This is a genomic window from Enterobacter cloacae, assembly GCF_011078175.1.
Taxonomy (GTDB): Bacteria; Pseudomonadota; Gammaproteobacteria; order Enterobacterales; family Enterobacteriaceae; genus Enterobacter; species Enterobacter cloacae_Q.
Map to the genome: position 1 here is coordinate 115,344 of NZ_JAALCJ010000008.1, position 56,545 is coordinate 171,888.

General features: G+C 56.0%; 56 protein-coding genes and 1 other RNA gene (2 of these 57 only partly in view). 24 read left to right on the top strand and 33 right to left on the bottom strand.

Annotation, left to right across the window (positions count from 1 at the left end; genetic code table 11):
- The 4 genes from nlpI to mtr form a co-directional block, all read left to right on the top strand.
- Window positions 1–622 carry the 3' portion of a lipoprotein NlpI gene (gene nlpI / locus G6Q29_RS17355; protein WP_003861782.1) on the top strand. 263 nt of this gene lie to the left of the window's left edge, so only the last 622 of its 885 coding nucleotides appear in the window; its start codon lies beyond the left edge, outside the window; its stop codon occupies window positions 620–622.
- Window positions 623–729: 107 nt separating this feature from the next.
- Window positions 730–810, top strand: coding sequence for a protein YrbN (gene yrbN / locus G6Q29_RS17360; RefSeq protein ID WP_097397692.1), 81 nt, complete (start codon window positions 730–732; stop codon window positions 808–810).
- On the top strand, window positions 803–2,698 hold the full coding sequence (locus tag G6Q29_RS17365; protein ID WP_165466680.1) for a DEAD/DEAH family ATP-dependent RNA helicase: 1,896 nt from the start codon (window positions 803–805) through the stop codon (window positions 2,696–2,698). Before yrbN ends, G6Q29_RS17365 begins: the two co-directional genes overlap by 8 nt.
- Window positions 2,699–2,840: 142 nt before the next feature.
- The gene (gene mtr, locus G6Q29_RS17370) at window positions 2,841–4,085 is read left to right on the top strand and encodes a tryptophan permease (RefSeq protein ID WP_165466681.1); all 1,245 of its coding nucleotides are present in this window, start codon (window positions 2,841–2,843) and stop codon (window positions 4,083–4,085) included.
- A gap of 62 nt (window positions 4,086–4,147) precedes the next feature.
- On the opposite strand, the gene G6Q29_RS17375 is transcribed toward mtr, so the two are convergent.
- From G6Q29_RS17375 to ubiU, 3 genes are all read right to left on the bottom strand, one after another.
- Entirely contained in the window at window positions 4,148–5,155 is a 1,008-nt protein-coding gene (locus G6Q29_RS17375; protein WP_165466682.1) for a luciferase-like monooxygenase, read from the bottom strand.
- A 78-nt stretch (window positions 5,156–5,233) separates the two neighbouring features.
- A complete protein-coding gene (locus tag G6Q29_RS17380; protein ID WP_165466683.1) occupies window positions 5,234–6,112 on the bottom strand; it encodes a U32 family peptidase in 879 nt (292 codons plus the stop codon).
- 7 nt (window positions 6,113–6,119) lie between these two features.
- Entirely contained in the window at window positions 6,120–7,115 is a 996-nt protein-coding gene (gene ubiU / locus G6Q29_RS17385; RefSeq protein ID WP_022649510.1) for a ubiquinone anaerobic biosynthesis protein UbiU, read from the bottom strand.
- Window positions 7,116–7,336: 221 nt separating this feature from the next.
- On the opposite strand from ubiU, the gene ubiT reads away from it, so the two are divergent.
- Entirely contained in the window at window positions 7,337–7,861 is a 525-nt protein-coding gene (ubiT, locus tag G6Q29_RS17390) for a ubiquinone anaerobic biosynthesis accessory factor UbiT (RefSeq protein ID WP_165466684.1), read from the top strand.
- Window positions 7,855–8,358, top strand: a complete 504-nt coding sequence (locus G6Q29_RS17395) for a GNAT family N-acetyltransferase (protein ID WP_165466685.1) — start codon at window positions 7,855–7,857, stop codon at window positions 8,356–8,358. The genes ubiT and G6Q29_RS17395 overlap by 7 nt, the downstream gene beginning before the upstream one ends.
- On the opposite strand, the gene G6Q29_RS17400 is transcribed toward G6Q29_RS17395, so the two are convergent.
- Complete coding sequence (locus G6Q29_RS17400; RefSeq protein ID WP_165466699.1) at window positions 8,345–8,674, bottom strand: GIY-YIG nuclease family protein; 330 nt, start codon at window positions 8,672–8,674, stop codon at window positions 8,345–8,347. The genes G6Q29_RS17395 and G6Q29_RS17400 overlap by 14 nt on opposite strands.
- 14 nt (window positions 8,675–8,688) lie before the next feature.
- On the opposite strand from G6Q29_RS17400, the gene G6Q29_RS17405 reads away from it, so the two are divergent.
- The gene (locus G6Q29_RS17405; protein ID WP_148386388.1) at window positions 8,689–9,123 is read left to right on the top strand and encodes a YhbP family protein; all 435 of its coding nucleotides are present in this window, start codon (window positions 8,689–8,691) and stop codon (window positions 9,121–9,123) included.
- Here G6Q29_RS17405 and G6Q29_RS17410 read toward each other — a convergent pair.
- Entirely contained in the window at window positions 9,103–9,621 is a 519-nt protein-coding gene (locus G6Q29_RS17410) for a type 1 glutamine amidotransferase domain-containing protein (RefSeq protein ID WP_015571965.1), read from the bottom strand. The two genes, G6Q29_RS17405 and G6Q29_RS17410, sit on opposite strands and share 21 nt — an antisense overlap.
- 128 nt (window positions 9,622–9,749) lie before the next feature.
- On the opposite strand from G6Q29_RS17410, the gene G6Q29_RS17415 reads away from it, so the two are divergent.
- Window positions 9,750–10,394: an NAD(P)H-binding protein gene (locus G6Q29_RS17415; protein ID WP_023304489.1), complete on the top strand. Its 645-nt coding sequence runs from the start codon at window positions 9,750–9,752 to the stop codon at window positions 10,392–10,394.
- Between the two features lie 40 nt (window positions 10,395–10,434).
- Window positions 10,435–11,472, top strand: a complete 1,038-nt coding sequence (locus G6Q29_RS17420) for a permease (RefSeq protein WP_165466686.1) — start codon at window positions 10,435–10,437, stop codon at window positions 11,470–11,472.
- A gap of 49 nt (window positions 11,473–11,521) precedes the next feature.
- Here the strand turns inward: G6Q29_RS17420 and dolP are convergent, their stop codons facing one another.
- Genes dolP through G6Q29_RS17440 form a run of 4 tightly spaced genes read right to left on the bottom strand, consistent with a single transcriptional unit; the run spans window position 11,522 to window position 15,213 of the window.
- Window positions 11,522–12,097: a division/outer membrane stress-associated lipid-binding lipoprotein gene (dolP, locus tag G6Q29_RS17425; protein WP_165466687.1), complete on the bottom strand. Its 576-nt coding sequence runs from the start codon at window positions 12,095–12,097 to the stop codon at window positions 11,522–11,524.
- Between the two features lie 9 nt (window positions 12,098–12,106).
- Window positions 12,107–12,697: a DnaA initiator-associating protein DiaA gene (diaA, locus tag G6Q29_RS17430; RefSeq protein ID WP_003861754.1), complete on the bottom strand. Its 591-nt coding sequence runs from the start codon at window positions 12,695–12,697 to the stop codon at window positions 12,107–12,109.
- Between the two features lie 21 nt (window positions 12,698–12,718).
- A complete protein-coding gene (locus tag G6Q29_RS17435; RefSeq protein WP_017382447.1) occupies window positions 12,719–13,114 on the bottom strand; it encodes a YraN family protein in 396 nt (131 codons plus the stop codon).
- Window positions 13,072–15,213, bottom strand: coding sequence for a penicillin-binding protein activator (locus G6Q29_RS17440; RefSeq protein WP_165466688.1), 2,142 nt, complete (start codon window positions 15,211–15,213; stop codon window positions 13,072–13,074). The genes G6Q29_RS17435 and G6Q29_RS17440 overlap by 43 nt, the downstream gene beginning before the upstream one ends.
- A 61-nt stretch (window positions 15,214–15,274) precedes the next feature.
- Between G6Q29_RS17440 and rsmI the strand changes: the two genes are divergently transcribed.
- Complete coding sequence (rsmI, locus tag G6Q29_RS17445) at window positions 15,275–16,138, top strand: 16S rRNA (cytidine(1402)-2'-O)-methyltransferase (protein ID WP_045907594.1); 864 nt, start codon at window positions 15,275–15,277, stop codon at window positions 16,136–16,138.
- A gap of 68 nt (window positions 16,139–16,206) precedes the next feature.
- On the opposite strand, the gene G6Q29_RS17450 is transcribed toward rsmI, so the two are convergent.
- The 11 genes from G6Q29_RS17450 to kbaZ form a co-directional block, all read right to left on the bottom strand.
- Complete coding sequence (locus tag G6Q29_RS17450) at window positions 16,207–18,096, bottom strand: enterotoxin (protein WP_165466689.1); 1,890 nt, start codon at window positions 18,094–18,096, stop codon at window positions 16,207–16,209.
- Window positions 18,097–18,112: 16 nt separating this feature from the next.
- Window positions 18,113–19,285, bottom strand: coding sequence for a MalY/PatB family protein (locus tag G6Q29_RS17455; RefSeq protein ID WP_165466690.1), 1,173 nt, complete (start codon window positions 19,283–19,285; stop codon window positions 18,113–18,115).
- A gap of 12 nt (window positions 19,286–19,297) precedes the next feature.
- Window positions 19,298–20,869, bottom strand: coding sequence for a maltose/glucose-specific PTS transporter subunit IIBC (malX, locus tag G6Q29_RS17460; RefSeq protein ID WP_017693930.1), 1,572 nt, complete (start codon window positions 20,867–20,869; stop codon window positions 19,298–19,300).
- A gap of 116 nt (window positions 20,870–20,985) precedes the next feature.
- On the bottom strand, window positions 20,986–21,858 hold the full coding sequence (gene kbaY, locus G6Q29_RS17465; RefSeq protein ID WP_165466691.1) for a tagatose-bisphosphate aldolase subunit KbaY: 873 nt from the start codon (window positions 21,856–21,858) through the stop codon (window positions 20,986–20,988).
- 12 nt (window positions 21,859–21,870) lie between these two features.
- Window positions 21,871–23,016, bottom strand: a complete 1,146-nt coding sequence (locus G6Q29_RS17470) for an SIS domain-containing protein (RefSeq protein WP_165466692.1) — start codon at window positions 23,014–23,016, stop codon at window positions 21,871–21,873.
- A gap of 246 nt (window positions 23,017–23,262) precedes the next feature.
- Window positions 23,263–24,396: an N-acetylglucosamine-6-phosphate deacetylase gene (gene nagA / locus G6Q29_RS17475; protein WP_165466693.1), complete on the bottom strand. Its 1,134-nt coding sequence runs from the start codon at window positions 24,394–24,396 to the stop codon at window positions 23,263–23,265.
- Complete coding sequence (gene agaF / locus G6Q29_RS17480; RefSeq protein WP_165466694.1) at window positions 24,393–24,827, bottom strand: PTS galactosamine/N-acetylgalactosamine transporter subunit IIA; 435 nt, start codon at window positions 24,825–24,827, stop codon at window positions 24,393–24,395. The genes nagA and agaF overlap by 4 nt, the downstream gene beginning before the upstream one ends.
- A 17-nt stretch (window positions 24,828–24,844) precedes the next feature.
- Window positions 24,845–25,723, bottom strand: coding sequence for a PTS N-acetylgalactosamine transporter subunit IID (gene agaE, locus G6Q29_RS17485; RefSeq protein ID WP_017693933.1), 879 nt, complete (start codon window positions 25,721–25,723; stop codon window positions 24,845–24,847).
- Window positions 25,713–26,492, bottom strand: a complete 780-nt coding sequence (agaW, locus tag G6Q29_RS17490; protein WP_003861730.1) for a PTS N-acetylgalactosamine transporter subunit IIC — start codon at window positions 26,490–26,492, stop codon at window positions 25,713–25,715. Before agaW ends, agaE begins: the two co-directional genes overlap by 11 nt.
- A 10-nt stretch (window positions 26,493–26,502) precedes the next feature.
- Window positions 26,503–26,976 carry a PTS N-acetylgalactosamine transporter subunit IIB gene (agaV, locus tag G6Q29_RS17495; protein ID WP_165466695.1) on the bottom strand — a complete coding sequence of 158 codons (474 nt, stop codon included), beginning with the start codon at window positions 26,974–26,976 and terminating at the stop codon, window positions 26,503–26,505.
- A gap of 19 nt (window positions 26,977–26,995) precedes the next feature.
- Window positions 26,996–28,291: a tagatose-bisphosphate aldolase subunit KbaZ gene (kbaZ, locus tag G6Q29_RS17500; protein WP_165466696.1), complete on the bottom strand. Its 1,296-nt coding sequence runs from the start codon at window positions 28,289–28,291 to the stop codon at window positions 26,996–26,998.
- 251 nt (window positions 28,292–28,542) lie between these two features.
- Between kbaZ and G6Q29_RS17505 the strand changes: the two genes are divergently transcribed.
- On the top strand, window positions 28,543–29,346 hold the full coding sequence (locus tag G6Q29_RS17505; protein WP_015571958.1) for a DeoR family transcriptional regulator: 804 nt from the start codon (window positions 28,543–28,545) through the stop codon (window positions 29,344–29,346).
- 542 nt (window positions 29,347–29,888) lie between these two features.
- Here G6Q29_RS17505 and garD read toward each other — a convergent pair.
- Entirely contained in the window at window positions 29,889–31,460 is a 1,572-nt protein-coding gene (gene garD, locus G6Q29_RS17510) for a galactarate dehydratase (RefSeq protein WP_045332929.1), read from the bottom strand.
- Window positions 31,461–31,825: 365 nt separating this feature from the next.
- On the opposite strand from garD, the gene garL reads away from it, so the two are divergent.
- The 11 genes from garL to G6Q29_RS17565 all read left to right on the top strand — a co-directional run bounded on the left by garL (window position 31,826) and on the right by G6Q29_RS17565 (window position 45,620).
- On the top strand, window positions 31,826–32,596 hold the full coding sequence (gene garL / locus G6Q29_RS17515) for a 2-dehydro-3-deoxyglucarate aldolase (protein WP_165466777.1): 771 nt from the start codon (window positions 31,826–31,828) through the stop codon (window positions 32,594–32,596).
- A gap of 21 nt (window positions 32,597–32,617) precedes the next feature.
- Window positions 32,618–33,508 carry a 2-hydroxy-3-oxopropionate reductase gene (garR, locus tag G6Q29_RS17520; RefSeq protein ID WP_165466778.1) on the top strand — a complete coding sequence of 297 codons (891 nt, stop codon included), beginning with the start codon at window positions 32,618–32,620 and terminating at the stop codon, window positions 33,506–33,508.
- 56 nt (window positions 33,509–33,564) lie between these two features.
- On the top strand, window positions 33,565–34,710 hold the full coding sequence (gene garK / locus G6Q29_RS17525) for a glycerate 2-kinase (protein WP_165466779.1): 1,146 nt from the start codon (window positions 33,565–33,567) through the stop codon (window positions 34,708–34,710).
- A gap of 32 nt (window positions 34,711–34,742) precedes the next feature.
- Window positions 34,743–35,119: RNase P RNA component class A (gene rnpB, locus G6Q29_RS17530), an RNA gene on the top strand.
- Between the two features lie 675 nt (window positions 35,120–35,794).
- Window positions 35,795–36,715, top strand: coding sequence for a transcriptional regulator TdcA (tdcA, locus tag G6Q29_RS17535; RefSeq protein ID WP_165466780.1), 921 nt, complete (start codon window positions 35,795–35,797; stop codon window positions 36,713–36,715).
- 96 nt (window positions 36,716–36,811) lie between these two features.
- Window positions 36,812–37,801, top strand: a complete 990-nt coding sequence (tdcB, locus tag G6Q29_RS17540) for a bifunctional threonine ammonia-lyase/L-serine ammonia-lyase TdcB (protein ID WP_062933444.1) — start codon at window positions 36,812–36,814, stop codon at window positions 37,799–37,801.
- Window positions 37,802–37,810: 9 nt separating this feature from the next.
- On the top strand, window positions 37,811–39,142 hold the full coding sequence (tdcC, locus tag G6Q29_RS17545) for a threonine/serine transporter TdcC (RefSeq protein ID WP_165466781.1): 1,332 nt from the start codon (window positions 37,811–37,813) through the stop codon (window positions 39,140–39,142).
- A gap of 30 nt (window positions 39,143–39,172) precedes the next feature.
- The gene (tdcD, locus tag G6Q29_RS17550; RefSeq protein WP_165466782.1) at window positions 39,173–40,381 is read left to right on the top strand and encodes a propionate kinase; all 1,209 of its coding nucleotides are present in this window, start codon (window positions 39,173–39,175) and stop codon (window positions 40,379–40,381) included.
- 15 nt (window positions 40,382–40,396) lie between these two features.
- Window positions 40,397–42,691 carry a formate C-acetyltransferase gene (gene pflB / locus G6Q29_RS17555; RefSeq protein WP_165466783.1) on the top strand — a complete coding sequence of 765 codons (2,295 nt, stop codon included), beginning with the start codon at window positions 40,397–40,399 and terminating at the stop codon, window positions 42,689–42,691.
- Between the two features lie 272 nt (window positions 42,692–42,963).
- Window positions 42,964–44,295 carry an amino acid permease gene (locus G6Q29_RS17560; protein ID WP_165466784.1) on the top strand — a complete coding sequence of 444 codons (1,332 nt, stop codon included), beginning with the start codon at window positions 42,964–42,966 and terminating at the stop codon, window positions 44,293–44,295.
- Window positions 44,296–44,315: 20 nt separating this feature from the next.
- Window positions 44,316–45,620 (top strand): serine dehydratase subunit alpha family protein, encoded by a 1,305-nt coding sequence (locus G6Q29_RS17565; RefSeq protein WP_165466785.1) that lies wholly within the window; start codon window positions 44,316–44,318, stop codon window positions 45,618–45,620.
- A gap of 80 nt (window positions 45,621–45,700) precedes the next feature.
- Here G6Q29_RS17565 and G6Q29_RS17570 read toward each other — a convergent pair whose 3' ends face one another.
- Window positions 45,701–46,402 (bottom strand): pirin family protein, encoded by a 702-nt coding sequence (locus G6Q29_RS17570; protein ID WP_165466786.1) that lies wholly within the window; start codon window positions 46,400–46,402, stop codon window positions 45,701–45,703.
- 104 nt (window positions 46,403–46,506) lie between these two features.
- Here G6Q29_RS17570 and yhaJ point away from each other — a divergent pair, with 104 nt between their 5' ends.
- Window positions 46,507–47,409: a DNA-binding transcriptional regulator YhaJ gene (gene yhaJ, locus G6Q29_RS17575; RefSeq protein ID WP_003862655.1), complete on the top strand. Its 903-nt coding sequence runs from the start codon at window positions 46,507–46,509 to the stop codon at window positions 47,407–47,409.
- A gap of 40 nt (window positions 47,410–47,449) precedes the next feature.
- Here yhaJ and G6Q29_RS17580 read toward each other — a convergent pair whose 3' ends face one another.
- From G6Q29_RS17580 to G6Q29_RS17630, 11 genes are all read right to left on the bottom strand, one after another.
- On the bottom strand, window positions 47,450–47,815 hold the full coding sequence (locus tag G6Q29_RS17580) for a DUF805 domain-containing protein (protein ID WP_165466787.1): 366 nt from the start codon (window positions 47,813–47,815) through the stop codon (window positions 47,450–47,452).
- A 106-nt stretch (window positions 47,816–47,921) separates the two neighbouring features.
- Window positions 47,922–48,908, bottom strand: coding sequence for a glutathione S-transferase family protein (locus G6Q29_RS17585; protein ID WP_165466788.1), 987 nt, complete (start codon window positions 48,906–48,908; stop codon window positions 47,922–47,924).
- 72 nt (window positions 48,909–48,980) lie between these two features.
- Complete coding sequence (locus tag G6Q29_RS17590; protein WP_006812075.1) at window positions 48,981–49,373, bottom strand: DoxX family protein; 393 nt, start codon at window positions 49,371–49,373, stop codon at window positions 48,981–48,983.
- Window positions 49,374–49,625: 252 nt separating this feature from the next.
- A complete protein-coding gene (locus G6Q29_RS17595) occupies window positions 49,626–49,922 on the bottom strand; it encodes a YqjK-like family protein (RefSeq protein WP_022649477.1) in 297 nt (98 codons plus the stop codon).
- Window positions 49,919–50,317, bottom strand: a complete 399-nt coding sequence (locus G6Q29_RS17600; RefSeq protein WP_003862647.1) for a phage holin family protein — start codon at window positions 50,315–50,317, stop codon at window positions 49,919–49,921. Before G6Q29_RS17600 ends, G6Q29_RS17595 begins: the two co-directional genes overlap by 4 nt.
- A gap of 2 nt (window positions 50,318–50,319) precedes the next feature.
- Entirely contained in the window at window positions 50,320–50,625 is a 306-nt protein-coding gene (locus tag G6Q29_RS17605; protein WP_003862645.1) for a DUF883 family protein, read from the bottom strand.
- 29 nt (window positions 50,626–50,654) lie between these two features.
- Window positions 50,655–51,023, bottom strand: coding sequence for a DUF1090 domain-containing protein (locus G6Q29_RS17610; RefSeq protein ID WP_165466789.1), 369 nt, complete (start codon window positions 51,021–51,023; stop codon window positions 50,655–50,657).
- Window positions 51,024–51,166: 143 nt separating this feature from the next.
- The gene (gene mzrA, locus G6Q29_RS17615; RefSeq protein ID WP_165466790.1) at window positions 51,167–51,550 is read right to left on the bottom strand and encodes an EnvZ/OmpR regulon moderator MzrA; all 384 of its coding nucleotides are present in this window, start codon (window positions 51,548–51,550) and stop codon (window positions 51,167–51,169) included.
- Between the two features lie 2 nt (window positions 51,551–51,552).
- Complete coding sequence (yqjA, locus tag G6Q29_RS17620; RefSeq protein WP_165466791.1) at window positions 51,553–52,215, bottom strand: DedA family general envelope maintenance protein YqjA; 663 nt, start codon at window positions 52,213–52,215, stop codon at window positions 51,553–51,555.
- A gap of 342 nt (window positions 52,216–52,557) precedes the next feature.
- Complete coding sequence (exuR, locus tag G6Q29_RS17625; RefSeq protein ID WP_165466792.1) at window positions 52,558–53,334, bottom strand: transcriptional regulator ExuR; 777 nt, start codon at window positions 53,332–53,334, stop codon at window positions 52,558–52,560.
- A 197-nt stretch (window positions 53,335–53,531) separates the two neighbouring features.
- Window positions 53,532–54,830 (bottom strand): MFS transporter, encoded by a 1,299-nt coding sequence (locus tag G6Q29_RS17630; RefSeq protein ID WP_165466793.1) that lies wholly within the window; start codon window positions 54,828–54,830, stop codon window positions 53,532–53,534.
- A 474-nt stretch (window positions 54,831–55,304) separates the two neighbouring features.
- Here G6Q29_RS17630 and uxaC point away from each other — a divergent pair, with 474 nt between their 5' ends.
- Window positions 55,305–56,545 carry the 5' portion of a glucuronate isomerase gene (gene uxaC / locus G6Q29_RS17635; protein WP_165466794.1) on the top strand. Its footprint extends 172 nt past the window's final position, so only the first 1,241 of its 1,413 coding nucleotides appear in the window; the start codon lies at window positions 55,305–55,307; the stop codon falls past the right edge of the window.

The following is a 56,545-nucleotide window of genomic DNA, read 5'->3' on the forward strand; positions in this document are numbered from 1 at the left end:
GCTGGCGATTCGACCTGATATGCCTGAAGTATTCAATTACTTAGGCATTTATTTAACGCAGGCAGGCAATTTTGATGCTGCCTATGAAGCGTTTGATTCTGTACTTGAGCTTGATCCAACTTACAACTACGCGCACTTGAATCGCGGTATCGCATTGTATTACGGCGGTCGTGATAAGTTAGCGCAAGATGATCTGCTGGCGTTTTATCAAGACGATCCTAATGATCCTTTCCGCAGCCTGTGGCTTTACATCGTTGAGCAGAAGCTTGATGAGAAGCAGGCCAAAGAAGCACTGAAACAGCGCTTCGAGAAATCGGACAAGGAACAGTGGGGATGGAACATTGTCGAGTTCTACCTGGGCAACATTAGCGAAGCAACGCTGATGGAACGCCTCAAGGCGGACGCAACGGATAACACCTCGCTCGCTGAGCATCTCAGTGAAACCAACTTCTATTTAGGTAAGTACTACCTAAGTCTGGGGGATATGGACAGCGCTACGGCACTGTTCAAATTAGCGGTTGCTAACAACGTACATAACTTCGTTGAGCACCGTTATGCATTGTTGGAATTATCGCTCTTGGGCCAGGAGCAAGACGACCTGGCAGAATCGGACCAGCAATAGCTGACGACATAAACATCAGCCCGTAATCTTTTGATTGCCATCACCTTCACTGGTGAGGGCGTTGTTGTTCGTCAATACACCTAATTTGAGCCGGTTCACACTTTTCAATGAAAATTGCTAATCATTTTCACGATGAGCTAAGTAGACTGGCCGCCATTAATATCGAGGCACTTGTACTACATGGCTGAATTCGAAACCACTTTTGCAGATCTGGGCCTGAAGGCTCCTATCCTTGAAGCCCTTAACGATCTGGGTTACGAAAAACCATCTCCGATCCAGGCTGAGTGTATCCCACACCTGCTTTCTGGTCGTGACGTGCTGGGCATGGCCCAGACTGGTAGCGGTAAAACCGCAGCATTCTCGCTGCCGCTGCTGAACAACATTGATCCGGACCTGCGCGCGCCGCAGATCCTCGTCCTGGCTCCAACCCGTGAACTGGCTGTTCAGGTTGCTGAAGCCATGACGGAATTCTCTAAACATATGCGCGGCGTAAACGTGGTAGCCCTGTACGGCGGCCAGCGTTATGACGTGCAGTTACGCGCCCTGCGCCAGGGCCCACAGATTGTTGTCGGTACGCCGGGCCGTCTGCTGGATCACCTGAAGCGCGGTACCCTGGACCTCTCTAAATTGAGCGGCCTGGTACTGGACGAAGCCGATGAAATGCTGCGTATGGGCTTCATCGAAGACGTAGAAACCATCATGGCGCAGATCCCAGAGGGTCATCAGACCGCTCTGTTCTCTGCAACCATGCCAGAAGCGATCCGTCGCATCACCCGCCGCTTCATGAAAGAGCCGCAGGAAGTGCGCATTCAGTCCAGCGTAACCACTCGCCCGGACATCAGCCAGAGCTACTGGTCTGTTTACGGCATGCGCAAAAACGAAGCGCTGGTGCGTTTCCTGGAAGCGGAAGATTTTGATGCGGCGATTATCTTCGTGCGCACCAAGAACGCGACTCTGGAAGTGGCTGAAGCCCTGGAGCGTAGCGGCTACAACAGCGCAGCGCTGAACGGCGACATGAACCAGGCCCTGCGTGAGCAGACACTGGAGCGTCTGAAAGACGGTCGTCTGGATATCCTGATTGCAACCGACGTGGCAGCACGTGGCCTGGACGTTGAGCGTATCAGCCTGGTTGTCAACTACGATATCCCAATGGACTCCGAGTCTTACGTTCACCGTATCGGTCGTACCGGTCGTGCGGGTCGTGCAGGCCGTGCGCTGCTGTTCGTCGAGAACCGCGAGCGTCGTCTGCTGCGTAACATCGAACGCACCATGAAGCTGACCATTCCAGAAGCCGATCTGCCAAACGCAGAACTGCTGGGCAAACGCCGTCTGGAAAAATTCGCCGCGAAAGTACAGCAGCAGCTGGAAAGCAGCGATCTGGATCAGTACCGTGCGCTGCTGTCCCAGATCCAGCCTGTCGCCGAAGGCGAAGAGCTGGACATGGAAACTCTGGCCGCAGCACTGCTGAAAATGGCGCAGGGTGAACGTAGCTTGATCGTGCCGCCAGATGCACCGATGCGTCCTAAGCGTGAGTTCCGTGACCGTGACGATCGTTTCGAACGTCGTGGCGACCGTAACGACCGTGGTCCACGCGGTGACCGTCCAGAGCGTGGTGGTGAAGACCGTCCACGTCGCGAGCGTCGTGACGCTGGCGAAATGGAACTGTATCGCATTGAAGTGGGCCGTGATGATGGTGTTGAAGTTCGTCACATCGTTGGCGCGATCGCTAACGAAGGCGACATCAGCAGCCGTTACATTGGTAACATCAAGCTGTTCGGTTCCCACTCCACCATCGAGCTGCCAAAAGGCATGCCGGGCGAAGTACTGCAACACTTTACGCGCACCCGCATCCTGAACAAGCCGATGAACATGCAGCTGCTGGGCGATGCACAGCCACGTCCTGACCGTGGCGGCGAACGTCGTGGCGGTGGTCGTGGTTTCGGTGGCGAGCGCCGTGAAGGCGGTCGCAGCGAAGGTCGCGGTGGTGAAGGCCGTCGTTTCTCCGGCGAGCGCCGTGAAAACCGTGGTCCACGCCGTGAAGAAGGTGCCAGCCGTCGTCGTTTCGGTGACGCGTAAGCCTTTCGCTTCTGACGTAAAGTAAAATATACAGCCCCGATAGTCGCTATCGGGGCTTTTTTTATTTCTTTTGTACTCTTGTACTGGTACAGTGCAACACACTAAAGTACAGAACCACATTTTTCACTGGAGACAAGGCCGCATGGCAACACTAACCACCACCCAAACGTCACCTTCGCTGCTAGGCGGCGTGGTGATCATCGGCGGAACCATCATTGGTGCCGGGATGTTTTCCCTGCCTGTGGTCATGTCCGGTGCGTGGTTCTTCTGGTCGCTGGCGGCGCTGGTCTTTACCTGGTTCTGCATGCTCCATTCCGGGCTGATGATCCTTGAGGCAAACCTCAACTACCGCATCGGCTCCAGCTTCGACACCATCACCAAAGATCTGTTGGGCAAAGGCTGGAACCTGGTGAATGGGTTGTCCATCGCGTTTGTGCTCTATATCCTGACCTACGCGTACATTTCAGCGAGCGGGTCGATTCTGCATCACACCTTCTCTGAGATGTCGCTGAACGTTCCGGCGCGTCTGGCGGGTCTCTGCTTCGCGCTGGGGGTGGCGATTATCGTCTGGATGAGCACCAAAGCGGTAAGCCGCATGACGGCGATTGTGCTGGGCGCAAAGGTCATCACCTTCTTTCTGACCTTCGGTAGCCTGCTGGGGCACGTCACGCCGGCCACGCTGTTTAACGTTGCGGAAGTGAACACCTCCTACATGCCGTACCTGCTGATGACGCTGCCATTCTGTCTGGCGTCGTTCGGCTACCACGGCAACGTACCGAGCCTGATGAAGTACTACGGCAAAGATCCGCGTACCATCGTGAAGTGCCTGGTTTACGGCACGCTGCTGGCGCTGGGACTGTATGCGATCTGGCTGCTGGGGACGATGGGTAACATCCCGCGTCCGGAATTTATCGGCATTGCGCAGAAGGGCGGCAACATTGATGTGCTGGTACAGGCGCTAAGCGGCGTGCTGAACAGCCGCAGCCTGGATCTGCTGCTGGTGGTCTTCTCGAACTTTGCCGTGGCGAGCTCATTCCTCGGCGTGACGCTGGGCCTGTTTGACTACCTGGCGGATCTGTTTGGTTTTGATGATTCGGGGATGGGGCGCTTCAAAACGGCGCTGTTGACCTTCCTGCCACCGATTGTGGGCGGCCTGCTGTGGCCAAACGGCTTCCTGTACGCCATCGGTTATGCAGGACTGGCGGCCACCATCTGGGCGGCGATTGTGCCGGCGCTGCTGGCACGCAAATCACGTAAGCGCTTCGGCAGCCCGAAATTCCGCGTATGGGGCGGAAAACCGATGATTGCGCTGATCCTGGTATTTGGTATCGGCAACGCGGTGGTGCACGTGCTGTCGAGTTTTAATCTGTTGCCTGTGTATCAGTAAAACGTGCGGTCTGAACCCCTCACCCCGGCCCTCTCCCACAGGGAGAGGGAGAAAAGCAAAAACTACCCCACCAGCTCCTCTTTCACCTGCATCGCCAAATCAAACGAATGCAGACGCGCCTGGTGATCGAAAATCTGGCCGTTAACCATAATCTCATCCGCCTGCGTCTCGCGCAGCACCGCGTCCAGCCCGTGACGCACTTTCGCCTTATCACCCACCAGCGACATGCTCAGCGCCTGCTGCACGCCATACTGCTCGGAGGCCGACCACAGCTGATGCATATTCTCTACCGGCGGCGGAAGCTGGCCCGTCTCGCCGCGACGCAGCTTCACAAACGCCTGCTGCATAGAGGTGAACAGGAATTCCGCATCGCGGTTGCTGTCGGCGGCAATGATATTGATACACACCATCGCGTACGGCTTCTCCAGACGCTCGGACGGTTTGAAGTGCGTGCGGTAAAGATGCAGCGCCTGATGCAGCATATCCGGCGCAAAGTGGGAGGCAAACGCAAACGGCAGTCCCAGCTGAGCGGCGAGCTGGGCGCTGTACAGGCTTGAGCCTAACAGCCATACCGGGATCTTTTCCCCGTAGCCTGGCACAGGGCGCACGTGCGGGTTAGGATCGCGCGCGTCAAACCAGTCCACCAGTTCCGCCACATCGCGCGGGAAGTTGTCGATATCGCCGCTCATATGGCGACGCAGGGCGCGCATGGTCGGCTGGTCGCTGCCCGGCGCGCGGCCAAGACCTAAATCAATACGCCCAGGATAGAGGGTATTCAGCGTCCCGAACTGCTCGGCAATCACCAGCGGGGCGTGATTTGGCAGCATTACGCCACCGGAGCCGAGGTGCAGAGTGGTGGTATTTGCCGCCAGATAGCCAATCAGCACCGAGGTGGCGGCGCTGGCGATGCCCACCATGTTATGGTGCTCCGCTAGCCAGTAGCGGTGATAGCCACGCTTTTCGGCAAGCTGAGCAAGATCGAGAGAGTACGTGAAGGCTTCTCTTGCCGAGGAGCCTTGTGGGATCGGCGCCAGATCCAGCACCGAAAACGGAAGGGTTTTGTCAGTCATAACAGCTCACTTTGTCGACGGTCAATCTTTAATACTGCATTAAAAAATGATAACCGTTGTTAACAAAGTGAGCTTTTTTTACGCCTGCAATTCCAGCCCGGCAAGGCGTCGCCAGTAACCGTTGCAGTCGCTGTTTGCCGTCAGCGGCAGCGGCGAGGCGCCGTTTTCGTTGGCGCGGAAGGCGTCAAGCATTGTGAAAACATCGGTACCAAGCGGCGAAAGACGCACCATATCCACCAGTCCGTGCATTGACGCCAGTTCGTTGCCGAGGTTATAGACGTAACCGCTCATGGTCTGAATGCCGTTGAGGACAAACACCTGCTGGTTCTCCTGCGACAGCATGCTGCGCCCGTTCGGGTATTTAATGCAGCAGGTTTCGCACTCGTCTTTCGGACGATCTTCGGAACGCGCGGTAAAGCAGCGTGCGGAGTAGGCCAGCGGCAGATGGCCGTAGCTCAACACTTCCACTTCAAATTGATTGCGAATCCCCAGTTCGTCGCACTGATTCAGCAGGTTGGCCAGCCAGTCGCGGGAGAGTTCCACCGGCATGCACCAGCGGGTCATCCCTTGTTTAAGCAACAGGCGCAGGGTCACCGCGTTATAGCAGTTCAGCGCATGTCCGGCGACAAACGGCAGCTTGCGCTCGGCGCACAGGTTCACCACGCCGAGATCGCTCGCCTCCAGCAGAAACTCACCGTTTTCGACATAGCGCTTCAGCTCGCCCAGTTCAGAGGACGCCTGCACCAGCGCCAGCGTCGAAAGCACCACCTGCTTGCCGCTACCGGCTAGGCTTTTCGCCATATCCAGCCAGTCGCCCACTTTGGTGGCGCGGCGCTTGCTGCACACCGCTTCGCCGAGGTAAATCACATCGGCGCTGCTGTTGGCCGCCTGCTGGTAAAACTCTTCCAGCGTCTCTTTTGGCCAGTAGTAAAGCACCGGCCCCAATGAATATTTCATGATTTTCTCACTGCCATTTACGGTGATACGCGCCGAGCGTGGTTTGGGTGCCTTCGGACATCGCGCCGAGCGTCTCCATCCAGGCCGCCTGCGGAGCATAGTTTTGCGGGTCCGCCATGCAGCGGTCGATGGCCTGGCGCCACACCTTCGCCACCTGGCTCACGTAGGCCGGGCTGCGCTGGCGGCCTTCGATTTTCACCGAGGCAATATTGGCGGCCAGCAGTTCCGGCAGCAGTTCCAGCGTGTTGAGGCTGGTGGGTTCCTCCAGCGCGTGGTAACGCTCGCCGTCCACCAGATAGCGGCCTTTACACAGCGTAGGGTAGCCCGCGTTTTCACCGTCCTGATAGCGGTCAATTAACACGTTATTCAGGCGTGACTCCAGCCCCTGCGGCGTTTGCTGCCAGCGAACAAAGCGGGCAGGTGAGCAGGCACCGACGGTATTTGGCGATTCACCGGTGAGATAGGAAGAAAGATAGCAACGGCCTTCGGCCATGATGCACAGGCTACCGAAGGCAAAAACCTCGAGCGGCACTGGCGTGACGCGCGCCAGTTGCTTAACCTGATGAATAGAGAGCACGCGCGGCAGCACCACGCGGGCTACGTCAAAGTGTCGATGATAAAAACGCACGGCCTCTTCATTGGTGGCCGATGCCTGAACAGAGACGTGGCGCTCAATATGCGGATAACGTTCTGCCGCATACTCAAGCATGGCGAGGTCGGCCAGGATCAGCGCATCGGCGCCCAGCTGGGCTGCCATATCCACGGCGCGCTGCCAGCGGGCATAGCCATCAGGATGGGCAAAGGTATTGATGGCAATGTGCAGTTTGCGCCGGTGCTGGTGAACGAAGTTAACGGCTTCCTGAAGCTTTTTCTCCGTAAAGTTAAGACCCGCAAAATGGCGGGCGTTGGTATCATCCTTCAGCCCGATATAGACCGCATCGGCCCCATTTTCGATGGCCGCCTTAAGCGCCGGAAGGTTTCCGGCAGGGCAGAGCAGCTCCATAATTTATCCCGATGTTGTCGATCGCAGGGATCGTAAAAAATGTTAACGAGCTGGGATTTTAATTAACCCATACGCGACAATTTTTGATTTAAGGCAGCTAATGGCGTATTGATGGCACCAATAATGAGGTATACCGGACAACGGTTTGTTGATTTACGCCGCTATCTTCTTGTCGGGATATGGCAAAATAGCAGGACTATAGCTATCAGGGAGTAAAGCTCGTGCTGGATAAACTGCGTTCACGTCTCGTACAATTTGGTCCATCAATGCTGAGCGTGCCGGTAAAACTGGCGCCGTTTGCGCTTAAACGCCAGGTGCTGGAGCAGGTGCTGAGCTGGCAGTTCCGTCAGGCGTTACAGGATGGTGAACTGGAGTTTCTGGAAGGCCGCTGGCTAAGGATTGAAGTGCGCGATATTGGGTTGCGCTGGTTTACTTCCGTCGAGAACGAGCGGCTTATCGTCAGCGAGTCCGCCAGCGCGGATGTGAGCTTTAGCGCGGACGCCAGCGATCTGCTGATGATCGCAGCGCGCAAGCAGGATCCGGACACACTTTTCTTCCAGCGCCGCCTGGTGATTGAAGGCGACACGGAGCTCGGTCTGTACGTCAAAAATTTAATGGATGCCATTGAGCTGGAGCAGATGCCGAAAGCGCTGCGTATGATGTTGATGCAAATGGCAGATTTCGTTGAGGCCGGGCTAAAAACCCCGCCGGACAGTAAACACACTTCAGTAGGTGAACCATGCTGATTCGAGTCGAAATTGGGATTGATGCACCGGGTATCGATGCGTTGCTGCGCCGCTCTTTTGCAGGCGACGCCGAAGCCCAACTGGTTCACGATCTTCGCGAAGATGGCCTGATTACGCTGGGCCTGGTTGCCACCGACGATGAAGGGCAGGTGGTCGGCTACGTGGCGTTCAGCCCGGTGATTGTGCAGGGCGAGGAGTTACAGTGGGTCGGGATGGCGCCGCTGGCGGTGGACGAAAACTACCGTGGTCAGGGCCTGGCACGTCAGCTGGTCTATGAAGGGCTGGATTCGCTGAATGAATTTGGCTATGCCGCTGTCGTGGTTCTGGGCGATCCGGCGTTCTACGAACGTTTAGGTTTTGAGCCGGCGGCCAGACACGATCTTCGCTGCCACTGGCCGGGTACGGAATCGTCTTTCCTGGTGCATCCTCTGGCGGACGATGCGCTTGACGGCGTTACCGGTCTGGTCGAGTACCACGATCATTTCAATCGCTTTTAAGCAGGCTTTCGCGTAGCGCGTCGAAAGAGCCGTCCCCGCTGACGAGACGCTCTTTCTGGCGCTTCGTCAGCTGCTTGATGCGGTATTCCAGCCGGAGCGCCAGGGATCTGTCGCCCACGGCAGCTGAAAACGCTAGCTGAAGTTCACCTTTTCCCCGCAGTGCTTTCGCCCCTTTCCCCGTTTGATGTTGTAAAAAACGCCGGGCCACATCGGTAGTGATCCCGGTGTAGAGTGCGTTATCAGCGGTTCGGACAAGATAGAGAAACCAGCACACGGTAAACAGATTCAGTATGTTATGGTGAACGCACCATAGCATGAGAGAGAGCGAAAATGGAAACACTGGCCGCCATTAACCGCTGGCTGGCAAAGCAGCATGTCGTGACATGGTGCGTCTGTAAAGACGAGGAGATGTGGTGCGCAAATGCCTTTTATTACTACGATCCTGAACGCGTGGCCTTTTACGTGATGAGCGAAGACAAAACGCGGCATGCGCAGATGTCGGGCCCACAGGCAAAAGTGGCGGGCACGGTAAACGGCCAGCCTAAAACCGTTGCGCTGATCCGCGGGGTTCAGTTCAAAGGCGAAATTCGTCGCCTGGAAGGTGAGGAAAGCGACGCTCAGCGTAAACGCTATACGCGCCGCTTTCCGGTGGCCGCGGCGCTAAAAGCCCCGGTGTGGGAAATCCGCCTTGATGAGCTGAAATTTACCGACAACACCCTGGGCTTCGGCAAGAAGCTGCACTGGTTACGCGCCGAGCAGGCGTAGCGCTTCGCGGTTAAATGCCGGCAGATCGTCCGGCGTACGGCTGGTGATCAGCTGATCGTTATCGTTCACCACTTCCTGATCGTAGAACTCGGCCCCCGCATTTTTCAGATCGATAACGATCGGCTTCACCGCGGTGAGCTTACGCCCGCGTACTACCTCGGCGCTGATCAGCAGCTGCGGACCGTGGCAAATGGCAAACACCGGTTTACCGGTGCCGACGAAGTCACGGGTAAAGGTAACGAAACGCTCGTCTCCGCGCAGGGAATCCGGTGAATGGCCGCCCGGTAACAGCAGGGCGTCGAAATCCGACGGGCTGACGTTATCAATGGATTCGTCAATGGTCACGCTGGCTTCGCCCTTATGGCCCTTCACGGTTTTACCCGCTTCTTTCTCAATGGTGACCACTTCGTGGCCCGCCTTGCGGAATGCCTCTGCTGGCGACGTAAATTCTGAATCTTCAAACTCGTCGGTAATCAAGACTGCGATTTTTTTACCCATGCTTCCTCCGTTGTTTTCGCTTCAGACTGTTTTTTTTCCGTTTGTGGTAAATACTTACCGGTAACAGACTTTTAAGTGTGGTAGAGCAGGCCCAGAACGCAAACGGACAATTCTGTAAAGGGGATAAGATGAGTCAGGTACTGATTACCGGCGCAACCGGGCTGGTGGGTGGACATCTGCTGCGGCTGCTGATCCAGGATCGCCATATCAACTATATCGCCGCCCCGACGCGACGCCCGCTGTTGGATATTACCGGCGTCTATAACCCGCACGATCCACAGCTCACCGACGCGCTGGCGCAGGTGCAGGATCCCATTGATATCGCCTTTTGCTGCCTTGGCACCACCCGACGGGAAGCGGGCAGTAAAGAAGCCTTTGTCCATGCGGATTACACGCTGGTGGTGGATACCGCCCTGACGGCGAAAAAGCTGGGCGCAAAACATTTCCTGGTGGTCAGCGCGCACGGCGCGAATGCAGGCTCGCCGTTTTTTTACAACCAGGTGAAGGGCAAAATGGAAGAGGCGTTAATCGCGCAGAAATGGGAGCGCCTGACCATCGCGCGGCCTTCCATGCTGATGGGGCACCGTGACGAACGTCGTTTTAACGAGTCTTTTTTCGCTCCGCTGTTTCGCATCCTGCCGGGTAACTGGAAGTCCATCGAGGCGCGGGATGTCGCGCTGGCGATGCTAAAAGAGGCGCTGGCTCCATCGCAGGAGGGGGTTAATATTATCCCTTCGGCAAAACTGCGTGAAATCGCGCAGGGCGAGGCGTAAACTTCCCCGGCTTATTAAATAACACCTTCCGGGGAATGGTATGACTGGTCAGTCTTCATCTCAGGCGGCAACACCTGTTCAGTGGTGGAAGCCCGCACTCTTCTTTCTCGTGGTCATCATTGGCCTCTGGTATGTGAAATGGCAGCCGTACTACGGTAAAGCCTTCACCGCCGCCGACACCCACAGCATCGGTAAATCAATCCTCGCCCAGGCCGATTCCAGCCCGCTACGTGCGGCGTGGGATTACGCCATGGTCTATTTTCTTGCCGTCTGGAAAGCCGCGGTATTGGGCGTATTGCTGGGCTCGCTGATTCAGGTACTCATCCCGCGTAGCTGGCTGGTGAAAACCCTGGGTCAACCGCGCTTACAGGGGACGCTGCTGGGGACAATATTCTCCCTGCCGGGCATGATGTGCTCCTGCTGCGCCGCACCGGTGGCGGCGGGTATGCGCCGCCAGCGCGTGTCGATGGGCGGCGCGCTTGCCTTCTGGATGGGTAACCCTTTGCTGAATCCGGCAACGCTGGTGTTTATGGGCTTCGTTCTCGGCTGGCATTTCGCGTTTATCCGTCTGGCGGCTGGCCTGCTGACGGTGGTGCTTGTCGCTACGCTGGTGCAGCACCTGGTGAAAGACAACGAGGCCGGGCCTGCTTCCGTTGAGCTGGACGTCAGCGAGCCGCAGGGCAGTTTCTTTGCTCGCTGGGGCAAAGCGCTGTGGCAGCTTTTCTGGAGCACAATTCCGGTCTATATCCTGGCCGTACTGGTGCTGGGGGCGGCGCGCGTCTGGCTTTTCCCCCATGCGAATGGCGCTATCGACAACACGCTGATGTGGGTGATTGCGATGGCGGTGGCCGGGTGCCTGTTTGTGATCCCCACTGCGGCGGAGATCCCGATTATTCAGACCATGATGCTGGCCGGTATGGGGACCGCACCGGCGCTGGCGCTGCTCATCACGCTGCCGGCGGTGAGCCTGCCGTCGCTTATCATGCTGCGTAAGTCATTCCCGGCGAAAGCGCTGTGGCTGACGACGGGGCTGGTGGCGTTGAGTGGGGTGATAGTGGGAAGTATGGCGCTGGTATAAAAAAAGCCCGGCGGCGCGAGCGCTTACCGGGCTTATCGTTAGGTTCAGATTACTTGATATAGGTAAAGGCGGTGGTGACGTGTTTCACGCCGCTGACCCGGCTGGCGATATCCGCTGCCGCTTTGCCTTCACGTTCCGTCACCAGACCCAGCAGGAACACTTCGCCGTTCTCCGTGGTCACTTTCACGTTTGAGGATTTCACCTGATCGGTACCCAGCAGCTGGGAGCGGACTTTGGTGGTGATCCAGGTATCGGATGACGCGGTGCCGAGACCAATCGGCTGGCCCTGACGGATTTCGTTAAACACTTCCGCCGTGCCTTCTACGCCCATCGCGATCTGTTTGGCGCGCGAGGCGAGTTCAGGGTTTGGCGCCTGGCCTGCCAGCAGCACTTTGCCCTGATAAGCCGTCACGTTGATGCGTGCTTCCTTCTTAATCTGTTCGTCTTTCGACAGGGCACTGTTAACGCGCAGTTCAAGCGTACCGTCATCTACCTGCGTCCCAACGGTACGCGGATCGGTCGCTGCTTTGGTGCCGACCGCTGCGGTACCGACTACAGCGGCAGCGATGCATCCCTGAAGCAGTAATGCAGACAACACGACTGCAAGGGCCGATAAAACCTTCATGAGAACTCCTTAATCATCCTGGTGAGGGAAAAGCGTGTTATCGATCAGATCGCATAAGCAGTTCACCGTGAGCATATGCATCTCCTGAATGCGGGCGCTACGGTGCGAAGGAATGCGGATCTCCACATCCTGCGGCCCCAGCAGGCCAGCCAGCTCACCGCCGTCGTAACCGGTCAGGGCGACAATCGTCATATCCCGGGTCACTGCCGCTTCAACTGCTTTAACGATATCCCGGCTGTTACCGCGCGTGGAGATCGCCAGCAGCACGTCTCCGGCATGGCCTAAGGCGCGCACCTGCTTGGCGTAAATTTCGTCGTGCAGACGATCGTTGGCAATCGCAGTTAAGACCACGTTATCGGTGTTTAGTGCAATGGCAGGTAAACTCGGGCGCTCAGTTTCGAAGCGATTGATCATGCTGGCAGCAAAATGCTGTGCGTTGGCGGCGGACGTGCCATTGCCACAACAGAGGATTTTGTTGCCGTTGAGCAGCGACTGAACCAGCGTCATCGCTGCACGAGAGATCGCGTCCGGAAGGGCTTCCGCCGCGGCAATCTGCGTTTGAATGCTTTCTGTGAAGCACACTTTAATTCGTTCGAGCACGGTATCCCTTTAAAATCTTATTTATGCGTCTTCGCCAAACGCGTTTTTAAGCCAGTCGATCGCATTTCCGGTGAAGGCTACCACATCGAAACGGCAATCCACAGTATCAAAACTCCCATTATGGCGGGCAAGCCACAAGTGGGCAGTCTGTAATAATTTTTGTTGTTTGGCGAGCGTCACGCTGGCGGCAGCACCGCCAAAACGGGACGACTGTCGGAAGCGAACTTCAACAAACACGATGGTTTGACCGTCTTTCATGATCAGGTCAATCTCGCCGCCGCGCCCGCGAACGTTGGCGGCGACAAAGCGCAGTCCTTTGCCTTCAAGCCAGCGGCGCGCCTTTAACTCCCACGCGTCGCCGGTCTGTTTACGGCTTAACTGGCCGGGACAATCTGCCCCTGCTGGTATTTGAGCCATGATAACTTCCTGTTAATCACACAATCCCGATCGGCGGTCAGATCGCCGGTATTCCCGTTAAGCTCAAAGCCCGGAACCTGACGCATCTGGGTGAAGTGGTTTGCCAGCGCCCAGGCATCAACGCCCATCGCGTAAAGACGCGCCAGGGAATAATCATTGCGCACCGCGCCCAGCGCCTGCTGCATCAACTGTGGATTACTGCCTGCCAGCATGGGGATCTCGCTGTATTGCAGTCCTTCCATTTCCAGACGGAAATCCGGGCCAGCGGTACCCTGAGCGCTGCGTGAGCTGGCGTAGAGCGTTGCGCCGCTCTGGCTGCCGTTACGCATGGCGATCATCGGTTTGATAAAGGCGATCTCTTCCGGCGTAGCGACGATGTATGCCGAATCCACTTTACCGCCGCCGCTGATTTGCGCGTCGGTAGGCGGCGCCGGGATCGTCAGACCGCCGATGGTGACGCTCTGCTGCTGAGGCAGGCTGGCAGATACCGGGCTACCGTTGAGGGCAATACCTGCCCCGCCGTTTACGCCCGCTCTCAGTTCGGCTGCTGAGCCAAATTTCTGCTGCAACACCACGCCACCACCAAGGGTCTGCCACTCTTGCGCAAACGCGTTGGCAACGCGGTCGCCCAGCGTGCTGCGCGGGATCAGCAGCAGCGGCGCCTGCTTGCCCTGCTCGTGAATATGGCGGGCCGCATCGCGGGCTTCATCCTCCGGAGAGAGGGCGAAGTAACAGATATTGGCGCGGTTTTGAACCTGCTCAGGCTGGTTAAGCGCCAGCACGTTCAGCGGGGTGTTGCTCTTCATCAACGCTTCCACGTTGTTTTTCAACAGCGGGCCGACAACGATGCTGGCCTCGTCCTGCTGAACCTGCGCCAGCACCTGGTCAAGCGGCTGGGCGCTGGTGTCGTAGATTTTTAGCTCCGTGCCTGGGTTAGCGCTGGTGGTGGCCACAGTTTGCTGCTGGGTTGCTGGCTGCTGCTGTTCCGGCTGCGCGGTTTGCGGCTGAGGCTGTTCTGCCGTCGCGGGCGCCGGTGTTTCAGCCGGGGCCTGTGTTGCCGCAGGCGCTGGGGTAGCGGGCTGCGTCGTGGGGGCGGTAACCGGATTCTGCATGGTGCCCTGCGCAGGGGTTTGCGCAGTGGTCAGGTCGCTGGTTTCGGCGGCGGACGGGCTGACAACGTCATTCACATTCGCCGCCTGTGCAGCCTGCGCCGGAACCGCGCTGCCGCTGACGGCGGTAGTGCCGTTTTTCGCGGCTTCAAAACCTTGCTGAATGGCGCGACTAAACACCGCTGCCTGACCGTTTAACGGCAGCAGCAGGGCGATTTTGCTGGTGGAGGCGGGCTTAAAGTTTTGCACGTTGACCAGCTGCGTGGGCAGCATTTTCGCTCCCGGATTTTGCGGGTAACGCTTTTGCCAGTCGATAATACCGGCTTTCAGCATGTTTGGATCGCTGCGGTTGTTGAACCACATCTGTTGCAGATCCAGCCAGCCTTGCAGGACATTTTCATCGGCGTTGATCACCAGCGCTTTAGCCTGATCCTGTGTCATGGAGGCGAGCGCCTGCCAGGTTGCGTCAATATTTTTCTGCTTGTCCGCCCCCGCGAGTAAAGACTCCTGGGCAATCAGCGCGCGGAGTAGCGTCAGGGACGGGCGACCCTGCTCAGCGGTGATACCGGCCTGCCAGAAACGGGCCTGCTGGTTTTTATCCAGCGTGTTCAGATCGATGGTCCCAAGGATCTTCTTCGCGCCGTCGTAATCTTTCTGCGCGACCTTCAGTTCTGCCGACAGCAGCACCTGCTCATGGCGCTGATCGTCATTAAGATCTTGCGGCAGCTGGCTGAACAGATCGGCGGCCTGCTGGGTTTTCCCTTCTTTCAGCAGTGCACGAATGGCGAGTAATTGCCAGTTGATCCTGGTATCATTTGAACTCTGCGACATTTGTTGCAGATAAAAGCCAGAATCAGCCTGAGCGGATCCCTGCATATGAGCAGTGCTCTGGTCGGGTGCCTGGGTGCCGCAGCCTGCAAAGATCAGGGCTGCCAGCAGGAGGGGCACGCTGTGCGCGGCTTTTTTTCGAAGAAACGTTAACGGTACCATACTGTATCCAGTGATTTTTTTACGCAATGCTCAATATTAAATCGGCAATACGGACGAAACAATGAAACAACACGAAACGGCAGATAATTCTCAAGGCCAGCTTTATATTGTACCTACTCCTATCGGGAATTTGTCTGATATTACCCAACGTGCTCTCACCGTTTTGCAAGCTGTTGATTTAATTGCTGCTGAAGACACCCGTCATACCGGTTTACTGCTACAACACTTTGCCATTAACGCCCGTTTGTTTGCCCTGCACGATCACAATGAGCAACAAAAAGCCGAAACGCTGGTGGCGAAGCTTAAGGAAGGGCAGAACATCGCGCTGGTCTCCGATGCGGGAACGCCGCTGATCAACGATCCGGGCTACCATCTGGTACGCACCTGCCGTGAAGCAGGCATCCGCGTGGTGCCGCTGCCGGGGCCGTGCGCGGCCATCGCGGCGTTAAGCGCTGCGGGCCTGCCGTCCGATCGTTTTTGCTACGAAGGCTTCCTGCCTGCTAAATCCAAAGGCCGTCGCGATGTGTTAAAGGATCTGGAAGCTGAACCGCGTACGTTGATCTTCTACGAATCAACCCACCGTCTGCTGGAAAGCCTGGAAGATATGGTGACCGTCTGGGGCGAAGCCCGCTATGTGGTGCTGGCGCGCGAGCTGACCAAAACGTGGGAAACCATTCACGGTGCGCCGGTTGGCGAACTGCTGGCGTGGGTGAAAGAGGATGAGAACCGCCGCAAGGGCGAAATGGTGCTGATTGTCGAAGGGCACAAAGCGCAGGAAGACGCTCTGCCTGCCGATGCGCTGCGTACGCTGGTCCTGCTACAGGCTGAACTCCCCCTGAAAAAAGCGGCGGCGCTGGCGGCGGAGATCCACGGTGTGAAGAAAAATGCGCTGTATAAATATGCGCTGGAGCAGCAGGGGGAGTAAAGACCCTGCCGCCTGTTTTGCCGGGTGGCGGCTTCGCCTTACCCGGCCTACACCGTGTCAAAGCCTCACTATTTCCCCGGCATCGCCTCAAACACCAGCGTTTCCAGCGGTTGCAGCGTAATCACCACAGCGTTTTTATACTCCTCTGGTACGGTCGAATTACTGCCGTACACGGCTTTCAGGGTAAACTGCGAACGCTCGCCTGCCGGGATCTCAAAATCTTTGGTTAAATCCAGGAAGTAACGTTGCGGCTTATCCGACGGGTTGCGTAAGCCAAAAATCGCTTTGTCTTTACTCCATGAGGCCCAGCCGTAAACCTCAAGCGAAGTTGGGTCACCGCCAATCCAGTGAGTATCCACCAGCACGCTGGCATTCTCACGCGACCATTTCGCCGCCTGCGCCAGGGTATCCCACTTCGCCTTATTCAGCATGGACGGCGTGATATATAGCTCCTGAAGCTGTGTTCCGGTTGCGAAGTAGCTCCAGACCTGATCGGCAAAATCGCTGTCTGTTTGCACTTTCTCGAGTCCATAGTAAGCGTTCTCTGCGCTGACGATCCCGTGGTACATCAGCGAGTTCAGCGGGAACAGCGGGCCTTTGCGCACGATGGATCGCCAGGTTTCGGCATCGCGGTAGGTCATCCACTGCTGCACTGGCGTGCCGGGGCCGTACAGGTTGATATCATCGCCCTGACGCCAGATTGAATCAGCATAGAACAGCCAGGACGGGCTGGCGTCGGTCCCGGTGGTCAGGTTGATAAACAGGTTCGGGTTTGCGCTGCGCATGTTGTGCAGCAGGGCAATAGACGCGTCAAAATCCGATGCAAATGGGCTGCCCTTGATATGCGAATTGGCGTTACCCATTCCGTCGAGCTTGAACGAGGTAATGTGCTCGTTTTTGATCAGCTTAATGATCCGATCGTTAAAGTTTTTAAAGTAGTTCGGCCCAGACAGCGCCAGCTTGCCGTCTACGGTTTCGAAACCATACTCTTTTGCATGCGAGACGCGAATATCGCGCGGCTTGTTGTAACCGCCCCACGGTGAAAGCCACAGGCCAACCGAGCTGTGCAGGCTGTCGGCTTTCTCCCTGACTTTGCCAAAACCGTTGCTGAATGCCGGGCCAAATAGCCAGCGTCCGGTGCGATCGTCCCAGCCATCGTCCAGCAGGAACGCGTCCAACGCTACGCCGCGCCCGGCAATAAATTCTTTATTCCATTCGTCCATCCGCCCAATGACATCCTGCTCGGAGTAAGGGGTAAAGAAGCCGATGTCCATCCAGCTGTTGTAGTGCAGGTAAGGCCTATAAGGCCGCGGGCGCACGGCATCGATAAACTGGTTTACGCTGCGGCGCAGCTGATTAGTTTCCGGGAAAGTGCCGAACCAGGTGGTAAAACTGACCGGTGTCTCAGGCAGAACTGGCGTTTTCAGCTCCACGTTGAGGTTCGTGGTGGCTTCATAAGCGTAAGTATTCACAATCGGTTTGTCTGGCAGGATGAAGAACGAGTCGGCCACGATTGGCGAGCTGTTAATCGCCCCGTCAACGTAAGGTGCCTGAGACTGCTTCTTCGTCGGGAAGAAGGTAATTTTCGCAACGTCCCGCGGCTGCCCGACGGCGGCGATGGTGTAGCCGATGCTGGCGTATTTTCCCTTCACCAGGTTCAGTTTCACCGTTACGTTAAAATCCGGATGCGTAAAGTCGATGACTATCGCATTGTCCTGCTTTTCGACGTGCTTGATTTTGAAATCAGCGGTGTGGATTTTAGTTTCATCCGGTAGCGTCAGAAAGAACAACTCCTGGGGCGTGAGCGGATGGTTAGCTTTGCTGTCCGTTACCACTACCGTTGCGTTTGCATCATCAAACGAAAGGGCAATATTGTCGTTACTGAGCGCGTAGTTCGCGGCCAGAGCGCCATGAGAAACACAGAGAGCCAGCAGCGAGAGAGTCAGCATTGTTTTCATCGGGGTAAGATCCTTATCAGTAATGCTTCAGCATTCGGTTGATGGACTGTTCCAGCCAGTAGCGCTGGGTGCCGAAGTTAATACGCAGGTAGTTTTCGCCGTTTTGTACGTAGTGGCTGCCATCTTCGATGACCACGCCAGCCTGTTTTGCGAAATGTTGGGTTAGCGCCGTCGCACTGCGATCGTCCGCACTGACGTCTATCCAGGCGAGATACGACGACTCCGGGTTCATCATTTTCCATGCAGGGAAGTGGGTCTGGATGGCATCCGCAAGGTAGCGGGCATTGCCGCGCAGATAACCATTCAGCGCGTCGAGCCATGGCAGACCTTGCTGATAGGCCAGAATAATTCCCCACACGCCGAAGATATTGGGCGAGGTAATGGAGTTCTTCTCCAGCTGCTGGCGGAAACGCTGGCGCAGCGAATCGTCTGGAATCATTGAGTAGGATGTTTTTAGCCCGCCAAGGTTGAAGGCTTTATTGGGGGAGGTCAGCACAATCAGGTTATCCTGGGCGGCACAGCCCGAAGTCAGACAACTGACGAATGTACCGTCCAGAATGTGCTCGGCGTGAACCTCATCAACCACCAGAATCGTGCCGTAGCGCTTACAGAGATCGGACACCTGACGTATCTCATCCGCGCGCCAGATTCGGCCCGAAGGGTTATGCGGCGAGCAGAAGAACCACAGTTTTGGACGGTGAGTTTTGAGCTGAACTTCAATCAGATTAAAATCCAGGTGATAGCGGTTTTCCTTCACGCTCAGCGGATTTGCAAGCACCCGCACGCCCTGTCGCTGTGTCGCCATCGCAAACGGGTCATACACCGGGGTGTTCATCATCACGCAGTCGCCGGGTTTGCAGAACGCCTGAACCGTATAGTGCAGCGTGGAAACGGTGCCGTAGGTCAGGGTGATCCATGACTTATGCACCTCAACCTGATGACGGGTGCGCTGGAAGGCGATGACCGCATCGTAGAATTCGTCGAAGCACCAGGTGTAACCGAAGGTGCCATGCTCCACGATGCGCTGGAAGCCTTCAATCACGGCGGGTGGCGAGGTGAAATCCATGTCTGCTATCCACAGCGGGATAAATCCCTCCGGGACATCACCGAAACGCGAGCACACAAACGCATGATCCCATTTACGGCATTTATCGCTTTTACGCTCAATGATTCTGTCGAAATCAAACACAACGTCCCCCTGTTAAATTAAGGCTTCAATGCCGGATTTGACGCTCTGCACCTGCGGGCCGATGATCACCTGAACGCTGTGGGCATCAAGCACCACGACTGACAAGGCGCCCGCGGCCTTCAGCGCCTGCTGGTCGATAAGCCCCATATCTTTCACCACCAGACGTAAGCGGGTGATGCAGTTGTCGAGCGACTCAATATTCTCTTTACCGCCAAGCGCGCGAAGAATAAGCCCATGATCGTATTTTGATTTTCCACGTGCCCGGGTATTGGCCTCTACCGCCTGGAGCGCACCCTGCGCGTCAACCTCACGGCCCGGCGTTTTAATATCGTGCCTGAGGATGTACCAGCGGAAGACGAAGAAGTAGATAGCAAACCAGGCAATACCCACCGGGAACAGCAGATACCATTTGGTCGACATCCCCTGCATGACGCCGAAGATCAGCAGATCCAGAATGCCGCCGTCGGTGTTGCCGATGGTGACGCCGAGCAGCGCCATCACCATCAGCGCCAGGCCAGACATAACGATATGAAACGCGTAAAGCACAGGGGCAATAAACAGGAACAGGAACTCAATCGGCTCTGAAATACCCGTGACAACTGAAACCAGCACGCCTGAAAGCAGCAGCCCTTTAATCACCGGACGGTTTTCCGGGCGCGCGGTGCGGTAGATAGCGTAAGCCACGGCAGGCAGGCCGAAGATAAAGGTCGGCATAAACCCTTGCGATAAAAATGCCGTAACGTGCGGGCTAAACGGCAGGCCGGCTTTCAGCTCGGCGTAGAAAATGTTCAGCGCACCGGCCACTTCCTGACCGTTAACCATCTCAATGCCGCCCGCCGGGGTGAAGCGCACCATTGCCAGCAGAATGTGGTGCAGGCCAAAAGGTTTGAGCAGCAGTACGCCCACGCCATACAGGAACGGCCCAAAGACGCTGGTGCTCTGGATGATATGACCAATCCCGGCAATGCCCATTGCCACATATTCCCACAGCAGGGGGATGAACAAGCCGACCAGCGACAGGGTGAGGGCGGTAACAATCGGTACAAAACGAATGCCGCTAAAGAAGGCAAACGCGTCGTGTAGCACCGTGTCCTGAAAACGTTCGTGCAGGAAGTAGGTGATCACCCCTACCACAATGCCGCCGAGCACGCCCATCTCCAGCGTTTGAATGCCAAGCACGATGGATTGTCCCACCTGTCTCATGGTGGCGGCATCCGCAAGCTGGTGGGTGGCGGTCAGGTAGTAGTTGATGCTCATGTTCATCAGCATGTAGCCAACGAATCCGGCAAAAGCGCCCACCGCTTTATTACGTCTGGCAAGGCCCATCGGGATCGCCATGGCAAACATCAGCGGCAGATAGGTAAAAGCAAAGCCGCCGACCATGGCGATAAAACCAAAGGTGAGCTGCGTTAACTCGCCGCCCAGAAAGGGAAAACTTTTGATGGTAGAAGGGCTGGTGACTGAACTACCGATACCTAACAACAACCCCATAAAGGCCAACAGCGAGACCGGGAACATAAACGTCTTTCCCAGGCTCTGGAAAAACTCCCACGCTTTCGATTTAAACGACTTTTCCTGTGTCATGTAGGGACTCCTCGGATTTTTAGGATAATGGAAGGCGCTGTCCGGCTTAAGGACGCGCCTTCATATTTGCGAGGCTTATAGTTATTTTTTAGGTACTAACGTTATGCGCGATGGGTTTAGGCTTCAGCCGGAAGCAGCAGTCGGTTCGCCGAGCCGCAGACGGTGATTTTGCTTCTGACCACCTCTTTCATGGCATCCATGCCGACGCGCATGTAGAAGCGCGGATCGTTGCCCTGTGGGTTCTCGGCAAACCAGGCTTTGACTGCGTCAGAGAAGGCGATTTTCAGCTCTGTTGCGACGTTAACTTTGCAGACGCCCAGCGCAATGGTGCGGCGAACATCCTCATCCGGAACATCGCTCGCACCGTGCAGCACCAGCGGCACTGACACTACCTCGCGGATCTCGGCCAGCCGCTGGAAGTCGATTTTTGGCCGTTTGGTATAGAGACCGTGCGCGGTACCGATGGCAACGGCGAGGCTGTCCACGCCTGTCAGTTCGACAAAGCGTTTTGCTTCCTGCGGGTCGGTCAGGAACGCGCTTTCAGCGTCGACGCTCATGTCATCTTCCACCCCACCCAGTCGGCCCAGTTCGGCCTCGACGCTACAGTCGTTGAGGTGGCAGAAATCGACGACCGATTTCACCAGCTTGACGTTTTGTTCGAAGGGGTAATGGCTACCGTCGATCATTGCGCTACGTACGCCGGCATGGACTTTGCGGCGAATGTCGTCCAGCGATTCGTGGTGATCGAGGTGTAGCGCCAGCGGCATGTCATAAGTAAGGGAATATGCGCTGCACAAGGCGTAGATCTCTTCCAGCGCAATATGTTTAAACGTCCCCGGCGTACCCGCGAGGATCACCGGCGATCGCATTTCGCTACAGACTTCGAGGATCGCCTGGATCGTCTCGGCGTTATGGATGTTAAAGGCCGGAACGGCATAGCCCTTCGCCTGTGCGTCCTGCAAAAGATATTTGGTAGAAATAATACTCATGAGCCTGTCCTCTTAAGCCTGCCACGGATGAATAACGACGCCCTGGACCACACGGTTAACCGTACCGCTGGCGGATGGCGTATCCGGCGTATTGCCAACGTGCAGAGACTGGGTCAGTGCGAAGACCTGGGCGTACATCAGGAAGCAGAACGCTTGCTCCATATCGTTAAACGCACGGGAAGGCGGCAGCAGGATATGCGGGCCAGCTTCAATGACCGGATCCGTTTCGGCTGAAATGGCTACCACGCGCATGGCCTGACGATCGCGACGCAGCTCGGCGAGCAGATCCAGATCGTACCGACGCGTGTACGGATGGCTGGAGACAAACACGACCACCAGCGTTTCGTTGTCCACCAGCGACTTAGGCCCGTGACGGAAACCCGTTGGCGAATCGTAGAATGCCGCCAGCTTGCCGGCGGTCAGCTCCAGCACCTTCAGCGCAGACTCCCGTGCGGCGCCCTGTAATCCGCCGCTGCCCAGATAAACAATGCGTTTCCACGGTTCGTTACCAAAGACGCCGGGACTGAAATCGCCAAGCGATGTGAGGATCGCCTGACAGCGATCGGACACGTCGCGGAACGTTTTGCTGTTGATCGTTTCCGGAGCGAATACCGCCAGGCAGCTCGCCATCATGGTGGTGATGCTGCTTGTCATCGCGAACCCGCGATCGTGCGTTTCGGCTGGCATGAGCAGAGCGCAGGCGTTATCGCTGTCGACGGCATTCTGATACAGGCTGCCCGCTTCATTACAGGTGATCGACAGGTGGTAGCACTCCGGTACAAACTGATTCGCCAGCTCAACGGCGGCGACGCTCTCCGGGCTATTGCCAGAACGGGCGAAAGAGACCAGCAGCAGCGGGTGCGCAGGGCTGAAATAATCCATCGGATTCGTGACCAGATCGGTCGTAGGTATCGCGGTGATGTTTTTCCCCGTGTGGCTGGCAAGCCATGGCGCAATGATGTCGCCGATAAAAGCGGACGTGCCCGCGCCGGTCAGAACGATTCGCAGATCGGGCTTGCGCAACAGTGGCGTCAGAAAACTGTCGATCGACGCGCGCAGTTTCTCAATATTGTTGAGCGAGCGAAGCCAGCTGGCTGGCTGCTGGCGGATCTCTTTTTCGGTCCAGGTGCCGGTGGTGGCGGTAGTGGTTTGTGGCATAACTCAGTCCTTAGTCGTGTGAATTCCACATCAGACGCTGGCAAACGTGTCGCTATCTTTCGTTTCGTTTCACTTGTTCACTTTAGCAGTTAAATAAAATCTATAGAAAAGAAATCGAAAGTTCAATGGCGAAAAAGAAATAAAACGAAAAGTGTGATCGCGAAAGGAAAGGTGAAACTTAAGGAAAGGAAAAGAAAGGCCTTACGATCGTTTTCCGTAAGGCCGAAAGGAGACACTCTGAAAGGGCTACAGGGAAAGAGTCTGGCCCTGGATCCAGATCTGCCGAAGGTGTAAACCCGCATCCAGCGCAATAATATTGGCGCGTTTGCCAGGTGCTAACGATCCCAGCAGGTGATCCATACCGAGCAGACGGGCGGGATGCAGCGAGGCCATATGGATAGCGTTTTCTGAAGCAATCCCCGTATGCTCCACCATATTTCGCACGGTGGCATCCAGGGCGAGCGTGCTGCCCGCCAGCCCGCCTGAGGCCGTGCGGACAACGCCGCCCTGCATCTCGACATTTTCACCACACAACGTATAGCGCCCATCAGGCATACCCGCCGCCTGCATGGCATCGGTAATCAGCACCGTACGATCCTTCGCGCAGCAACAGCACAGCCGCATGGCTCCAGGATGAACGTGATGCCCGTCGGCAATAAGCTCCAGCCACGCGCGTGGGTCCGTAAGGCCAGCGCCAACCATCCCTGGCTCCCGGTGGTGTAACCCCGTCATGCCGTTGTAGCAGTGCACCAGCCCGGCTGCGCCTGCATCAAATGCGGCAAGGGTTTGCGCGTAGGTAGCGGCGCTGTGGCCCAGCATGACGCGTATCCCTTTTTGCTTGAGGTGAAGGATCGCCTTCAGGGCATCCATTTTTTCCGGAGCAAGCGCCACGACCCGCAGCGTGTTCTGCGAAACCGCAATCAGCTCATTAAGTTCAGCGAGATCCAGTTCGCGAAACAGTTCTGGCGGGTGCGCCCCTTTGTTCTGCGGCGTAAAGTACGGGCCTTCCAGATAGCTGCCCAGAATCTGCGCGCCGGGGCCACCGGCATGACAGCGTCGGGCAATGCGCCGTAACGCGCCATGGATCGCCTCAAGCGGAGCGGTGACGGTAGTAGGCAGAAACGCCCCCACGCCTTCACGCGCTTTGTGCATGGCTAGCCGGTCCAGCACGTCGGGCGCATCATCCATCACATCCACACCCGCGCCGCCATGGACGTGGATATCAATGTATGCCGGGCAAAGCAGGTCTGCCTCACGGACGTTAACCCCTGCCGGAATCGGCTCAATGGCGGTGATGACGCCTCTGTCCATACGCAGCTGATGGTCATCCAGCCAGCCCTGCCCGGTCAGCAGACGACGCGCGCGCAGCAGCTGGCTCATATCCCTTCCTCGGCGGGCGCTTCCTCGCGACAGCGTGCAAGTTCATCCACCAGGCTGGTCAGGCCGCGATGGCCGCACTCCAGCGCCTGCAAACGAAAGGCTTCACTGCTTAACCCGTCGCGCTCCAGAACCATCTCCAGCAAAAGCTGGAGGTTGGTGCCGGCGATCACTTCGCTGCCGGGGCGCTGCATCGCGAGGGTAGAGGCCACACGAAACGGCGTACCGCCGAGAAGATCGGTGAGAAACACGATATCGTGCTCTGCGTCCAGTTCAGTCACTGCCTGCTCAAGCTGCGCGGTCAGCCGCGCAGTGGTGGAGCTTTCCGGAAAATCGATGGCGATAAACTGCGGCTGTTCGCCGAGGATTTGCTTCATCGCCTGTTCCAGCCCGCTGGCAAAACCGCCATGACCCGTCAAAATAATGCCTAACATCGCAACCTCTTTGCTTTTTACAGGAAGTGACAGAATTTACCGACAACGCCCAGCACTACGGTGATTCCAATCAGGCGCAGCGGGCTCCAGCCACGGCGTACCAGCCAGAACATGGTCAGGGTGTAGACCAGCGGCAAAAAGGCGGGCATCAGCTTGTCGATCACATCGGTTTGCAGTTTGACGACTGCATCCCCGGCTTTAATCTCGAGGGTGGTATTCAGGCGCACATAGGTTGCCACCAGCGCACCAATCACTGTCATCCCGACAATGGACGCAGCATGGCCAACTTTTTTGGTGTTGGCTTTGATCAGCGGGATCGCGGCGACACCCATTCGGTACGCATAGTGCGCCAGGCCAAAACGCAGGCCGAGGTGTACCACGTTAAACAGCACGATAAAGACCACCGCGCCAAGAATGGATCCCTGTAGCGCCAGGCTCGCACCAATACCCCCGCAAATGGGTAGCAGAGTCAGCCAGAACATGGCGTCACCAATGCCTCCGAGCGGTGCGCCGACGGCAATTTTCGTGCTCTGGATGCTGTTCACATCCTGCTTGGAACGCTCCATTGCCAGAATAATGCCGATGACGAAGGTCACCAGGAACGGGTGGGTGTTAAAGAAGCCCATATGGCCTTTCATGGCGCGCGCCAGGTCCCGCTTATTGGTGTGGATCTTTTTCAGCGCGGGCAGTAACCCGTACAGCCAGCCGGAGGCCTGCATACGCTCGTAGTTAAACGAGGCCTGTAGCAGCATGGAACGCCAGGCGACACGGTTAATATCCTTTTTCGTTAGCTCAGCGCCAATACTTTGGTCTTCGTAGACGTTTTCATTCACGCCGGTCAGCAGTGTTTCTTCACTTTCAGACACGCCCGGCAGGGTGGTGTGATTAGATGCCATCTTCAAATTCCTCTTTCTGGGCCGCAGGCGCCGTGGGTTCAGGCGATTTGCGCAGCAGGTCGATCAGCGCCATCGCCAGCGCAGCCGCGGCAATCGCCAGCACCGGGAGTTTCAGCCAGGCCGCGGCGACAAAGCCGATAATGAAGTAAGGGATGTAAACGTTTTTCATCATGATCTTCAGCAGTACGGCGAAGCCGATCGCTGGCATAATGCCGCCCGCGACGCCGAGACCGTCGATCAGACGTTCCGGCAGCACGTCAATGGCGGTTTTCGCGTGTTCGGCCCCAAAGTAGATGGGCAGAAACGCGCACAGGAAGTAGAAGACGCCGAGCGCCAGCAGCGCCAGATAGTTGACCCGTTCAATACCACGGGTGTCTGCGTTAGCCGCCATGCGATCGCAGCGGGACATCACGCCGGACATCACCGAGAAGAGGAAAGTGATCCCCATCTGAACCGCCACGGCAAACGGCACGGCGACCCCAACGGCGACATCCGGCTTCACGCCTGTGGTAATAGCAAATGTGGTGCCAACGATGGTGCCGATAATCACGTTTGGCGGCTGCGCGCCCGCCAGCGGCGCGAGACCCATCCAGACCAGTTCTAACGTACCGCCGGTCAGAATTCCGGTGTGCAGATCGCCCAGAATCAGGCCAACCAGTGGCCCGAGTACCACCGGGCGGTGCATGTGTGTTAAGCCGTTAAACATATCCAGGCCCGCTATAAAGGCGAGAAGCCCCAGCGCGAAAGCCTGCAACAGACTGATTTCCATTGTGAATCCCTCAGAGCAGTTTAAAGAGATCCAAAGCAGTCTCTGTTGGAACGCCCTGAACGAAGCATTCCACTCCGGCCGCCTTCAGGCCGTTAAACGCGGCGATATCGCTCGCGTCCACAGATACCGTTTTGGCAATTTGCTGTTTGCCACTGGCGTAATGCATATTTCCGACGTTGATACGGGTGATGGGCACGCCGCCCTCGACCAGCGTTAAAAAATCAGCCGGTGATTTACAGACCAGCAGAATCTTCTGGCGGTCAGCGGCGCGATGAATGTTGTCGATCACCTTTTGCAGGGACCAGAAACGCACGGCGATGCCTTCCGCAAGCACCATCTCCATCAGGTTCTGCTGAACCGGATCGTCTGCAACCTCGTCATTTGCCACCAGCACCAGGTTCGCCCCCGCAAACCCCACCCACTGTACGCCCACCTGTCCGTGGATCAGGCGTTCATCAATGCGGCATAAGACAATGTTTGGCATAGCGTTTTCCTCTTTTTAATTATGCGTGTTGAGTCGTTACGCCTTCGCAGGCGGCATGGTACTGCTGGAGTATGTCCTGAATGTGGTCGAGGATGAGTTCCCGTGGTGTGGACCTGAGAGCGCCATCGCGAACTTTGCTGTACTGCAACGGCAGATACTGGCTGATCAGCGGTAGCGGGATTGGTTCATCCGCCAGGTTGCGTACCAGTCGCTCAAAGGCGTCGTCAATCTGGCTGTCTGGCCAGTAATAGCGCACGCGGTCGGAATAGCTGTAACCGCGCGCCAGGCGTCGGGCATTGCCGTCGCCGTGGTAGTGGCTTTGCCAGTATTCCGGGCGATCGAGCATCACGTTTTCCAGGACGTGACGCAGCCCTGAGCAGGCTTTTGCCGGCAGCAACTCTTCTTCAATTGCTGCCAGTGAGAACAGCGCTTCGCGCAGCGCGAAGGTTAGCGCAGGGCCGACTTTCAGAATGGCGAAGTGATCTTTCACCAACTGGCGCAGCGCCTGCGGCGTCTGGTAATCGGTAGAGTGTGCTTCAAATACCAGCGTGTCGTAGGCTTCAACCATCTTGCTCAGCGCGACGGCTTTATGCGGTTGATAGTCACACACGTGCGCATGGTCGAACTCAACGCCAGGCTGAACGACCAGACCAATAATGCGCGGCCAGATGTCGCTTAACCCTTCCTTCTCGAATGCGTGGCGGTGCGCCTCAAGCGTGGCGCGTGCCGCTTCTGGCGTGGTGACTTCAAGCTCGGTCAGCGTTTCGTGTGCCCCACCGGGAACCGGAACTTCCGTGCCGATAACGTAGACCAGATCGGCCACGCCAAATTGCTCAAGACAGGTGGTTTCGGCAATTTTAGCCAGCCGAGCGGCACGCCCGGCAACGATTGCATCGGTTAAAGGAACCGGGTCGTCTTCGCAGGACATGCTGCAATCGAGGTGAATTTTTTTAAACCCGGCCGCCACGTAGCTCCTGATCAGATCGTCGGCGTTCGCCATCGCCTGCGAAGCCGGCAGGTTTTGCCAGCGGTTTGGACCTAAATGATCGCCGCCAAGGATCAGCTGCGAGGTGGGGAAACCGAGAGATCCCGCCAGCTTACAGACAAACCCATAAAAATCGGCGGGCGTCATACCGGTATAGCCGCCAAACTGATCCACCTGGTTTGAGGTGGCTTCAATCAGCAGAGGCGTCTGTTGTGAATGGGCGTAACGTAGTGTAGCTTCAAGTACCAGTGGATGTGCGGAACAGACGGCATAAATCCCGTTTGTATTCCCCCGTTTATGTTGTTCCACCATTTCTGTCAGATGTTTCACTTTCCTCTCCAGTTCGGATGGTGTTGGCATTCATCTTTCGTTTTGTTTCATTTGATACTGCATTATGGCGAGGTAAAAATAAAACGAAAGATAATGGTTTTCCGATCTGTTTCACAAAAGAAACATAATGAAAGGTTTCAGCGACAGTTAAGCTTGCGTCTGCCCACCATACAGGGCTTGCATTCCCTCAAAAGAAAGGCGTTAATAAGCAAAACGAAATGAAACGAAAGTGTATTCACTAAGGAGCTCGTATGAGCAGCACCGATTCATCCGCAGAGAAGCGCATCACCGGCACCAGTGAAAGGCGAGAGCAGATCATTCAGCGGTTGCGGGCGCAGGGAAGCGTGCAGGTTAACGATCTTTCTCTTTTATACGGCGTGTCGACGGTGACGATCCGTAACGATCTGGCCTTTCTGGAAAAGCAGGGGATTGCCGTTCGCGCTTACGGCGGCGCGCTGATTTGCGAAGGCAATGCCCCCGGCGTGGAGCCGTCCGTTGAGGACAAAAGTTCCCTTAATACGGCAGTGAAGCGCAGCATCGCGCAGGCGGCGGCTGAACTGGTCAAGCCGGGTCACCGCATTATTCTGGACTCCGGCACCACGACCTTTGAAATTGCCCGCATGCTGCGCCAGCATACCGATGTCATTGCCATGACCAACGGGATGAACGTGGCAAACGCGCTGCTGGAAGCGGAGGGCGTAGAGCTGCTGATGACCGGCGGGCACTTGCGCCGTCAGTCGCAGTCCTTCTACGGCGACCAGGCGGAGCAGTCCTTACAGAATTACCATTTTGACCTGCTGTTCCTGGGCGTCGATGCCATCGATCTCGACCGGGGGGTGAGTACGCACAACGAGGATGAAGCCCGTCTGAACCGGAAAATGTGCGAGGTGGCGGAGCGCATTATCGTTGTGACCGACTCCAGCAAGTTTAACCGCTCAAGCCTGCATAAAATCATTGATACTCAGCGGATCGACATGATTATCGTTGATGAAGGTATTCCGGCGGAGAGCCTTGAAGGATTACGCAAAAGCGGGATCGATGTGGTGCTGGTCTAAAGGGGCTTTTCCCCTCTCCCTAACCCTCTCCCCATAGGGAGAGGGTTCCCCAGTAATTTGAAAGCAAAAGCGATAACGTTGCCTCAGAATAACTGAGGGCTTTCAGCGATGCCTCGGTCCGGCTGTAAATCGCTGAGGCGTTTGCCTTCCGGCCGGGGCGAGGCGCAGGGATGCGCCGAGAGGGCGGGCTTTACAGGGATGTTACCTCCGCCCGTCCCCGATAAGCCGGAAGGAATAAGCCGAAGGCACCGCGAAGCGGCGATTTTCCGCCGGAAGCCCGGGTCGCCAGGGTGGTGGCGACTGAGCCACCCTGGCACGTTCACCGGTCATGTCGTGACAGAGTAGCAAGGAACATAAAGTGAACGGAATGACCACCAGAGCCGTATGTTCCCCCTCACCCCAGCCCTCTCCCTCAAGGGAGAGGGGGCCGTCTGTGCAGGCATTATTTTGTGGGGAACCCTCAGCTCCATAGGGGAGAGGGGACTGCCCGGTGCGTTTTTTTTACCCTCTCCCCTATGGGGAGAGGGCAGGGTGAGGGGCCATCACGTCACCGGCGCCGGGTTAAACACCGCCAGCGAGTTATGCAATCCCCATTGATCGGAGAAGGTTTTCTTCCGTCCGCTTGCCACATCCAGAATGAAGTGGAATAGCTTCCAGCCCACCTCTTCAATACTCTCTTCCCCGGTGGCGATGGTGCCCGCGTTAATATCCATTAAGTCATACCAGCGGTTTGCCAGCTCGGTGCGGGTCGCCATTTTGATCACCGGTACCGCCATCAGGCCGTACGGCGTGCCGCGCCCGGTGGTAAAGACCTGTACCGTTATACCGGACGCCACCTGCTGGGTGCCGCACACGAAATCGCTGGCAGGCGTTGCCGCGTATATCAGGCCGCGTTTGGTTGGTCGCTGGCCAGGCGAGAGCACTTCCACAATCGCGCTCTGGCCGGATTTGGCAATCGACCCGAGGGCTTTTTCCACCACGTTCGCCAGGCCGCCTTTCTTGTTACCCGGAGACGGGTTGGCGCTGCGGTCGGTTTTGCCCATGTCGAGATAATTATCGTACCAGGCCATCTCCTCCAGCAGGCGTTTGCCCACCTCTTCGTTGACGGCGCGCGGCGTGAGCAGGTGGATAGCATCACGCACTTCGGTGACTTCGGAGAACATCACCGTGGCGCCGCAGCGCACGAACAGATCGGAGGCATAACCCACCGCCGGGTTAGCGGTGACGCCGGAAAACGCATCGCTGCCGCCACACTGTGTCCCAACGACCAGTTCAGAGGCCGGGCAGGTTTCACGCTGACGTTTGTTCAGCTTCTCCAGATGGCGCTCTGCTACCTGTAAAATGTCGTCGACCATCGATCTGAAGCCGACATGGTGTTCATCCTGAAGTCGCACAATACTGGCATCGTCAACCGGAATGGCTTTCACATCCTCAGTACCCTGCAACAGGCGTTCAGGCTGCAACTTTTCACAGCCGAGGCCAATCACCATTACCTCACCGCCAAAGTTTGGGTTAAGGGCGATATTGTGAATCGTGCGGATCGGCACGACCGCTGCGGGCGCGTTGATCGCCACGCCGCAGCCGTACAGGTGGTTAAGACCCACCACGCCGTCAACGTTGGGATATTTCGGCAGCAGATCGCGCTCAATGATTTTCACCACGTAATCCACGACGCCCGCCACGCAATGCACGCTGGTGGTGATGCCAAGCAGGTTTTTGGTTCCCACGCTACCGTCCGCGTTGCGGTAGCCTTCGAAGGTATAACCCTCCAGCGGAGGCAACGGCTCAGGGACGCGGGTGGCCAGCGGCAACGTCTCCAGCGGCGGGGCGGTGGGCAGCTCAACCAGCGACTCTTCAATCCAGCTACCCTGCGGGATAGCGCGCACCGCATAGCCGATGACTTCGCCGTAGCGCACGATTTCGCCGTGCGCCGGGATGTCGACCAGTGCGACTTTATGCCCCTGCGGAACGTGCTCAATCAGCTCCAGGCCATCCGGAAAGCGGGTACCAGCTTTTAAGCCATTGTCGTTGACAATAATCGCCACGTTATCGGTATCGTGCACTTTTATATAGAACGCCGTCGGCGACGCCTGTCGAATTTCAATATCGGCCATTGTTCACTCTTCTCCAGCAAAATATCTGATACTAAATATAGCCAGATGGTTAATTGTTTCTTGTTGAAGAAATAAAGAATGTCAGGTGAGGAAAGGTGAGAATGTGATCGCGATCGCGCCCGAACCACTAATCGTTGATTCTGTGCATCAGCGCCCACTGTATTGGGCATATGCTCAAAATAGCGTTCAACTCCTGACGGATAATTGAGCATTGAAACAATGTACTGCCGTGTGGTGACGATTATACTGAATGACGATTTTATAACGCCAAAATTCAGGCAGGAAAATAAATATAACCCTGACGTTGAGTTGGAATAAATAAAAAAATCCTGTCTAAAACTGCGGAATTAAAAAAGGTATAAGTAATGAGTAACGACATCTTCCCGAATAAATTTAAAGCGGCCCTTGCGGCGCATCAGATTCAGATTGGCTGCTGGTCTGCGCTGGCCAACCCCATTAGCACCGAAGTGCTGGGCCTGGCCGGGTTCGACTGGCTGGTGCTGGACGGCGAACATGCGCCAAACGATATCAGTACGTTTATTCCGCAGCTGATGGCGCTGAAAGGCAGCCACAGCGCGCCGGTGGTGCGTGTGCCCACCAACGAGCCGGTGATCGTTAAGCGTCTGCTGGATATCGGCTTCTATAACTTCCTGATCCCGTTTGTTGAAACGGAAGAAGAAGCGGTGTTGGCCGTGGCGGCGACCCGCTATCCGCCGGAAGGGATCCGCGGCGTGTCCGTCTCGCACCGCGCCAACATGTTTGGCACCGTGCCGGACTATTTCGCCCAGTCCAACAAGAACATCACCATTCTGGTTCAGATCGAGAGCCAGCAGGGGGTCGATAACGTCGACGCCATTGCCGCGACGGAGGGGGTAGACGGCATTTTCGTCGGCCCGAGCGATCTGGCGGCCGCTTTTGGTCATCTGGGCAATGCCAGCCACCCGGACGTGCAGCGCGCCATTCAGCACATTTTTGCCCGTGCCAAAGCGCACGGTAAACCGTGCGGCATTCTGGCGCCAGTGGAAGCCGATGCCCGCCGCTACCTGGAGTGGGGCGCAACGTTTGTTGCCGTCGGCAGCGACCTCGGCGTATTCCGCGCCGCCACGCAGAAATTAGCGGACGCTTTTAAAAAATAACCATCATTGAGGAAACAGATTATGACGCTGAAAGTGGGTTTTATTGGCCTGGGTATCATGGGCAAACCAATGAGCAAAAACCTCATCAAAGCAGGTTACTCACTGGTGGTTTTAGATCGTAATTCAGACGCGGTGGCAGAGGTGATTGCGGCTGGCGCAGAAACGGCGACAACCGCAAAAGCGATTGCCGAGCAGTGTGACGTCATTATCACCATGCTGCCAAACTCCCCGCACGTGAAAGAGGTGGCGCTGGGTGAGAACGGCATTATCGACGGCGCGAAGCCGGGCCTTGTGGTGATCGACATGAGTTCTATCGCACCGCTGGCAAGCCGCGAAATCAGCGAGGCGCTGAAAGCGAAAGGCGTGGAGATGCTGGATGCGCCGGTCAGCGGCGGCGAGCCGAAAGCCATCGACGGTACCCTGTCGGTAATGGTCGGCGGCGATAAGGCCGTCTTCGACAAATACTACGACCTGATGAAAGCCATGGCCGGCTCCGTGGTGCACGCCGGTGAAATTGGCGCAGGCAACGTCACCAAGCTGGCAAACCAGGTCATCGTGGCGCTGAATATTGCGGCCATGTCCGAAGCGCTGACGCTGGCCACCAAAGCGGGCGTTAATCCGGATCTGGTCTATCAGGCCATTCGCGGAGGTCTGGCGGGCAGCACCGTGCTGGATGCCAAGGCGCCGATGGTGATGGATCGTAACTTCAAGCCGGGCTTCCGCATTGACCTGCACATTAAGGATCTGGCGAATGCGCTGGATACCTCCCACGGCGTGGGGGCGCAGCTGCCGCTGACTGCCGCCGTCATGGAGATGATGCAGGCGCTGCGTGCGGACGGTCTGGGCACCGCCGATCACAGCGCGTTAGCGTGCTATTACGAAAAACTGGCGAAGGTTGAAATTGCTCGCTAATGACGTCCTGCCCGGTGGCGTTACGCTTACCGGGCCTACGGCTCAGGCATACAACTATGAAAATCGTAATCGCGCCAGACTCTTATAAAGAAAGCCTGTCTGCCACTGAGGTGGCGCAGGCGATAGAAAAAGGATTTCGGGAAATTTTCCCCGACGCTCGTTACGTATCTGTTCCCGTTGCTGACGGCGGAGAAGGTACGGTTGAAGCGATGATCGCCGCGACGCAGGGCGCCTGGCAGCAGGCTGTCGTCACCGGCCCGTTAGGGGAAAAGGTGAAGGCCAGCTGGGGGATCTCGGGCGACGGTACCACCGCGTTTATCGAGATGGCCGCCGCCAGCGGTCTGGCGCTCGTTCCTCCCGCGCAGCGTAACCCGCTGGTCACGACGTCGCGCGGGACGGGGGAGCTGATCCTCCGCGCGCTGGATAAAGGCGCGCGCAACATCATTATCGGTATCGGCGGGAGCGCAACCAACGATGGGGGCGCGGGCATGATGCAGGCGCTGGGCGCGAATTTTACGGATGCGAACGGAACGGAAATCGGCTACGGCGGCGGCAGCCTGATGGCGCTTAACCATATTGATATTTCGGATCTCGATCCGCGTCTTCAGGGGTGCACAATCCGCGTTGCTTGTGACGTGACGAATCCGCTTATCGGTGAAAGCGGCGCGTCGCGTATCTTTGGTCCGCAAAAAGGGGCGACGGAGGCGATGATCCTCGAACTCGACGCCAATCTTAGTCACTATGCCGACGTGATCAAAAAATCGCTGCGCATTGACGTCAGCCTGGTGCCGGGGGCAGGTGCCGCAGGCGGCATGGGCGCGGCGCTGATGGCCTTTCTGGGCGCAGAGCTGAAAAGCGGCGTTGATATTGTCACCCAGGCGCTGAATCTTGAGGAACATATTCACGACTGCACCTGGGTGCTGACGGGGGAAGGGCGCATCGACAGCCAGAGCATTAATGGCAAAGTACCCGTCGGCGTGGCGAGCGTCGCCAAAAAATACCATAAGCCAGTGATCGGGATTGCCGGAAGTCTGACGCAGGATGTGGGTGTGGTGCATCAGTACGGCATCGACGCGGTGTTCAGCGTACTGACCAGCATCGGTTCACTGGAAGAGGCGTTCCAGGGAGCGTACGACAACATTTACCGCGCCTCGCGGAATATCGCGGCCACATTGCAGGTAGGCATGCGTAGCCAGGGGTGACAGCGGCGCGCAAACCCTCTATACTGCGCGCCGAAGCTGACCAGACAGTCGCCGCTTCGTCGTCGTCCCTTTCGGGGGAGACGGGCGGAGGGGAGGAAAGTCCGGGCTCCACAGGGCAGGGTGCCAGGTAACGCCTGGGGGGGAAACCCACGACCAGTGCAACAGAGAGCAAACCGCCGATGGCCCGCGCAAGCGGGATCAGGTAAGGGTGAAAGGGTGCGGTAAGAGCGCACCGCGCGGCTGGTAACAGTCCGTGGCACGGTAAACTCCACCCGGAGCAAGGCCAAATAGGGGTTCACATGGTACGGCCCGTACTGAACCCGGGTAGGCTGCTTGAGCCAGTGAGCGATTGCTGGCCTAGATGAATGACTGTCCACGACAGAACCCGGCTTATCGGTCAGCTTCAACTTCTTACGAAACCCCGCTTCGGCGGGGTTTTTGCTTTCTGAAGGTTGCTGAAGAGTGGGTGAGTGTAGCGCTAAACGACATCAATTCTTAATTTTGCGACGCTAAGCACATTTCACTATTCGCTCCGCCCGTCATTCCTCTCATCTGCTGCACATGATCGTAATCACAAAATTTAACGCTATAAAATGAGAAAAATTTAGTGTTGATTTGATGTTGCACTTGTTGGCTTTATGATACGAAATGTTTTGTATTTGATAAGCGAATATTGAAATTAAAAACATTCTTCTGGTGAATGTGTGATATATCCCTCTCTTTAACCGGAAACCGAATAAATATTCCTGATGCAGTTGATAAACTACAAAAATATTTTAAAAGAATAATGGTGTTTTATTAACCTTTAATTGCCTGAAAGATAGCCTTTATTAATATTTATAAGGCGAAAAAATCCACACAGGTTATTGCCATAAAATAAATTTATTACCTCATTTTTTATTGATCAATATCAGCGTAATTGCGTATTTTTATTGTAGTAACTTATTGATTAATAAAGAGATAAATCGTAATTGGCTGCGTTTGAAAACTGGGTATTCTGGCAAATTGTGAGTAACAGCACATACCCCTGTAAGTAATATTGGGTAGAATCCGCTGCGTCATAGGGATATAAGCGCAGAATATTATGAATACTATTATTCTACCGAAAACACAGCACCTCGTGGTATTTCAGGAAGTCATCAAAAGTGGCTCCATAGGTTCTGCTGCAAGACAACTGGGATTGACGCAACCCGCCGTCAGCAAAATCATCAGCGACATCGAATCCTACTTTGGGGTGGAAGTGATGGTGCGTAAAAACACCGGCGTAAAACTTACTGCCGCCGGTCAGGTGCTGCTGTCCTACGCTGAGTCGATCACCCGCGAAATGAAAAACATGGTGAGCGAGATCAACAGCCTCAGTTTCAGTACCGTCATGGACGTCTCCTTCGGCTATCCGTCGCTGATTGGCTTCACCTTCCTGTCCGGGATGATCAAAAAATTCAAGGAAGTGTTCCCGAAGGCGCGCGTCTCCATGTATGAAGCGCAGCTCTCTTCATTCCTGCCCGCCATTCGCGATGGCCGACTGGATTTCGCCATCGGCACGCTGAGCGACGGGATGCAGCTTCAGGATCTTCACGTTGAGCCACTGTTTGAATCCGAGTTTGTGCTGGTGGCGAGTAAATCACGAACGTGCACCGGCCCGACCAGACTGGCATCGCTCACGCACGAGCAGTGGGTGATGCCGCAAACCGATATGGGCTACTACAACGAACTCCTGACCACCCTGAAAGACAACCACATCAGCATTGAAAACATCGTCCAGACCGATTCCGTCGTCACCATCTATAACCTTGTCCTCAATGCCGATTACCTGACGGTGATCCCCCGTGACATGATTGCGCCCTTCGGCTCGGACCAGTTTATTGTCCTGCCGGTGGAAGATGAATTACCCGTGGCGCGTTATGCCGCCGTATGGTCAAAAAATTACAGTATTAAAAAATCGGCGTCAGTATTAGTTGAACTGGCAAAACAATATTCGTCGATGAATACCGAAAAACGACGATAGAAATAATGATGATTTAAAACACCCGGAGCGACGCTTTTTAACGCTCTGATACCCTGACTTTGCCTGAAAAGAATGAATTATTATAACGAGGATATTATGCACATTACTTACGATCTCCCGGTGACCATTGAAGATATTCAGGACGCCAGAAAAAGACTGGCGGGAAAGATCTATAAAACCGGTATGCCGCGCTCGAATTATCTGAGCGAACGGTGTAAGGGTGAGATATTCCTGAAATTTGAAAATATGCAGCGTACCGGTTCGTTTAAAATACGTGGGGCGTTTAATAAATTAAGCTCGCTGACCGATGCGGAAAAACGCAAGGGCGTGGTGGCCTGCTCGGCGGGGAACCACGCGCAGGGGGTGTCGCTCTCCTGCGCTATGCTCGGCATTGACGGCAAAGTGGTCATGCCAATGGGCGCGCCGAAATCCAAGGTTGCCGCCACGCGCGACTACTCGGCGGAAGTGGTGCTGCACGGCGAGAACTTCAACGACACCATTGCCAAAGTGAGCGAAATCGTCGAGATGGAAGGACGCATATTTATCCCGCCTTACGACGATCCGAAAGTCATTGCCGGCCAGGGCACCATCGGCCTCGAAATCCTCGAAGATTTATACGACGTGGATAATGTGATTGTCCCCATCGGCGGTGGCGGTTTAATTGCCGGTATTGCTACGGCGATTAAATCCATCAACCCGACCATTAATATTATCGGCGTGCAGTCTGAAAACGTGCACGGAATGGCGGCTTCGTATCAGGCCGGAGAAATAACCAATCATCGTGTTACCGGCACATTAGCCGACGGCTGCGACGTGTCTCGTCCGGGGAAATTAACCTTCGAAATTGTTCGTGAATTGGTCGATGACATTGTGCTGGTCAGCGAAGACGAGATTCGCAACAGCATGATCGCGCTTATTCAGCGAAATAAAGTGGTGACAGAAGGCGCGGGCGCGCTGGCGTGCGCGGCGCTATTAAGCGGCAAGCTTGACCACTATATCCAGGGGCGAAAAACCGTCTGCATTATTTCCGGCGGCAATATCGATCTCTCTCGTGTTTCCCAAATTACCGGCTTCGTTGACGCGTAAGGATGACCTATGAGCAACACTGAAAGCATTACCGTTGGCCAGACAAAAACGTCCACCTGGCGTAAATCGGATACCACCTGGACGCTCGGCCTGTTTGGTACCGCCATTGGCGCAGGCGTGCTGTTCTTCCCCATCCGCGCAGGCTTTGGCGGCTTGATCCCCATCCTGCTGATGCTGTTACTCGCCTACCCGATTGCCTTCTACTGCCACCGCGCGCTGGCGCGTCTGTGTTTGTCCGGCAGTAACGTCTCCGGCAATATCACCGAAACGGTGGAAGAGCATTTTGGGAAGACCGGCGGGGTGGTGATCACCTTCCTCTACTTCTTTGCCATTTGTCCGCTGCTGTGGATTTACGGCGTCACCATTACCAACACCTTTATGACCTTCTGGGAGAACCAGCTCCAGATGCCTGCCCTGAACCGTGGCGTGGTGGCGCTGTTCCTGCTGCTGCTGATGGCCTTTGTGATCTGGTTCGGTAAAGACCTGATGGTGAAGGTGATGAGCTACCTGGTGTTCCCGTTCATCGCCAGCCTGGTACTGATTTCTCTCTCGCTAATCCCGTACTGGAACTCAGCGGTGATCGACCAGGTTAACCTGAGCGATATCGCCTTTACCGGTCATGACGGCATTCTGGTCACGGTGTGGTTGGGGATCTCCATCATGGTCTTCTCCTTCAACTTCTCGCCTATCGTCTCCTCGTTTGTGGTCTCCAAGCGCGAAGAGTACGAGCCGGAATTTGGTAAAGAATTCACCGAGCAGAAATGTTCCAAAATCATCGGTCGCGCCAGCCTGCTGATGGTGGCGGTGGTGATGTTCTTTGCGTTTAGCTGTCTGTTTACGCTCTCTCCGCAGAACATGGCGGACGCCAAAGCGCAGAACATTCCGGTGCTCTCTTACCTGGCGAACCACTTTGCGTCGATGTCAGGCAGTAAATCCACGTTCGCCACGGTACTGGAGTACGGTGCGTCCATCATCGCGCTGGTCGCTATCTTTAAATCCTTCTTCGGCCACTACCTGGGCACGCTGGAGGGGCTGAACGGCCTGATCGTCAAGTTCGGCTACAAGGGCGACAAGAAGAACGTCTCCGTCGGCAAGCTGAACACCATCAGCATGGTCTTTATCATGGGCTCCACGTGGATTGTGGCCTATGCCAACCCGAACATTCTGGACCTCATTGAAGCCATGGGTGCGCCAATTATCGCCTCTCTGCTGTGCCTGTTGCCGATGTACGCCATCCGCAAGGCGCCTGCGCTGGCGAAATACAAAGGCCGGACCGAGAACATCTTCGTGACCGTGGTCGGCCTGCTGACCATTCTGAACATCGTGTACAAACTGTTTTAAATCAATGCTCAGGAAGAGCGGAGCCATACCATGATTGAGTTTCCGGTAGTACTGGTTATTAACTGCGGATCGTCCTCTGTTAAGTTTTCGGTGCTGGACGCCGCAAGCTGCGAGGCTCTGATGACGGGCATTGCGGACGGCATCAACACTGAAAAAGCCTTTATTTCCGTGAACGGGGGTGAGCCGGTCAGACTGGCTCACCAGGACTACGAAGGGGCGCTGGCTGCCATCGCCCTGGAGCTGGAGAAGCGTGATCTGATGAGCAGCGTGGCCTTAATTGGCCACCGCATTGCGCACGGCGGCGATCTCTTCAGCGAGTCGACCCTGATCACGGAAGAGGTGATTGAGCAGATCCGCCAGGTTTCCCCGCTGGCGCCGCTGCATAACTACGCCAACCTGAGCGGCGTGGAAGCCGCTGAGCGCCTTTTCCCCGGCGTGCAACAGGTGGCGGTATTTGATACCAGCTTCCACCAGACGCTGTCGCCGCAGGCGTATCTGTACGGCCTGCCGTTCCGCTATTTTGAAGAGCTGGGCGTGCGCCGCTACGGTTTCCACGGCACGTCTCATCGCTATGTGGCGGCGCAGGCGCACGCGCTGCTCGGGCTGTCCCCCAGTGATAGCGGCCTGGTGATTGCCCATCTCGGCAACGGGGCATCCATCTGCGCGGTGCGTAACGGCGAGAGCGTGGACACCTCCATGGGGATGACGCCGCTGGAAGGTCTGGTGATGGGCACGCGCTGCGGCGACGTAGATTTTGGCGCGATGGCGTGGATTGCCCGGCAGACCGGGCTGTCTTTCGAGGATCTGGAGCGCGTGGTCAACAAAGAGTCCGGGCTGCTGGGGATCTCCGGGATTTCGTCAGATCTGCGGACATTAGAGAAGGCCTGGCACGAAGGTAATGAGCGGGCCGCGCTTGCGATACACACCTTCGTTCACCGCATTGCGCGGCACATTGCGGGACATGCTGCGTCCCTGCACCGTCTGGATGGCGTGGTGTTTACCGGCGGAATCGGTGAGAACTCCGTGCTTATCCGCGCGCTGGTGGTGGAACACCTGAAGGTGTTTGGCATCACCCTCGACGAGTCCAAAAATGCCCTGCCGGGCAGCGCGGGTGAGCGCGTGATCTCCACCGAGTCGTCCCGCGCGGCCTGCGCGGTGATCCCGACCAATGAAGAAAAAATGATCGCGCTGGACGCCCTCCGTCTTGGGAAGGTAACTCCGGCTGCGGCTTACGCCTGATAAAGCGAGAATCTGATGAAAGTAACAATCGATACGGGCGTCGCGCCTTACAGCGACGCATGGGCCGGGTTTCGCGGTGAAGAATGGAAAAACGCCGTTAACGTGCGCGATTTTATTCAGCATAACTACACCCCTTATGAAGGCGATGAAGCTTTCCTCGCGCAGGCGACGCCAGCAACGACGGCGCTGTGGCAGCAGGTGATGGTCGGCATTCGTCAGGAGAATGCCACCCACGCCCCGGTGGATTTTGATACCAACATCGCCACCACCATTACCGCGCACGGACCGGGATATATTGACCGGGAGCTGGAGACGATCGTCGGCCTGCAAACCGACAAGCCGCTCAAGCGCGCCCTGCATCCGTACGGCGGGATCAACATGATCCGCAGCTCGTTTGAAGCTTATGGTCGCGAGATGGATCCGCAGTTTGAATATCTCTTCACCGATCTGCGTAAAACCCACAATCAGGGCGTGTTTGACGTGTACTCTCCGGAGATGATGCGCTGCCGCAAATCGGGGGTGCTGACCGGTCTGCCGGACGGCTACGGGCGTGGACGCATCATCGGAGACTACCGTCGCGTGGCGCTGTACGGCATCAGCTATCTGGTGCGCGAGCGTGAACTTCAGTTCGCCGATCTTCAGGGGAAACTGGAGCGCGGAGAAGATCTGGAGGCCACGATCCGGCTGCGTGAGGAGCTGGCGGAGCATAAACGTGCGCTGCTCCAGATCCAGCAGATGGCGGCGAACTATGGCTTTGATATTTCCCGTCCGGCGATGAACGCGCAGGAAGCGGTGCAGTGGGTCTACTTTGCCTATCTTGCCGCAGTGAAATCCCAGAACGGCGGGGCGATGTCGCTGGGGCGCACGGCCTCGTTCCTCGATATCTACATTGAACGCGACATGCAGGCGGGGCGGTTGAATGAGGTGCAGGCCCAGGAGCTCATCGACCACTTCATCATGAAGATCCGCATGGTACGCTTCCTGCGCACACCGGAGTTCGACACGCTCTTCTCCGGCGATCCGATCTGGGCTACGGAGGTCATCGGCGGCATGGGGCTGGATGGCCGCACGCTGGTGACCAAAAACAGCTTCCGCTACCTGCATACCCTGCACACCATGGGGCCTGCGCCGGAGCCCAACCTGACGATCCTCTGGTCAGAACAGCTGCCGATCGCCTTCAAGAAATACGCTGCACAGGTCTCGATCGTCACCTCTTCGCTGCAATACGAGAACGACGATCTGATGCGCGCCGACTTCAACAGCGACGACTATGCCATTGCCTGCTGCGTTAGCCCGATGGTGATCGGCAAGCAGATGCAGTTCTTCGGCGCACGCGCCAACCTGGCGAAAACCCTGTTGTACGCCATCAACGGCGGGGTGGATGAGAAGCTGAAGATCCAGGTGGGGCCGAAAACCGAGCCGCTGCTGGATGAGGTACTGGATTACGACACCGTAATGGCGAGCCTCGATCACTTTATGGACTGGCTGGCGGTGCAGTACATCAGCGCGCTGAATCTCATTCACTATATGCATGATAAATACAGCTACGAAGCCTCGCTGATGGCGCTGCACGACCGGGACGTCTACCGCACCATGGCATGCGGCATTGCCGGGCTGTCGGTGGCGGCGGATTCCCTGTCGGCCATCAAATACGCCACGGTAAAACCGGTGCGCGACCACGCCGGTCTGGCGGTCGATTTCGTCATCGAAGGCGATTATCCGCAGTACGGGAACAACGACGATCGCGTGGACAGTATCGCCTGCGATCTGGTTGAGCGCTTTATGAAGAAAATCCAGGCGCTGCCGACGTACCGCAACGCGGTACCGACACAGTCGATCCTGACCATCACCTCCAATGTGGTTTACGGGCAGAAGACCGGCAACACGCCGGACGGACGTCGCGGCGGTACGCCGTTTGCGCCGGGCGCCAACCCGATGCACGGGCGCGACAGAAAAGGGGCGGTGGCCTCACTGACTTCAGTGGCTAAGCTGCCGTTCACCTATGCCAAAGACGGGATCTCCTACACCTTCTCCATCGTGCCGCAGGCACTGGGCAAGGACGAGCCGGTGCGCAAAACCAACCTTGTCGGGCTGTTGGACGGGTATTTCCATCACGAAGCGACCATTGAGGGCGGCCAGCACTTAAACGTCAACGTCTTGAACCGGGAGATGTTGTTGGATGCGATTGCCCATCCGGAGAACTATCCGAACCTGACGATCCGCGTTTCAGGCTATGCAGTGCGGTTTAACGCCCTGACGCGCGAGCAACAGCAGGATGTGATATCGAGGACGTTTACACAGGCGATGTAACTCAGGCTGGCATAAAGCCTCCTCGTTTGGGGAGGCTTATAATTTCGTGAACGTCGTCACTTTTAGAAAAATACCTCCTTAAAGAATCTCGAAAAAGCAAAATTTCCTCCCGACGCAGAAAACACCCATAAAAGTTGTGACTTTTTTCTCCCGCGCTCCGGATATGATCTCTTCATACCAATAACACACACCTGCACTCTCTGACTCGTCATCGCTGACGATTGGAACCTTATAAAAACAATTAGTTACCCTACAAAATAAGCGAGTGCCCAATGAATATGGCAACAAACAGCAGTGTGATTGTGAGTGATTCCCCTGCGGCAAGGCGGGCGGGAATGAGCGAAAGCGAATGGCGAGAGGCGATCAAATTTGACAGCACCGATACGGGCTGGGTCATCATGAGCATCGGGATGGCTATCGGCGCGGGCATCGTTTTTCTTCCGGTGCAGGTTGGATTAATGGGGCTGTGGGTATTTTTACTCTCGTCGATTATTGGTTATCCGGCTATGTACCTGTTCCAGCGCCTGTTTATTAATACGCTGGCGGAATCACCGGAATGCAAAGATTACCCGAGCGTCATTAGCGGTTATTTAGGTAAAAACTGGGGCATCTTATTGGGTGCGCTTTATTTCGTGATGCTGGTGATCTGGATGTTTGTCTATTCCACGGCTATCACCAACGACAGCGCCTCCTATTTGCACACCTTCGGCATAACCCACGGTTTGCTGTCGGAAAATCCTTTCTACGGTTTATTCCTGATCTGCATTCTGGTCGCCATTTCGTCGCGCGGTGAAAAGCTGCTGTTTAAAGTCTCCAGCCTGATGGTGCTGACCAAATTATTTGTGGTGGCGGCGCTGGGTCTTTCGATGATTGGACTCTGGCATTTAGCCAACGTCGGCATGCTGCCACCGATGGGGCTGCTGATTAAAAATGCCATTATTACGCTGCCTTTCACCTTAACCTCCATTCTGTTTATTCAGACATTAAGCCCGATGGTGATTTCTTATCGTTCGCGGGAAAAATCCGTTGAGGTGGCGCGTCATAAAGCGCTGCGCGCGATGAACATTGCTTTCGGCGTGCTGTTCGTCACGGTCTTTTTCTACGCGGTCTCCTTCACGCTGGCGATGGGGCACGACGAGGCGGTAAAAGCCTACGAGCAGAATATTTCCGCCCTGGCAATCGCGGCGCAGTTTATCAGCGGCGACGGCGCGGGCTGGGTCAAAATCGTCAGCGTGATCCTTAATATTTTCGCCGTAATGACTGCCTTCTTCGGCGTCTATCTCGGCTTTCGTGAAGCGACGCAGGGCATCGTAATGAATATCCTGCGCCGCAAAATGCCGGCAGAGAAAATCAATGAAAACACCGTCCAGCGCGGGATTATGCTGTTCGCCATCCTGCTGGCCTGGAGCGCGATTGTATTAAACGCGCCGGTGCTGAGCTTCACCTCTATTTGTAGCCCTATTTTCGGGATGGTGGGCTGCTTAATTCCGGCGTGGCTGGTCTACAAAGTGCCCGCACTTCATAAATATAAAGGCGTATCGCTGGTGATTATTGTGATTACCGGGCTGCTGCTTTGTGTTTCTCCTTTCCTCGCCTTCTCATGAGGTTAAATAAGGTCGTAACGATGTCTGAGCAAATTAATCCTTTATGGAACCATTTAATTCGCGCCGTGCAGGAAGAGGTAAAGCCTGCGCTGGGGTGTACCGAACCCGTCTCACTGGCGCTGGCCTGCGCCATGGCTGCCGGGCAGCTTGACGCCGACGTGACGCGTATCGAGGCGTGGGTATCGCCGAACCTGATGAAAAACGGGCTTGGCGTAACGGTTCCCGGCACCGGTATGGTCGGTTTGCCCATCGCGGCCGCGCTGGGGGCGACAGGCGGTAATGCACACGCCGGGCTGGAAGTATTGAAAGACGCGTCGACCGAGGCGCTCACCCGCGCCAAAGCAATGCTGAAAGCGGGCCTGGTGCAGGTGAAATTGCAGGAACCGTGCGATGAGATCCTCTATTCACGTGCCTGCGTTTACGCCGGTGAGTCCTCGGCGATGGTGACTATTGCGGGCGGGCATACGCGGGTCGTCGAGGTGGTTTGTCAGGGCGAAACGCGCTACAGGCTTGACGATCGCCAGAGCCAGAACAACGACGATCCGCTGGCGGTGCTCTCGACCACCACGCTGTCGCAAATCCTTGAGTTTGTGGAGCAGGTACCGTTCGACGCGATCCGCTTTATCCTCGAGGCGGGGCGGCTGAACGATGCGCTCTCCCGCGAAGGTTTGCGTGGCAGCTGGGGGCTGCATATTGGCGCGACGCTCAATAAACAGCGCGCACGCGGCTGGATGGCGCAGGATCTGGGTTCAGACATTGTGATCCGCACCAGCGCAGCCTCGGATGCCCGCATGGGAGGCGCGACGCTGCCAGCGATGAGCAACTCGGGTTCCGGGAATCAGGGCATCACCGCCACCATGCCGGTGGTGGTGGTGGCTGAGCACGTTCAGGCCGATGACGAACGCCTGGCGCGGGCGCTGATGCTCTCGCATCTGTCGGCTATCTATATCCATTACCAGCTTCCGCGCTTGTCCGCGTTGTGCGCGGCGACAACCGCCGGAATGGGCGCTGCGGCGGGGATGGCGTGGCTAATGGGCGGTTCTTACCAGACTATTGCCATGGCAATAGGCAGTATGATCGGCGACGTGAGCGGGATTATCTGCGATGGGGCTTCTAATAGCTGCGCAATGAAGGTCTCGACCAGCGTCACCAGTGCCTGGAAAGCCGTGATGATGGCGCTGGATGATACAGCCGTGACGGGGAACGAGGGGATTGTGGCGCACGATGTCGAACAGTCTATTTCTAACCTGTGCGCCCTGGCGTGCCGCTCAATGCAGGCGACGGACCGGCAGATCATTGAGATTATGGCGAGTAAGGTGTTGTGATTTAATCCAACCCGTTACCCCTCACCCTAACCCTCTCCCTGTGGGAGAGGGAACCGTTCGAGCGAGGGGGCGTGTTGATCTTAAACCGGCAAATCAATCAGCAGCGCGCGCAGCGGCGTATCGGCAACCAGCGTGATGTTTGCTTCATCGCGAATAAACGCCCCGTCACCGCAGGTGAGCGCTTCTTTCTCCTCCGAATGCGTTACGGCATGTACCGTGCCGTGAATCGACTGCAAATAGGCGCGCGGGCCATGAAGCTGGAAGCTCGCCTGTTCATCTTTTTTCAGTTCGATATGGTGCAGCCACACCTGCTGACGTAACTGCAAACTGCCTTTGCTGCCGTCTGGTGAGGCGATCAGCTGCTGTTTATCGCCCTTCAGATCGATCTTTTGCACCAGCGGATTTTCTCGCTCCGGACAGGCATCGAGCCACAGCTGTATGCGGGTCAGCGTTTTGTCTTTGCTGAGGTTATGCTCGCTATAGCTAATACCAGGCTGCGTGGAAATTAACAGCGCCTCGCCAGCCTTCGCCTGGGCATGATTGCCCTCGCTATCGCGGTATTCTGCCTCGCCTTCCAGGATCAGGTTCAGTATATCGACTTTAGGGTACGTGCGCGGCTGGAAAGACGCGCCCGGGGCGAGCACTTCCTGATTCAAAACGCGCAGTGAAGCGTAACCGAGGAGTTTAGGGTCAAAGTAGTGTCCAAAGGAAAAGGTGTAGCGGGCCTGCAACCAACCGAAATCGGCCTGTCCGCACTGTTTCGCTGTTCTTGTCGTAATCATAAACTTGACCTCTCTTTACACTAAATCAATGGTAAAGGTATGGACGATGCATTGTTAGCCAGATATTCTGCCCGGTATGTTCAAATTTCCTGAATGAGAACGAGATGGCTAAAGAGAGAGCATTGACGCTTGAGGCGCTTCGCGTCATGGACGCGATTGACAGGCGCGGCAGCTTTGCCGCGGCGGCAGATGAACTGGGGCGCGTTCCGTCTGCGCTGAGCTATACCATGCAAAAGCTGGAAGAGGAGCTGGATGTCGTGCTCTTCGATCGCTCCGGTCATCGAACAAAATTCACCAATGTTGGGCGGATGCTGCTCGAGCGCGGCCGCGTATTGCTGGAAGCGGCAGATAAGCTGACGACAGATGCCGAAGCGCTGGCCCGCGGCTGGGAAACCCATCTGACATTAGTTACCGAAGCGCTGGTGCCCACCGAGGCCCTGTTCCCGCTGGTGGACAGACTGGCCGCGAAAGCCAATACCCAGCTGTCGATCATCACCGAGGTGCTGGCCGGGGCGTGGGAGCGTCTTGAAACGGGAAGGGCGGATATCGTCATTGCGCCGGACATGCATTTCCGCTCATCATCAGAGATCAATTCACGCAAACTGTACAGCGTAATGAACGTCTACGTCGCCGCCCCGGATCACCCTATCCATCAGGAGCCGGAGCCGCTCTCTGAGGTCACGCGCGTGAAATACCGCGGCGTGGCGGTTGCAGATACTGCCCGTGAGCGCCCGGTGTTAACGGTTCAACTGCTGGATAAACAGCCGCGACTGACGGTAACGTCGCTGGAAGATAAGCGTCAGGCGCTCCTGGCGGGGCTGGGCGTGGCGACCATGCCGTATCCGTTTGTCGAAAAGGACATTGCAGAAGGGCGGTTGCGCGTCGTCAGCCCGGAATACACCAGCGAAGTGGATATCATTATGGCGTGGCGTCGCGACAGCATGGGCGAAGCCAAATCGTGGTGTTTACGAGAAATACCCAAGCTCTTCGCGCATCATAACAAATAAGCGTAGAGGCCCGGTAAGCGTAAACGCTACCGGGCAGAATTTACGCGCTTGCCTTAGGATCCGGACCAAAGCGGTTTTCGCCCGGGGTTCCGCTCTGACAGTTGAAAATTAAAATCACAATCCAGCCGATAAGCGGGATCAACAGCAACAGCAGCCACCACGCCGAACGATCGGTATCGTGGAGACGACGAAACAGTACGGCCCATGAAGGCAGCAGAACTAACACACCATAAATTGTGGTGAGAATGCCTTCACCCCCCTCGCGTTCCCATCCGAGGATCTTGTCCATAATGCCCAGCACCATAATCAGGACGAAGTTCACCAGAACGAACATCCAGTACTCTTTGCGGCGGGCGCGGCCACCAAATCCAATGTAGTTGCGCAGTACTTTTAAATACCAGTCCATTTTTCCTTGCCTCTTAATCAGTCAATCACTTGTTTTCTAAGCGATCGAGGTAAGGATAGATGTATGCCTTGAATTAAAAAAGGGAATCATTTGATTCCCTAAATAATTATCCAAATCGCACGTCGCGCCCGTGCGGTTCATCCAGATCCTGCCACGGGCCAATGGAGATAATGCCCGTTGGGTTGATGGTCTTATGGCTGCGGAAATAATGGGTGCGAATATGGTCAAAATTGACCGTCTCCGCAATCCCAGGCATCTGATAGATGTCGCGCAGGAAACCGTGCAGGTTCAGGTAATCGCTGACGCGATGCTTGTCGCACTTGAAGTGGGTGACATAAACCGGATCAAAGCGGATCAGCGTGGTCCACAGGCGGATGTCCGCTTCGGTCAGACGATCGCCCGTTAAATAACGATGCTGGCCGAGGATTTGCTCCAGGCGCTCCAGGGATCCAAATACGTTGCCCACCGCTTCGTCGTACGCTTCCTGGCTGGTGGCAAAGCCTGCTTTATAGACGCCGTTGTTGACGTTGTCGTAGATCCAGCCGTTCAGCTCGTCAATTTTCTCGCGCAGTTCCACCGGGTAGAAATCCCCGGCGCGCGCGCCGTGCGCGTCAAACGCGGTATTGAACATGCGAATGATTTCAGCGGATTCATTGCTGACGATCGTCTGGTTTTTCTTGTCCCACAGCACCGGCACCGTTACGCGTCCGGTGTAGTGCGGATCGGCGCGCAGATAGAGCTGATACAGGAAATCGTGATGATAAAGCTCATCACCCGTCGCGGCCGGGAAGTCACTGTCGAACGTCCAGCCGTTTTCCAGCATCAGCGGGTTGACCACCGAAACCGGAATTAACGATTCGAGACCCTTAAGTTTGCGCACAATCAGCGTGCGGTGCGCCCACGGACAGGCGAGAGAAACATACAGATGATAACGATCTTTCTCCGCCGCAAAGCCCCCTTCGCCACTCGGGCCGGGTGCGCCGTCGGCGGTCAGCCAGTTACGGAAGGCCGAAACAGAGCGCTTAAAGCGTCCACCGGTGGATTTGGTGTCATACCAGACATCCTGCCAGACGCCGTCTACGAGTTGTCCCATTTTTTACTCCTCCGTCAGATAGCAAAAGCGAGGAGATGTCTCCTCGCTTTGAATGTAATCAGTATAGCCTGCTTACCACTTCTTATTCAGAAGACGGTCGATGCTATAGGCGCCCGGGCCTGTGATGGCCAGCAGCAGGAAGCCCCCCGCGATGGTCAGGTTTTTCATGAACATCAGGGAGTTCACGCCTTCCGCAAAGTTGCTGTGGAAGATGAACGCGGTCAGCAGGGTAAAGCCTGCGGTGAACAGCGCCGTGGTGCGGGTCAGGAAACCGAACAACACCGCCAGGCCGCCGCCGAACTCAAGCAGGATGGTCAGCGGCAGCAGGAATCCCGGCACGCCCATCGCTTCCATATACTGCTGAGTGCCCGCATAGCCAGTGATCTTGCCCCAGCCTGCGGTAATGAACAGAACAGGCATCAGAATGCGCGCTACCAGTACACCAACATCTTCTAATTTTTTCATTTTACTCTCCAGGAAACCACATCAGCGGCTAAACGTTATTTGCGTGCAAATTCGGGTAGATACCGCGTCTTTGCTGTCGATGGAGAGGAGTGTAAACGGGGCGGATGGCAATTGTTAGCAAGGAAAACTGTTAATCTTTTTCAAAGATATTGAGTAATGGAGGTGCGCGCTGGTGCCCTCACCTCAACCCTCTTCCACGGGGAGAGGGCGCAAAAACAAAAAACGGTAACCTGGGTTACCGTTTTGCTTTTATCACCGCAGCTGCTGCTGACGAATCGTGGCTTTTACCAGACGCCATGCGCTCCAGACGCCAAAGCCACGGCGTGCCCAGCGAATCAGCATGTTTGGATGACGAATCGTCCAGATAGCCATCACGCTGCTACCCACCAGCGCCCACGAACGCAGGCTCAGAAGGGTATTCCAGCCGCGATCGTAACGCTGGGTAAGCTCCAGCCAGTCGCGACGGCTGGCGGACAGATCCAGCCTTTGCTGCTGGATCTGACTCAGCAGATACGCTTTCCGCTTTTGACGTTCGGCTTTGTCGCTCACGACTTATCATCCTCCAGCAGAGCGCGGTCGTTCGCCAGCTCCTGACGCGTATGGCGCAGGAAGGTCGACGTGCGCGCTTTATGCAGGGTCCAGATACCGCCTATCAGCGCTGCCACCAGCAGAACCACGGTAGTCGCAATCATCGCGTTCAGACGATACTGGGGATCGATAGCCCAGATGATTAACACCATCAGGCTCATCAGACCAAACGCGGCAAAGAGCATCGTAAGCCCAAGCATGAGCAGCATCTGGAAGAGGTTGGCTTTCTCTTCTTCCAGTTCCACTACCGCAAGCCGGACGCGCGTTTCGGCAATCCCGACAAGCGTTGTGAGAATACGCTGGCCGATGCCGAGGACGTTTTTAGCAGGCCCTTGTGCGTGACGTGGATCTTCCATAATCAACGACGCGTCAGCAGAACACCCAGCACCACACCCACTGCGGCACCAATACCCACACCCGTCCATGGATTATCACGTACATATTCGTCTGCGCGCGCTGCCGCTTCGCGGGTCTGTTTCGCCAGCGCATCACCGGTTTCACCCAGACGGTAACGGCTCTCTTTGAGCGCCTGCTCCGCTTTACTGCGCAGTTTGCTCACTTCTTCTTTCGATTTATCGGCAGAAGAGTTCAGCACCTCTTCCAGGGTATCCGCCAGGGATTTCAGTTCAGCGCGCAGATTTTCTGAAGTTGTATCTTTTGACATGATTCTCTCCTGTTGAGATTTCCGTTAACTCAATAATCGCGAGCTTCCAGCGCTTTTAGTTCGTCCTGCGCTTCTTGCAACTTCCTCTCGCGCTTGGCAATTTTTTCCGCATCACCTTTCTCTTTCGCTTCTCGCAGGTCTTGACGGCGCTCGGCTATCTCGTCCTTTTGTTCAGCGATTTTTTCCTTGTGATCGGCACGCAGCTTGCTGTCCGTACAATTGTCTTTCACTTCGCTCAACGCTTTTTTCAGTCCGTCGATCCGGTGCTGATTGTTATGCTTTTCGGCATAACTGATTTCGCGTTGGATATCCTGTTCTTTCTCCTGACAAAGAGACATAGCGAAGGAAGCTGTGCTTAAAGAAAAAAGGGCCAGAGCCAGGGTGATGCGGTATTTCATTATTGAAACCTTCCATTGTGTAACGGCGTAAGCCGTGTTCCAAAACTATGCGGAGAACATCTGAGGGGTGCTCCGCGTACTTAAGCATAGTAAGTAAACGGGAGTTTCACCAAAGTGAGTGAAAATATTCGGAATATTAGCCGTTAACCGAATCGATGCGACGTGTCGCGTAAACGTGACATCCAGGAGGCAGCATGGCTGTCATCATCCTGTTGCGCGATGATGTAACCCTGCGGCAGCGTGCGGTCCAGCACGGCTTTCGCTGCGGCGCTTTGCGCACTGGAGTCAAATTTTATCAGCAGCACATCGTCTTGCGGCGTGATGCTCTTAAAGCGGATCCCGTTTGCGTCCAGATGGTGCCAGATAGAAAAACCATCCGGCACGCTGGTTCCCTGGCTCACAGGACGGATAGCCAGCGTCGACTCCTGATGCTGTAGCGCCGACCACAGAAGGATGAGGGCGCTGAACATCATCAGTGCGACGATGGCGTAAGAGAAGCGGCGCAGTGCGAGCGGGGAGATAACCATGGTTAACCCCGGGCTCCGTATTTTTTCTTCCACAGTACAACCAGTGAACCGACCAGGCCAAACACCAGCAGAACGACGGGCAGCAGCATCAGGCAAGACATCAGTTGGTCTTCATATTTCATAAAGACCGGCGTTTTACCGAGCGCGTAGCCGAGCGTGGTCAGGATCAGGACCCACAGCAAGCCGCTCATCCAGTTAAAGAACTGGAAGCGCGTGCTGCTCAGGCCGGAGAGGCCCGCAATGGTGGGCAGCAGGGTACGTACGAATGCGATAAAGCGGCCAATAAGCAAGGCGGAAAGCCCATGTTTATGGAAAAGGTGGTGCGCTCGTTGGTGATAATGTGCCGGGAGATGCGAAAGCCAGTTTTGAACGATTCGCGTATTGCCCAGCCATCGCCCCTGAATATAGCTCACCCAGCAGCCCAGGCTGGCGGCAATGGTCAAAAGCAGGACCGTTTGCGGGAAAGCCATCGCCCCTTTCGCGCAGAGCACACCGACCAGCACCAGCAGACTGTCGCCCGGTAAAAAGGCAGCAGGCAGCAGACCGTTCTCAAGGAACAGGATCATAAATAACACAAAGTAGAGCATGCCAATCATGGATGGGTTGGCCAGCGTTTCGAAATCCTGAGCCCAGAGGGCGTGCAGTAGTTGGGTCAAAAGTTCCATTCAGTGTTCCTGGAAATCGGTTAACGTCACGCCTGTAATTCGGGAAAAACAGCACGGCGACATTGTTGTGATTTCATTATGGTCGCTCGCGGACACCTTGATGTGTGGCCAACACTGTTCCCTGTTAATTGGCTGGTTAGCAAGCACTAACTTACAAAATAACGAAGTGAATCCAATTGTAACAAAGCCCGACGTTCTGCGTCACAGAATTTGAGGGGAAACACGATTTTGGCGTAAGCCACGGAGGGGAGCGAGAAATTTTACAAAGGCTGACACTATAGAGGTTTTCTTACTCTGTATGGCCGGAAGGCGCAGCGGTGCGCCTGCCAGCAGTTCGGGGTCTTATTTTACGAGATTGGTCGCCGTATCGAGATGAACCACCGGATTATCGGCAAAAAGATAGCGGTCAGCGTTAAATTCAAAGTCATCACTTGTTTCATTAAACAGCATCTGTTTGGTGTTTTCGAGATGCTGCCACATCGCCAGTTTTGCCGCATGCGGATCTTTACGAATCAAGGCTTTAAGAATTTGGTCATGATCGTCACACCAGTTGTCAACCGTGCGGGAATCAATATGATCGTGCAATTTTTTCCAGTACGGGTTGTGAACGCGCTGAGTCCACATTTTTTCAACGATTGCCGCCAGAGCCGTGTTCTGAGTCGCAAGGGCAACCTGAACGTGGAATTGCAGGTCCCATTCAGAATCGCGGAAACATTTTTCTTTACGCGCGTGATCCTGGATTTCCATCAGCTTCATGATGTCCTGCTTGGTCACCTGCGTCGCAGCAAATTCTGCAATGTTGCTTTCAATCAGCTGGCGAGCCTGAAGAAGCTCAAACGGACCGTAGCTGGCAAACTCCAGACTTTCGTCCGGCGTGGGGGAATGCTTCGCCTGGCTGGAAATCACATGGATGCCCGAACCTTTGCGTACCTCAACATACCCTTCCACTTCCAGCATGATGATGGCTTCGCGGACCACCGTACGGCTAACGCTTTTTTCATCCGCAATGAAACGCTCAGCGGGAAGTTTATCACCGACGAGATAGACCCCTTGCTCGATGCGATCTTTCAGCTCGGCAGCAAGTTGTTGATATAAACGACGTGATTCGGTGATTTCCATATGCGCTCCAGGCAGGGTACGGCGAATGATTTGTTATACCACTTTTACGTGCCAGTCTCCAGATTTTGCCATCAAAAAAGCCGCCCGGAGGCGGCATTTGCATCGTTTTTGCGGGGGGACGCTACGCTTACCCGGTCCACGGTTTTATCGTATGTTGTAGGCCGGGTAAGGCGAAGCAGCCACCCGACACAACAACGCTAACTCTGCGTCGCCGGTCCCCCGAGGGACTCTTTCGCCAGCTCGTCGGCGGATTTGCTTTTCAGCACTGTCCAGATTACCACCGCACCCAGCAGGTCGAAGATAGCCAGTACCGCGAACAGCGGGCTGAAGCCGATCGTATCCGCCAGCGCGCCGACCACCAGGGCGAACATCGTACTAGCTGTCCAGGCGGCCATACCGGTCAGGCCGTTGGCGGTGGCCACTTCGTTACGACCAAACACGTCGGAAGAGAGTGTAATCAGCGCACCGGACAGGGACTGGTGAGCAAAGCCCCCGATACACAGCAGCGCGATAGCCACGTAAGGGCTGGTGAACAGGCCGATCATGCCCGGGCCAATCATCAGCAGGGCGCCCATGGTGACTACCATCTTACGGGAGACAATCAGGTTCACGCCAAACCAGCGCTGGAACAGCGGTGGCAGGTAGCCGCCGACAATACAGCCCAGGTCAGCAAACAGCATTGGCATCCAGGCGAACATCGCGATCTCTTTCAGGTTAAAGCCGTAGACTTTGAACATGAACAGTGGGATCCAGGCGTTGAACGTACCCCAGGCCGGTTCTGCCAGGAAGCGTGGCAGGGCGATACCCCAGAACTGACGGGTGCCCAGGATCTGCCAGACGGACATCTTTTTGCCGTTGTCGGTCTGATGCTGTGCTTCCTGCCCACCAATAATGTACTCGCGTTCTTCCTCAGACAGCTTTTTCTGGTCGCGTGGGTGCTTATAAAAGACCAGCCACGCCATGGCCCAGGCAAAGCTCAGCACACCAGAGATGATGAACGCCATTTGCCAGCTGTGCATCACAATCGCCCACACCACCAGTGGCGGCGCAATCATCGCGCCGATGGAGGAGCCCACATTGAAGTAACCGACAGCGATTGAACGCTCTTTTGCCGGGAACCATTCAGAGCTGGCTTTCAGACCCGCGGGGATCATCGCCGCTTCGGCAGCACCTACCGCACCACGCGCCAGCGCCAGTCCGCCCCAGCTGCCAGCCAGCGCAGTCGCCCCGCAGAAGACGGCCCAGGCTACCGCGAAGAAGGCATAACCAATTTTTGTACCCAGAATATCAAGAACATAACCTGCAACAGGCTGCATTACGGTGTAAGCGGCAGAATAGGCCGCAATGATGTAAGAGTATTGCTGCGTGGAGATATGTAACTCTTCCATCAACGTTGGCGCCGCTGCTGCCACGGTGTTACGTGTCAGGTAGCCCAGCACGGTGCCGAGCGTCACCAGTGCGATCATGTACCAACGTAACCCTTTAATTTTACGCATGTAAAACCTCATCGTTATGTTATTTCCGTGTCGGGACACGGCAACAACTCAACCGTTGCCGGGAGCTGTTCTGTAACGGGAGGGGCGTAACCGGGAACCAGTCCCGGAACGGCCCGAACCTTGCCATTAGTAATCGTGCTAAGTCGGCTTCCGTACCGTTAAATCCGATGTATCAAACACCGGTAATGCATTCCGTCGGCTTATAGTTTGCGACGGCGAAAAGATAACTTGTCATACAACTTTAAAAGGTGAGTGACATCACAAAAGTGTGAATCTTTGTAGGGACATTACGCGGCGTGCGCAAAGCCACGGCTGGCGCGGTCTGCGAGGGGGTTTACCCCTTTGAGGGTAATTTATTTGTCAACGTTTATTGATCTAACTCACGAAAAAAACGTCGGCCAGTGGAAATTGGTGTGATAACTTGCAGCATCTGAACATAAGCTTTCTGACGTTCCCGTAATGAGGAAGACGATAATGACACCGTTTATGACCGAAGATTTTCTATTAGATACCGAATTTGCTCGCCGCCTGTACCACGACTATGCAAAAGACCAGCCGATTTTCGATTACCACTGCCATTTACCGCCGCAGCAGATTGCCGAAAATTACCGTTTCAAAAACCTGTATGATATCTGGCTGAAGGGTGACCACTATAAGTGGCGAGCCATGCGCACCAACGGTGTGGCTGAGCGCCTGTGTACCGGCGACGCGACAGATCGTGAGAAGTTTGATGCCTGGGCCGCCACCGTTCCGCATACCATCGGTAACCCGTTATACCACTGGACACACCTCGAACTGCGTCGTCCGTTTGGTATCACCGGCAAGCTGCTTTCTCCCGCCACGGCGGATGTAATCTGGGAACAGTGTAATGAGTTGCTGGCGCAGGACAGCTTCTCGGCGCGTGGCATCATGAAGCAGATGAACGTGAAGATGGTGGGCACCACCGACGATCCGATCGACTCTCTGGAGCACCACGCGGTTGTCGCGAAGGACAGCACGTTTGACATCAAAGTGCTGCCAAGCTGGCGTCCGGATAAAGCCTTCAACATCGAGTTGCCGACCTTTAACGACTACATGGCGACGCTGGCGGAAGTGTCTGATACCGATATCCGTCGTTTCGCCGATCTGCAAACTGCGCTGACCAAACGTCTGGATCACTTTGCCGCACACGGCTGTAAAGTGTCTGACCACGCGCTGGATGTGGTGCTGTTCGCGGAATCGAACGAAGCCGAGCTGGACAGTATTCTGGCGCGTCGTCTCTCCGGCGAAGCCCTGAGCGAGCACGAAGTAGCGCAGTTCAAAACCGCGGTGCTGGTGTTCCTCGGTGCGGAATATGCCCGTCGCGGCTGGGTTCAGCAGTATCACATCGGCGCGCTGCGTAATAACAACCAGCGTCAGTTCAAACTGCTGGGCGCCGACGTCGGCTTTGACTCCATTAACGACCGCCCGATAGCGGAAGAACTGTCAAAACTGCTGAGCAAACAGAACGAGCAAAACCTGCTGCCAAAAACCATCCTTTACTGCCTGAACCCGCGCGATAACGAAGTGCTGGGCACCATGATCGGTAACTTCCAGGGCGAAGGGATGCCTGGCAAGATGCAGTTTGGCTCTGGCTGGTGGTTTAACGATCAGAAAGACGGCATGGAGCGTCAGATGACGCAGCTGGCGCAGCTCGGCCTGCTGAGCCGCTTTGTTGGCATGCTGACCGACAGCCG

What these genes read in the sequence shown, in the direction of transcription:
- yrbN (WP_097397692.1), top strand. Translation starts at nt 730, where the DNA reads ATGAAAATTGCTAATCATTTTCACGATGAGCTAAGTAGACTGGCCGCC.
- G6Q29_RS17365 (WP_165466680.1), top strand. Translation starts at nt 803, where the DNA reads ATGGCTGAATTCGAAACCACTTTTGCAGATCTGGGCCTGAAGGCTCCT.
- mtr (WP_165466681.1), top strand. Translation starts at nt 2,841, where the DNA reads ATGGCAACACTAACCACCACCCAAACGTCACCTTCGCTGCTAGGCGGC.
- G6Q29_RS17375 (WP_165466682.1), bottom strand. Translation starts at nt 5,155, where the DNA reads ATGACTGACAAAACCCTTCCGTTTTCGGTGCTGGATCTGGCGCCGATC.
- G6Q29_RS17380 (WP_165466683.1), bottom strand. Translation starts at nt 6,112, where the DNA reads ATGAAATATTCATTGGGGCCGGTGCTTTACTACTGGCCAAAAGAGACG.
- ubiU (WP_022649510.1), bottom strand. Translation starts at nt 7,115, where the DNA reads ATGGAGCTGCTCTGCCCTGCCGGAAACCTTCCGGCGCTTAAGGCGGCC.
- G6Q29_RS17395 (WP_165466685.1), top strand. Translation starts at nt 7,855, where the DNA reads ATGCTGATTCGAGTCGAAATTGGGATTGATGCACCGGGTATCGATGCG.
- G6Q29_RS17400 (WP_165466699.1), bottom strand. Translation starts at nt 8,674, where the DNA reads ATGCTATGGTGCGTTCACCATAACATACTGAATCTGTTTACCGTGTGC.
- G6Q29_RS17405 (WP_148386388.1), top strand. Translation starts at nt 8,689, where the DNA reads ATGGAAACACTGGCCGCCATTAACCGCTGGCTGGCAAAGCAGCATGTC.
- G6Q29_RS17410 (WP_015571965.1), bottom strand. Translation starts at nt 9,621, where the DNA reads ATGGGTAAAAAAATCGCAGTCTTGATTACCGACGAGTTTGAAGATTCA.
- G6Q29_RS17415 (WP_023304489.1), top strand. Translation starts at nt 9,750, where the DNA reads ATGAGTCAGGTACTGATTACCGGCGCAACCGGGCTGGTGGGTGGACAT.
- G6Q29_RS17420 (WP_165466686.1), top strand. Translation starts at nt 10,435, where the DNA reads ATGACTGGTCAGTCTTCATCTCAGGCGGCAACACCTGTTCAGTGGTGG.
- dolP (WP_165466687.1), bottom strand. Translation starts at nt 12,097, where the DNA reads ATGAAGGTTTTATCGGCCCTTGCAGTCGTGTTGTCTGCATTACTGCTT.
- G6Q29_RS17435 (WP_017382447.1), bottom strand. Translation starts at nt 13,114, where the DNA reads ATGGCTCAAATACCAGCAGGGGCAGATTGTCCCGGCCAGTTAAGCCGT.
- G6Q29_RS17440 (WP_165466688.1), bottom strand. Translation starts at nt 15,213, where the DNA reads ATGGTACCGTTAACGTTTCTTCGAAAAAAAGCCGCGCACAGCGTGCCC.
- rsmI (WP_045907594.1), top strand. Translation starts at nt 15,275, where the DNA reads ATGAAACAACACGAAACGGCAGATAATTCTCAAGGCCAGCTTTATATT.
- G6Q29_RS17450 (WP_165466689.1), bottom strand. Translation starts at nt 18,096, where the DNA reads ATGAAAACAATGCTGACTCTCTCGCTGCTGGCTCTCTGTGTTTCTCAT.
- malX (WP_017693930.1), bottom strand. Translation starts at nt 20,869, where the DNA reads ATGACACAGGAAAAGTCGTTTAAATCGAAAGCGTGGGAGTTTTTCCAG.
- kbaY (WP_165466691.1), bottom strand. Translation starts at nt 21,858, where the DNA reads ATGAGTATTATTTCTACCAAATATCTTTTGCAGGACGCACAGGCGAAG.
- G6Q29_RS17470 (WP_165466692.1), bottom strand. Translation starts at nt 23,016, where the DNA reads ATGCCACAAACCACTACCGCCACCACCGGCACCTGGACCGAAAAAGAG.
- nagA (WP_165466693.1), bottom strand. Translation starts at nt 24,396, where the DNA reads ATGAGCCAGCTGCTGCGCGCGCGTCGTCTGCTGACCGGGCAGGGCTGG.
- agaF (WP_165466694.1), bottom strand. Translation starts at nt 24,827, where the DNA reads ATGTTAGGCATTATTTTGACGGGTCATGGCGGTTTTGCCAGCGGGCTG.
- agaE (WP_017693933.1), bottom strand. Translation starts at nt 25,723, where the DNA reads ATGGCATCTAATCACACCACCCTGCCGGGCGTGTCTGAAAGTGAAGAA.
- agaW (WP_003861730.1), bottom strand. Translation starts at nt 26,492, where the DNA reads ATGGAAATCAGTCTGTTGCAGGCTTTCGCGCTGGGGCTTCTCGCCTTT.
- agaV (WP_165466695.1), bottom strand. Translation starts at nt 26,976, where the DNA reads ATGCCAAACATTGTCTTATGCCGCATTGATGAACGCCTGATCCACGGA.
- G6Q29_RS17505 (WP_015571958.1), top strand. Translation starts at nt 28,543, where the DNA reads ATGAGCAGCACCGATTCATCCGCAGAGAAGCGCATCACCGGCACCAGT.
- garD (WP_045332929.1), bottom strand. Translation starts at nt 31,460, where the DNA reads ATGGCCGATATTGAAATTCGACAGGCGTCGCCGACGGCGTTCTATATA.
- garL (WP_165466777.1), top strand. Translation starts at nt 31,826, where the DNA reads ATGAGTAACGACATCTTCCCGAATAAATTTAAAGCGGCCCTTGCGGCG.
- garR (WP_165466778.1), top strand. Translation starts at nt 32,618, where the DNA reads ATGACGCTGAAAGTGGGTTTTATTGGCCTGGGTATCATGGGCAAACCA.
- garK (WP_165466779.1), top strand. Translation starts at nt 33,565, where the DNA reads ATGAAAATCGTAATCGCGCCAGACTCTTATAAAGAAAGCCTGTCTGCC.
- tdcA (WP_165466780.1), top strand. Translation starts at nt 35,795, where the DNA reads ATGAATACTATTATTCTACCGAAAACACAGCACCTCGTGGTATTTCAG.
- tdcB (WP_062933444.1), top strand. Translation starts at nt 36,812, where the DNA reads ATGCACATTACTTACGATCTCCCGGTGACCATTGAAGATATTCAGGAC.
- tdcC (WP_165466781.1), top strand. Translation starts at nt 37,811, where the DNA reads ATGAGCAACACTGAAAGCATTACCGTTGGCCAGACAAAAACGTCCACC.
- tdcD (WP_165466782.1), top strand. Translation starts at nt 39,173, where the DNA reads ATGATTGAGTTTCCGGTAGTACTGGTTATTAACTGCGGATCGTCCTCT.
- pflB (WP_165466783.1), top strand. Translation starts at nt 40,397, where the DNA reads ATGAAAGTAACAATCGATACGGGCGTCGCGCCTTACAGCGACGCATGG.
- G6Q29_RS17560 (WP_165466784.1), top strand. Translation starts at nt 42,964, where the DNA reads ATGAATATGGCAACAAACAGCAGTGTGATTGTGAGTGATTCCCCTGCG.
- G6Q29_RS17565 (WP_165466785.1), top strand. Translation starts at nt 44,316, where the DNA reads ATGTCTGAGCAAATTAATCCTTTATGGAACCATTTAATTCGCGCCGTG.
- G6Q29_RS17570 (WP_165466786.1), bottom strand. Translation starts at nt 46,402, where the DNA reads ATGATTACGACAAGAACAGCGAAACAGTGCGGACAGGCCGATTTCGGT.
- yhaJ (WP_003862655.1), top strand. Translation starts at nt 46,507, where the DNA reads ATGGCTAAAGAGAGAGCATTGACGCTTGAGGCGCTTCGCGTCATGGAC.
- G6Q29_RS17580 (WP_165466787.1), bottom strand. Translation starts at nt 47,815, where the DNA reads ATGGACTGGTATTTAAAAGTACTGCGCAACTACATTGGATTTGGTGGC.
- G6Q29_RS17585 (WP_165466788.1), bottom strand. Translation starts at nt 48,908, where the DNA reads ATGGGACAACTCGTAGACGGCGTCTGGCAGGATGTCTGGTATGACACC.
- G6Q29_RS17590 (WP_006812075.1), bottom strand. Translation starts at nt 49,373, where the DNA reads ATGAAAAAATTAGAAGATGTTGGTGTACTGGTAGCGCGCATTCTGATG.
- G6Q29_RS17600 (WP_003862647.1), bottom strand. Translation starts at nt 50,317, where the DNA reads ATGGAAGATCCACGTCACGCACAAGGGCCTGCTAAAAACGTCCTCGGC.
- G6Q29_RS17605 (WP_003862645.1), bottom strand. Translation starts at nt 50,625, where the DNA reads ATGTCAAAAGATACAACTTCAGAAAATCTGCGCGCTGAACTGAAATCC.
- G6Q29_RS17610 (WP_165466789.1), bottom strand. Translation starts at nt 51,023, where the DNA reads ATGAAATACCGCATCACCCTGGCTCTGGCCCTTTTTTCTTTAAGCACA.
- mzrA (WP_165466790.1), bottom strand. Translation starts at nt 51,550, where the DNA reads ATGGTTATCTCCCCGCTCGCACTGCGCCGCTTCTCTTACGCCATCGTC.
- yqjA (WP_165466791.1), bottom strand. Translation starts at nt 52,215, where the DNA reads ATGGAACTTTTGACCCAACTACTGCACGCCCTCTGGGCTCAGGATTTC.
- exuR (WP_165466792.1), bottom strand. Translation starts at nt 53,334, where the DNA reads ATGGAAATCACCGAATCACGTCGTTTATATCAACAACTTGCTGCCGAG.
- G6Q29_RS17630 (WP_165466793.1), bottom strand. Translation starts at nt 54,830, where the DNA reads ATGCGTAAAATTAAAGGGTTACGTTGGTACATGATCGCACTGGTGACG.